Genomic DNA, 57,671 nt, shown 5'->3' on the forward strand with positions numbered 1-57,671 from the left:
ACTCCAAGCGGTGAGCCCCCGCTCCCTTACCCGCCCCCTCTGACATTGTCGAAAAAGGGCGTCATTCCGCGAGCTTGCATCCGTGGCCTGCCCGACGCGTCCCATCCTCCCCACCCCACGCACCACGGAGCCTCCGCACGCGGGCCGCACGACCCGGCAGGGCACACCCGTGGCATGAGGGGCCTGCGCCATGCGTGCACTCCGCGCAGGGCGCATGCGCGTGAAGGAACGCGAGCCACGTGGGATTCCACACGTTTGCATGCGCGCGGCGTCCCTTCCCCCAGGTCCACGCACCCATGCAGCAAGCCTGCCCGGCGCACGGAGGTGCATCCGCGATCGGATTGATGGTTCACGCGTCGCGTGGCCGGTGCACAATGCGCCGTCATGCTTTCCGGTGTCTTCTCTCCGCTCGGCATCCTCGCGTCCCTGCTCGTCCTGGGCGCCCTGGTCCTCGCCACGCTGTTCCAGCTCAAGCGCCGCCAGCGCGCCGCGTGGGAGGTGTTCGCGAAGGCGCACGGCCTCTCCATCGCGGATCGGCGGATGGAAGTGCAGGGGCGCTACCAAGGGCGGGCGCTGCTCCTGGCCACGGGCAAGCGCGGCGCGAGCAGCAAGAAGCGCCACACCGTGACGGTGCTGCGGCTGGACCTGGAAGGCGCACTGCCCGCGGACCTGCTGCTGGAGCACGAGCGCCCCGAGGACAAGATTCCCGGCGCCGCCACGCCTCGCGACGAGGTGGTGGGTGACGCGGAGCTGGACGCGGCCTTCCAGGTGGAGGGGCTGGCGCCGGAAGCGCGCCCCATCATCCTGGATCCGGGCGTGCGTCAGCGCCTGCTGGGACTCAAGGGCCACCGCCGCGTGAGCATCAAGGGCGGCTGGCTCCAGGTGGAGCAGCGCGGTGTCCCCGCGAGCGCCGCCGCGCTGGAGGCGTTGCTCCGCGCGCCTCACGACCTGGCCCGCGCCGTCACCGAGGCCGCCCCCGCGACGAACGCTGTGGAGGCCTCGCCGCACGCGGAGACGTCACGGATGGACGAAGAGCTGCCCGGCTCCGAGCACGCCTGAGCCGCGTCCGGCGTTGCGTCAGTTCCGACGACGCCGGGCGCGCAGCCCCAGCAGGCCCAGCCCCACCCACGCCGCCGGAGCCAGACCGGTGGTCGCGCAGTCACAGCTCCAGGGGTCGATGATGTCGTTGCCCTCGTCCCCAAACCCGATGGGCCCCGCATCCACCGCCGTTCCCGCATCGGGTTCGGGGCAAGCGATGCACACGGTGACGGTCTCGCCCAGGGTTTCGCGTCCCAACGAGTCCGTCACGACGACATCGAGGAAGTGGGGCCCGGGCTTGAGCCCCGAGATGTCCCAGCGGCCGGGAGCGCCCCCCACGGAGTAGGTGGGCCCCGGGCCCTCGCGTGTCTCCAGCAACAGCCAATCCACCCGGAAATCCGCGCGCGCGCAGCCCACGTCGTCGATGCACTCGCAGGAGAAGTCGGCCAGGGGCCCTGACAGCCGTTCGTCCTGGAGCGGGGCGACGATACGGGCCAGAGGGGGCTGGTCCTGCCCCACGACGAGCCGGAAGGACAGCTCCGCATCGGGTTGCAGCCCATTGCTCGCCACCACCACCACGTCCACCTCCCCCAGCTCAGTAGGTATCCACGTGAGGTTGCCCAGCGCATCCAGGCTCATCCCCTGAGGCGCGGTGCGCAGGGCATACGTCGGCGCGGGCCGTCCGCGCGCGTGCACGCTGAGCCGATAGGGGAAGTACGTCACGGTCCGGGTGACGGGCACGGTGGTGAAGACCGGAGCCAGCGGGTCCTGATCCGCTTCCGTCACGACGAGGGTGAGCGACTCCAGGCCCGGCGCGGACAGCGTGAAGGTGGCCGTGCCGTCCTCGTTGTCCGCATCCTTCGCGGCCGCCAGCACCACCTCCTGGGGCTCCAAGATGGCCGGGTCGAACGTGAGCGACGCCCCTTCCCGCACCGTGAGGTCCGCGTCGCCGTCCGTCCGCTCCACCGTGACGGTGAGCGACTCACCCGGGTCGCCAGGCCACGCGAAGCCGGCCAACGCCACGCTGAAGGACGCCGTGCCCCCTTCCACCACCCTCAACGACGACACGGACAGCACCAGGTGCAAGGGGTCGGGGATTCCCGCCTCCGGCAAAGGCGTTGGAAGGGCAGGAGTCCCCGCCCATGCCGTGGAAGACAGACAGACCCCGAGCCAGCACAGGAGCAGGTGGCGCATGACCTTCACGCTACCGCGTCCGTGCTCCTTCAGCCCACCCGCGCGAGCGCCTCCACGTACTGCTCGCGCACGCGCGTGGCCAGGGCCGCCGAATCCGGCCCGAACGTCTCCGGAGGCAGCGCCGGCATCACCTGCACCGTGACGGTGGCGCGAGGGCTCATCCACGGCCCGTCCCCATCCACCAGCTCCCGCGTGCCACGCACCAGCACCGGCACCACCGGCACGTGCTCCTCCAGCGCCAGCTGGAACGCGCCGCGCTTGAAGGGCAGCAGCTCCCCGGGCGAATACGTGCCCTCCGGGAAGATGAGCACCGGGATGCCCTTGCGGAGCCACCGGCGGCACGGTCCCAACAGCTGCTCCATGGACGTGGAGCTGCCGCGCACGATGGGCACGTAGCCCAGGAGCGTCATCATCCAGCCCACCAACGGCGTGCGGAACAGTGACGCCTTCGCCACGAACTTGTACGGCGTGAACAGCCCCATCACCGCCAGGATGTCCGCGAACGACTGGTGATTGACGACGTAGACGCACGGGCCCTTGGGCAACAGCTCCCGTCCCTCCACCCGCACGCGCCAGCCGGGGGACGCGTGCAGCCACAGCCCGTAGCACCACCGGCACACCAGCACGTGCAGCCACTGGCGATCCGGATCCAACGGGTACGCCACCACGAACAACACCGCGCCCAACGTGAAGAGGAGGGGCGCGGTGACCAGGAACAGCGCGAAGAACCACAGCGAGACGACGTAGCGCATGCGAGAGGAGGGGCTTCCGTTCAGCGCGACGCCGGGGGCGTCCGGTCCGTCCGTCAGGAGTACCACGTTCCAGGCAGCCAGCTCACGCCCGGCCCGGCCGCCCGCGCGCCCTCCGAAGGAGTTCGAGTGGAGCCTGGGGGAAGCCGGAGGAGCACCCGAGCGCCGGGGCAGGCAAGACGTCAGGCCCGCATCATTCTCCTGCAATGCGCTTGCAGGGCCGCCAGATTAGCGCCTTAAGGTGCCCGGCGAACCCGGAGGGAGAACCGCATGGACGCGCAGGGAGTTCACATCGAAACCCATCCCCGTGAGGGCGAACCGGTGTTCAGCGCTGGGCGCCCGGACCCCTGCACCCTGGTCCTCTTCGGCGCCACGGGCGACCTGGCCGAACGCAAACTATTCCCGGCCCTCTTCGAGCTCGCCCGCGCCGGCTTGCTCCCCGAGAACTTCGCCATCGTCGCCTACAGCCGCTCCAAGCTGGAGGACGGCCCCTTCCGCGAGCACGTGAAGGAGGGCCTGAAGAAGTTCGCCCGCACGCAGCCCCTGGATGAAGCCGCGGTGAAGCGCTTCACGGAGAGCATCGAGACCGCCTCCGGCGGCTACGACGACCCGGAGGCCTTCAAGCGCCTGGGCCAGAAGCTCCAGGACCTCTCCAAGCGCCACAAGACGGACGGCAACCAGCTCTATTACATGGCCACGCCGGCCTCCACGTTCCCGCAGATCATCCAGAGCCTCTCTGGCGCGGGCCTGCTCAAGCGTGAGGAGCAGCCCGGCCAGAAGCCCTGGCACCGGCTCATCATCGAGAAGCCCTTCGGCCACGACCTGGAGAGCGCGAAGGCCCTCAACAAGACGCTGGGCTCGGCGCTGGACGAGAAGCAGATCTTCCGCATCGACCATTACCTGGGCAAGGAGACGGTGCAGAACATCCTGGTGTTCCGCTTCGCCAACGCCATCTTCGAACCGCTCTGGAACCGCCAGCACATCGACCACGTGGAAATCACCGCGGCCGAGGCCATTGGCGTGGAGGGCCGCGGCGGCTTCTACGACGAGACGGGCGTCATCCGGGACATGGTGCAGAACCACCTGCTCCAGGTGCTGGCCCTGTGCGCCATGGAGCCGCCGGTGTCCTTCGCCGCGGAGGACATCCGCGACGAGAAGAACAAGGTCTTCCGCGCGCTGCGCCCCGTTGAAGGCGGCGAGGTTCCCCAGCACGTGGTGGTGGGCCAGTACGAGGGCTACCAGGAAGAGAAGGGCGTGAAGAAGGGCTCGCGCACGCCGACCTACGTGGCGATGAAGATGAACATCGACTCGTGGCGCTGGCAGGGCGTGCCCTTCTACCTGCGCGCGGGCAAGAACCTGAAGAAGCGCCTGACGGAGGTGTCCATCCACTTCAAGTCGGTGCCCATCGGCCTGTTCAGCGGCGGCGGCGCCACCTGCCAGCGGCTGCAGCCCAACGTGCTCACGCTGCGCATCCAGCCGCACGAAGGCATCGCGCTGTCCTTCGAGTCCAAGATTCCCGGCGAGGACGTCAACATCGGCGGCGTCACCATGGACATGGACTACGCGGAGAGCTTCAAGAAGCCCGTGCCGGAGGCGTACGAGCGGCTGCTGCTGGACTGCATGCGCGGCAACGCCACCCTCTTCGCGCGCCAGGACAGCGTGGAGCAGGCGTGGGGCTACATCACGCCCATCCTCCAGGCGCTGGAGACGGACGCGGGCGGCACGGTCCACACCTACGCCAAGGGCAGCAAGGGCCCTGACGCCGCGGACGCGCTGCCCTCGAAGAACGGCCGGCGGTGGTCCACGCTATGAGCCAGCCCCTCGTCGTCCCCCCGGAGCGGCTCGCCCGCGAGGCCGCGGACTGGATGGCGCGTGAGCTGACGAAGGCGCTCGCGACGAAGGCGCGCGTGAGCCTGGCGCTGTCGGGCGGCAACACGCCCAAGCCCGCGTACCGGCTGCTCGCGGACCACACGCTCCCCTGGGAGCGCGTGGACGTGTACTTCGTGGACGAGCGCTTCGTGCCGCCGGACCACAAGGACAGCAACTACCTGCTGGTGAAGGAGTCGCTGCTCGAGCCGCTGAAGCTGCCAGACGCGCAGGTGTTCCGCATGCAGGGCGAGCGCACGGACCGCGACGCCGCCGCGCGCGACTACGAGAAGACGCTGCCCGCGAAGCTGGACGTGGTGCTCATTGGCGTGGGCGAGGACGGCCACACCGCGAGCCTCATGCCCGGCCATCCGGCGCTCCAGGAGCGCACGCGGCGGGTGCTGGCGGTGGAGCAGAGCGCGAAGCCGCCGCCGTGGCGGATGACGTTGACGTTCCCCGTGCTCCAGGGCGCGGGGGCGGTGCTGGGGCTGGTGGCCGGCGAGGGCAAGCGGGACGCCATGCGGCGCATCCTCGCGGGGGATATGTCCCTGCCCGCGTCGCACGTGACGAACACGCAGTGGATGTTGGATCCCGCCGCCCACGGGTGAGGCGGGCCCTCTGGAGGGGACGATGAGCACACAGACGAAGCCGGCGCAGTTCGGCGTGGCGGGCATGGGCGTCATGGGCGCGAGCCTGGCCCTCAACATCGCGGACCACGGCTTCAGCGTCGCCGTATGGGACCGCCACCCGGAGAGCATCCAGAAGGTCCAGCAGGCGAACCCGAAGCAGGCCCTGCAGGGCTTCCCGGAGCTGGAGAAGTTCGTCGCCGGCCTGGAGCGCCCGCGCCGCATCCTCCTGATGATCACGGCCGGCGCCCCCGTGGACGAGATGATGGGCCGGCTGTTCCCCCTGCTGTCGCCCGGCGACGTCATCATGGACGCGGGCAACTCCTGGTACCTGGATACGCGCCGCCGTGAGGCCCTGTGCAAGGAGAAGGGCTTCCACTTCCTGGGCATCGGCGTGTCCGGCGGTGAAGAGGGCGCGCGCAACGGCCCGTCCATCATGCCCGGCGGCCCCAAGGACGCGTACGCGCTGGTGCAGCCGGTGCTGGAGGCCATCGCCGCGCGCAGCGAAGAGGGCCTGTGCGTCACCCACGTGGGTCCGGAGGGCGCGGGCCACTTCGTGAAGATGGTGCACAACGGCATCGAGTACGCGGACATGCAGCTGCTCGCGGAGACGTACGACGTGCTCCACCGCGGCCTGGGCCTGGACACCGCGACGCTGGCCGACCTGTTCTCCAAGTGGAACGAGGGCATCGCCGAGTCGTTCCTCCTGGAGACCACCATCAAGGTGCTGCGCAAGCGCGACCCGGAGACGGGCAAGCCGCTGGTGGACATGGTGCTGGACAAGGCCGGCCAGAAGGGCACGGGCAAGTGGACGGTGCAGGTGGCCCTGGATTTGGGCGTGCCGGTGCCCTCCATCGCGGCCGCGCTGGACGCGCGCAACCTGTCCTCGCGCAAGGACGAGCGCGTGGCCGCGAGCAAGAAGCTCCACGGCCCCGCCATCTCCCTGTCCTCGGAGGAGAAGAAGGAGCTGGCTTCGTGGGCGCATGACGCGCTCTACGCCGCGCGCGTGGTGACGTACGCGCAGGGCATGCGGCTCATCCAGGCGGCGTCGGACGAGTACAAGTGGGGCGTGTCGCTGGCGGAGATGGCGCGCATCTGGCGGGGCGGCTGCATCATCCGCGCGAAGCTGCTCACCCCGCTGCGCGAGTCCTTCCAGCAGCAGCCCACGCTGCCGAATCTCCTGGTGTCCGAAGCGTTCGCGCCGGTGCTGGAGAAGATGGCCCCGGCGTGGCGCAAGCTCGTGGGCGCCGCGACGATGGCGGGCATCCCCGTGCCGGTGTTCAGCAGCAGCCTGGCGTACATGGACAGCTACCGCAGCCCGGAGCTGCCGCAGAACCTCACCCAGGCCCAGCGCGACGCGTTCGGCGCGCACACCTACCAGCGCCGGGACAAGCCCGACGCCGGCTTCGTGCACTCGGACTGGCTGAAGTAGTCCCCTGCCCTGCGCGCCGCTCAGTGCTTCTGGGTGGCGCGCAGCTCGGCGCGGCGGATCTTCCCGCTCACCGTCTTGGGCAGCTCCGTGACGAACTCAATCTCGCGCGGGTATTTGTAGGGCGCCGTGGTCTTCTTCACGAAGTCCTGCAGCTCCTGCGCGAGCTGGGGTGACGGCGTGTGGCCCGGCGTGAGCAGCACGTACGCCTTGATGCGATGGCCCAGCTTGTCGTCCGGCACGCCGATGACGGCGGACTCCGCCACCGCCGGGTGCTCAATCAGCGCGGACTCCACCTCGAAGGGACCCACGCGGTAGCCGGACGTCTTGATGACGTCGTCGGAGCGCCCCACGAACCACAGGTAGCCGTCCGCGTCGCGCACCGCGCGGTCGCCGGTGACGTACCAGTCCCCCCGGCTGCTGGCCGCGTTGGCCGCGTCGTCGTTGAGGTAGCCCGCGAACAGGCCCACCGGCCGCTCCGGCTTCACGCGCACGGCGATGTCGCCCTCCTGCCCTTCCGCGACTTCATTGCCGTGCTCGTCGATGACGGCCACGGTGAAGCCCGGGGACGGCTTGCCCATGGAGCCCACGCGTGGCTCCATGCCGGGGAAGATGCCGACGATGACCACCGTCTCCGTCTGGCCGTAGCCCTCGCGGATGTGCAGCCCGGTGGCCTCCTTCCACGTCTGGATGACCTCTGGGTTGAGCGGCTCGCCCGCGCTCAGTGAGTGGCGCAGCGCGGACAGGTCCACGGCCTTCAAGTCCTGGAGCACCAGCGCGCGCCACGCGGTGGGCGGCGCGCAGAAGGTGGTGACCTTCTCCCGCTCCAGCACCTTCAGGAAGCCCACGGGGTCGAACCGGCCGCGGAAGTCGAAGACGACGTTGCACGCGCCCACGCTCCACGGACCGAAGAGCTTGCCCCACGCGCACTTCGCCCAGCCGGTGTCGCTGAGCGTGAGGTGCCGGTCCTCCGGCTGCAAGTCCAACCAGTAGCGGCCGGTGATGAGGTGCCCCTGGCCGTAGCTGGACTGCGTGTGCAGCACCATCTTCGGCATGCCGGTGGTGCCGGACGTGAAGTAGATGAGCAGCGGATCATCCGAGCGCGTGGGCGGGAACGCCGTCGCCTGGGATTCCGCCAATGACTCGGACGTGTAGCGCGTCCATGGCGCGGGCGCGTCGCCGGTGGACACCCACGTCGTCACGCCGGGGGCCTGGCCCTGCACGCCCTCGAAGCGGTCCAGGCAGCTGCCGTCGGTGAGGACCGCCTTCGCGCCAGAGACCTCCAGCCGGTAGCGGATGTCCTTGGCGGTGAGCATGGGCGTGCCGGGCATGAAGACGATGCCCGCGCGGATGCAGCCCAGCACCAGGAACCACCACTCCGGCACGCGCGGCATCAAGATGAAGACCCGGTCGCCGCGCTTCAGGCCCAGCCCGGTGAGGAAGCGCGCCGCGTGCAGCGAGCGCTCCTTCAGCTCCTGGAAGGTGAAGCGCTGGGAGCGTCCGGACTCGTCGGACCACTGGAGCGCGGGGGCCTGGGGCCGCTCGGCCGCGTGCCGGTCGATGACGTCCGTGGCGAAGTTGAAGTGCGCCGGCCGCTCCCACCGGAAGTCACGGCGGGTGGACGCGTAGTCGGCGGATGAAGACTCGGACATGGACGGCTCCTGGAGTGCTCCGACAACCCCAGCAGCCTGTCACGTCATCCCGAGCGGTGAGACGAAACCCCGCACGAAAGCGCCCGGTGGTGGACGCTCGTGACGCGCGGGGGGAATCCAGCGTGTTTCAGCGAGCGGCGGCGCGCAGCTCTTCCGCCAGCTTGCGCGCTTCGTCGCTCCAGCCCGGCTCGCCCAGCGCGGCCACCTGGTCGAAGTCGCGCGCGGCGCGCGCTTCCTGGTGCAGGGCACGCAGCGCGAGGCCGCGGTTCCACAGCGCCTGCGGGTTGCGCGGATCCGCGCGCACCACGGGGTCCAACAGCGCCAGCGCGTCCTGGAAGCGGTTGTCCTGAAGCGCCACCACCGCCAGGTCGCTGTCGCGCGCCAGCGACGCGGGCTCGCGCGCCAGCACCGCCTGCGCCTGCTGCCACTGGCCGTGCAGCACGTAGGCCGCGACGATGCCGCGGAAGTCCTTGCGCTCCTCCATCTCCGCCAGCGGACGCAGCGGCAGGGTGCCCTTCCCGGCCTCCACGCCGTCCGCGCCACCGCGCATGGGGCTGTAGCGGCGCCACTGGTCCGCGCGCGGATCAGACAGGCGGGCCTCCAGCTCGCGGGTGGTCTGGTTCTCCAGGAAGACGACCGCCGGCACTTCCGAGGCGGGCATCATGCGCGGCACGAAGACGGCGCAGAGACTGGCGGCCATGGCCAGCGGCGCCACCACGCGCGCGTTGCGGCGCACCCACGCGCCCAGCGACACCACGTTGCCGTTGCCCTCCGGCTTCGCGGCCGGCGCCTCCGTCGCGCCCGTGCCCAGGGCCCGCGCCGCCAGCAGCTCCAACTGGAGCAGGTCCCTGAGGCCGCACTCACACGAGGCACAGCGCGGCAGGTGACTCCGGAAGCCTTCGGCGTCGGACTCGGACAGCTCGCCGTCCATGAAGAGATGCAACCGGGTGCAATGCGCGTTCATGACTGGACCCCCCGCTCCCGAGCTACAGCGACGCTCGGAAGCAGCAGCTCCCTCAGGTCCCGGCGCGCCAGCGTCAGCCAGCTGCCCACGGTTCCCACAGGGACGTTGAAATGTTCAGCGATGGCCTGGTAGCGGCGGCCTTCCGCGTGAAGCCTGTATGCGTCCCGAAGGTGCGGCTTGAGCTGCTCGATGGCAGCCTGGAACGCGTCGTTGCCCACCAGCTCCCAGTTCTCCCGGTCGCCATCCCCCGTCACCGGCAGGTCCTGCACCAGCGCCAGGTGCGGCAGCCCCCGGCTCTCCGTGCGATGCCGGCGGCAGTGGTCCAGGAACCGGTTGGTCATGGTCGTGCACAGCCACGCCGCGCACGCCGCTTCCGTCCGGTCCTTCAGGTGGCCAAACTCCGGCAACGCCCGCTCGAAGGCTTCCTGGACCAGGTCTTCCGGGTCCAGGGCGCCTCGAGCGCACAACCGCCGCGCCACCGCCAGCAGGCTGGGCCGGTGTCGCTGGATGAACGCCTCGAAGTGGCGCTTTTCCCGGTTGAAGAGATTGGCCATGACACAAGGCCCCGAAGTGACTGGTGGGCTTTCCTGACTAAAGACGCCGAGCGGTTCGTTTCTTGAGAGAAAAATGCCCGGAAGGGCAGACAAGCCTGCTCGGCAGGAGCTTCAGCGAGCCCCTTCCGGCCCCGCCAGCAGGGGGGGCACCGACGGCGGAGGCAGAGGGCGGCGCCGCTTGGGGCCGCGCTCCGAGCAATTGACGTACGAATTCTTCACGTGCGGGGCGCTGCGGTCCGGCTCGAAGGCATTGACGGCGGAGGACACGTCTCCGGGGATCATGGGTCGCTTCTCCTGGTGCTGAGGAAGTCCGGCGAAAACCGGGGATGGGTAGAAAAAGACTGTTGGGCATAGTCCATAGCACGCCTCGCCTCACCGGCAGGAGGGGCCCCCAGGGCCACTCCTTCAAGGATTTCAAGGAGTTCCGAATGAACGAGGACAAGTCTCCGCTGCACCCCGCGTGGCGGCAGTGGCTGGCGGAGAACCTGGCATTGGGAGTATCGGCGGAGGACGTACAGCAGACGCTGGTGCAGGCAGGCGTGGACCCGGCGCTGGCGCGGGAGGAAATCACCGCGGTGGGGCAGCACCCCTACTTCAAGGCGGCGCTCCAGGTGGCCCGGCACTTCGGCTGGCTGGAGTCGCTGATGGATGTCTACAGCGAGCTGCGCGCCCGGGACGGGGGCCGGCAGCTGGAGGTGCGCGAGGGGATATCCCCGGAGGAGTTCTTCCGCCGCTACTTCCTGGGCCACCGGCCGGTGGTGCTGCGCGGCCTGATGGCGGACTGGCCCGCGATGAAGCGCTGGTCGCTGCCGTACTTCCGCGAGCGTTTCGGAACGGTGGAGGTGGAGGTGATGGTGGGACGCGACGCCAACCCGGAGCACGCGGCCGAGCAGGACCGGCACCGGGCGCGGATGCCCTTCTCCGACTTCCTCTCCCAGTTGGAGACAGCCGGAGAGACGAACGACATCTACATGGTGCCGCGCAACGACAACTGGGGACGCGAGGGGCTGGCGCCGCTGCGCGACGACCTGCGGGCCCCCGCGGGGCTCATCGACCCGTCGCTGCGGCCGGAGCAATTGACGCTGCTCCTGGGGCCCGCGGGCACCGTCACCCCGCTGCACCACGACAACATGAACATCCTGTTGGGCCAGGTGATGGGCCGCAAGCACGTGCGGCTGGTTCCGTCCTTCGAGCGCCACCGCGTGTACCCGCACCGGGGCACCTTCAGTCACGTGGACGCGGCGGAGCCGGACCTGGCCGCGCACCCGCTGTTCGCCGAGGCCACGGTGCTGGAGGCGGTGCTGGAGCCCGGGGACATGGTGTTCCTGCCGGTGGGCTGGTGGCACTGGGTGAAGGCGCTGGACGTGAGCGCCAGCGTCACCTTCCATCACTTCCTGGTTCCGGGAGGCAACACGCACCTGGACGCTCCCTTCTGACCTGCTCAGTCCGCCCGCTCCACCAAGAGGACGGAGCGCGTCCAGACGGCTCGGGCATCGCGCGCGAGCCACGCCTGGCGCTCGTCGCGCAGCGCGACGGCCGCGGGCTTGCCAGCATGGATGCTCCGGCGCACCCCGTCGAAGAAACGGCCCGCGGCGTCCGGGATGTCCACCGTGGAGGCCAGCACCGCGCGGGCCCCGGAGTCGATGAAGGCCGCGGGCAGGCTGAAGGGCTCCGTGCTCTGGAGGGACGCGGTGCGGCCCGCGCTGCACGCGGCCAGGAACACGGTGGGCGCGCCGGTGAGCCGCTGCTCGCGCACGACGTCCGCGGTGAGCGCGTAGCGGCCATTCACCTCCGGTGACAGCACCACCAGCGACGCGCCGGAGATGCTGGGGTCGGTGATGCCGTGCGCGTGGATTTCAATCTCCGTGGCATCCGCCATCCGCGCCAGCACGCGAGAGGGCGTGGCGTCCGCGCCGGACAGCACGTCCGGCGGCGCGTCGCCGGGCTCCGCTTCCGGCGTCCACGAGGGGAGCCGGGGCAACTGCAGGAGCGACGGCGCCTCCACGCCAGCCACGACCAGACGGCGCGTGGCGGTGGGCGTCCGCGCGGGACGCGGCCCCTGCGTGCGGCCCAGGCGGAAGCTCCAGGCCATCTCCGGCGGCAGCAGGTCCGTGCGGCCGAAGAGGGGCGTCCACGCGAACACGTCCACGTGTTCGCAGCCGACGAGCGTCTGGCGCAGGGCGTCCGGGACCAGCCGGGACGAATCCACCCGGGCCAGGGACTCCCGGCGCGAACCGTCGTAGGAGCCCTTCACCTCGCCCTTGGGCCCCAGCGCCACCAGGGTGGTGCGCTCGGCGTGGATGCTGGCCGCCAGCGCGCACCGCGCGGGCACGGGCGTGCCCAGCTGCGCGGCCATCAGCGCCACCACCTTGGGGAACTCACCGGCGCGACCCGCGTCCGCCGCGAGCGACGAATAGCTGAGCGCCCAGGTCTCACGCCCCAGTACGTCCCCGCGGGGCAGGGCCTCCGCGTCCACGATGGCCTGCTTCAGCAGCGCCTCGCCCCGGGCCCGGTCCTGGTCCAGGAGGAAGCGGCCTTCCAGATAGTGCGTGTAGATGCGGTCGCTCTCCGGGACGGAGGAGCCCGCCAGGGCCCGCGTGGTGACCGTCTTCAGCCACTCCGCGTCGCGGGGGCCGGAGCCGAAGCGGGACAGCTCCGCGACCGTCGCGCCGAACACCAGCTCCATGGAGTTGTCCGCGCAGGCCTCCGCCGCTTCCAGTTCGCGCCGCGCGGAGTCCGGCCGCAGGTCCAGGTAGTACAGGTGCGCCAGCTGCACGTGGGGCCAGGAGCAGCTGCGGGTGGTGCCTCGCGCGGCCCACTCCTCCAGGTACGCGCGAGCGCTGCCCAGGTCGTTGCGGGAGCGCGTCACGTGGCTGAGGATCTCCAGGACGGTGAACTCCATCTCCCACTCGCGCAGCTGCCGGGCGCCCGCCCACAGCACGCGCGCGTGCTGCTCCGCCTCCGTGAGGCGCTGCTGGTCCGTGTAGAAGATGGTCAGCCGGCGCTCCAGGTCCAGGCAGCGCACCGACAGCGTCGTCTCACGGCAGCGCTGGAGCGCGTTGAAGAACCGCTGCTCGGCCTTCCACCACGCCCCTTCCGCGATCTCCTGGCGCGCCTGGTCCCGCTCCGCGATGTACGTGAACCAGGGGTCGCCCATGCGGCCGACGCGCGCGACCATGTCCTGCAGGCCGGTCAGGTCGCCATTGCGGCTGCGCAGGAGCGCGCCCAGGTAGATGTCCTCGTCGCCGGACAGGCGCGCCCGGTTCAGCAGCGCCTCCGGGACGGCCTGGCCCGAGCGCAGCGTCTCCGCGTACTGGCGCGCCAGGTCCGCCCGGCGGGAGAAGTCGCGCTTCGCCACGCGCTGCACGTAGTCCGTGAGCACGCTGCCGCCCTGCACCCGGTCCAGCTCCTTCGCCAGGGGCAGCAGCGCCAGCGCGCGCTCCTTCGACGCCGCGGTGCGCACGGCGTCATAGAAGACGCCGCGCACCGCGCCCGGAAGCTGCCGGGCCGCGTCCATGGGCAGCGGCGCCTTCGGGTCCTCCACCAGGGCCAGGGCCGCGTCGCGCGCGGCCTTCCACTGGCGCTGGCGCTCCAGCGTGGCCTCGCGCAGCGACAGCGCCTGGGCGTGGGCTTCACGTCCCCAGCCCTGCTCGTTGCGCTTCGCCACCTCTTCGAACAGCTCCGACGCGCGCAGCGTCAGCCCCATCTCCCGGAACACCAGCGCGCGGTTCCACAGGGCCTGCGTCAGGCCGGGCTTCGCGGTGAGCGCCGCGTCCAGCAGCCGCAGCGCGCGCTCATGGTCACCCCGGGCGAGCGCCACCGCCGCCAGGTCGCTGTCGCGCTCCGGCGAGGCCGGCAGGCGCTCCAGGAAGGAGGCCGCCTGGTTCCACTCGCCCTCCAGGGCATATGCCGCCGCGATGCCGCCCCAGTCCTCCCGGGACTCCATGCGGGCGAGCGGGCCCAGGGGCATCGGCTCGGCGGGCACCGGGCAGCCGCCCGCGGGCGCGCGCGAGCGGTAGCGGTCCGCTTCCGGGTGCGTGAGGCGGGCCTCGATGCGGGCCGCCGCCCGGCGATCCGTCCAGAAGGTGTCAGGAAGGGACTGCGGCTGCGCCCGGGGCTTCAGGGCCGCGACGCCGGCAGCCAGGAAAGGGATGGCCAGTGCCAGCGCCCAGAGACTCGTCTTCGCCGGCTTCACCATGCGGTCCCCCCGGGCATCTCCCCCCTGCCGCCCCGTCGGGCCGTTCTACACCAACCTCCGACGAACGCCGACCTGGCCCCGTCCCCTGCCTTCAGGCGTCCCATGACGCGGGGGGCAGCAAGGCGGTGGGAGAACAGGCGCATCGGATGTTTTGGGTGACACACGCACCAATAGACGGGCTGCTCGGCCGATCTTGAAAAAAGGCCCCACTTCCCACGTCAGGCGCGAGAGGGAGACAGGGCGCCGGGCCGTCCGGTTGTTGGGGGGATGACGCCCGGGGGCTCGGCTGCACGGCTGCTCTCGAAGGATGGTTTGAGCGCCCGCATCCACCTGGAATCACGCGCTTCGGCATGCCTGGGGAAGTGACGGGCGGCAGGGCCCTGTCTGGCTCAGACCCCACCAGGCGTCCCGGCGAGCGCGCGTGCGGCAGGGGGTTGGCAGGCGAGAGGAGGCGGGAAGGCTTTTTTCCCGCCGCGTGTCCTCGTGGCCCAACCCGGACCGAAAGGACCCCTGTTTGAAGCGACTCCTTCAGCTCGTTGCCGCGGCCTCCCTGATGCCTGCCCTGTCTTTCGCTGGCGTCATCTGGAAGGGCGACTTCGAGACCGGCAACACGTCCCAGTGGACGCGCCAGCAGGCCGTTGCCAACAGCCGCTTGCAGGTCGTAACGGATGTGGTGCGTGACGGCAGGTACGCCCTCAAGGCCACGGTGAAGCAAGGCGATGATCCCATCAACGCCAGCGGCAACCGCAACGAACTGCTGTACCTGACCCACGAGACGCAGGGGAAGGAGTACTACTACAAGTGGAGCACGCTCTTTCCCTCGAACTACCCGGTGCATGACTCGTGGCAGGTCATCACCCAGTGGCACCAGGAGAGCTGCTGTGGCTCGCCGCCGCTGGAGTTCTTCGTGCGCGGGGACAAGATCAACCTGCGCGTGGGCGGCAACACCACCCCCGTGCTGTGGCAGACCTCCATCGACAAGGGCAACTGGCACGACTTCGTGCTGCACGTGAAGTGGTCTTCGGACAAGAAGGCCGGCTTCGTGGAGCTGTGGCACAACGGCGAGCACGTGCTGCCGAAGACCTACGGCGCCAACCAGTTCGGCAAGGAGCTGAACTACCTGAAGATGGGCCTGTACCGCGACGCCGCCATCAAGCCCGAAGGGGCCATCTTCCACGACGGCTTCACCATGGCGACGACGCTCGAGGACGTGATGCCGCCCGCGCCCGCGCCCGCGCCGGTGGAGGAGGAGCCCGCGCCCGCGCCCACGCCCGTGCCGGATGATACGACCATCCCCGCGGAGGATCCGACCCCGGTGACGGAGACGCCGGTGACGCAGACGCCGCAGCTGCCCACCACCCAGCTGCCCACCGTGGGCGGGCAGACCCCCACCCCCACGCCGGTGTCCAACAACCCCAATGGCCTGCCGGACTCGTCCGAGGGCGTGGCGGGGGGCTGCAGCGCGTCCGGCACGTCCGGCACCCTGCCCTTCGCCGGTGCCCTGCTGATGCTGGGCGCCATCGCGCTGCGTCGCCGCCGGGCCCCCGCCCGCGCGGTGGCCCGTCGCGCCAGGCGCTGACTTCCGCTCGATACCGAAGCAAGTCCCCAGGCCCGGTGCGTCTCATGACGCACCGGGCCTTCTTGTTTTCTGTGACTTTCTTCGACCACACAAAAATGTCGGAGAATTTAAGTAATTCTTGAATTGTTTGACCTTCGCGGCTCAGTCGGGTTTCGCTTCGGGTTCCCCCGCAGCACGAAAGGCAGGACCCGATGAAGCGGACCTCCGGTCTGTTCTCCACCGCGACGGCGCTGTTCGCTGGCGCCACGTTGAGCGTCATTCCCTCGATGGCGATGGCCGCGCCTTCCCAGGCGGAAGCGGCGCTGGCGCATGACGTGTCGCCCGACCTGCTCTCCGCGATGCAGCGGGACCTGGGCCTGACGGCGGACGGCGCGAAGCAGCGGCTGGCGTCGGAGGCGGCGGCGGTGCGCGTGGAGGGTTCGCTGCGCGCGGCGCTGGGCGAGCGCTTTGGCGGCGCGTGGATGAACGCGGACGGCAGCGCGCTGGTGGTGGGCGTGACGACGGACGCGGACGCGGACGCGGTGCGCCGCGCGGGGGCGGTACCCCAGAAGGTGAAGTACACGCAGGCGGAGCTGGACGCGGTGAAGGCGCAGCTGGACCGCGACAGCCAGATGGCGGGCCGCGCCGTGCACGCCTGGTACGTGGACGTGATGACGAACAGCGTGGTGGTGCTGACGCAGGACTCCGCGCTGACGGGCGGCACGGACTTCGTCGCGAAGGCGGGCGTGAAGCACGCCGCGGTGCGGACGGTGTCGTCGCGCGAGGAGTTCAAGCCGGTGTACGACCTGCGCGGCGGTGACGCGTACTACCCGGGGAACTCGCGCTGCTCCATCGGCTTCCCGGTGGCGGGCGGCTTCGTGACGGCGGGCCACTGCGGCGGGGCGGGCACGACCACCAGCGGCAGCGGCGTGGCGCAGGGCACGGTGGTGGCGGCCAGCTGGCCCGGCAACGACTACGCCTGGGTGCGCACCAACGGCTCGTGGGTGTCGCAGCCGTGGGTGAACAACTACGCGGGCGCCAACGTGCTGGTGCAGGGCTCGCAGGAGGCGGGCGTCAACGCGTCCGTGTGTCGCTCGGGCTCCACCACCGGCTGGCGCTGCGGCGTCATCACGGGGAAGAACGTCACGGTGAACTACTCCGCGGGCCCGGTGTACGGCCTCACGGCGTCCAGCGCGTGCGCGGAGGGCGGTGACTCCGGCGGTTCGTGGCTGTCCGGCAACCAGGCGCAGGGCGTGACGTCCGGCGCTGGCGGCAACTGCACCTCCGGCGGCAACACCGTCTTCCAGCCGCTCATCCCCATCCTGAACGCCTACGGCCTGTCGCTCACCACGTCCGGCAGCGGCGGCTCCGGCGGGCCCATCATCGGCCTGGCGAACAAGTGCATCGACGTGCCGAACTCCAACACCAACGACGGCACCCGCCTGCAGCTGTGGGACTGCAACGGCACCAACGCGCAGAAGTGGTCCTTCATGTCGGACGGCACCGTGCGCGCCTTCGGCAAGTGCATGGACGTGGCCTGGGGCTCCAGCGCCAACGGCACGGCCATCCAGCTGGTGAGCTGCAACGGCAACCCCGCGCAGCAGTTCATCCTCTCCGGCGCCGGTGACCTGGTGAACCCCCAGGCCAACAAGTGCGTGGACGTGTCGGGCGGCAACTCCGCCAGCGGCACCCCGCTGCAGCTCTGGGAGTGCAACGGCACCAGCGCGCAGAAGTGGCGCCGGTAGTCGTCTCCGGTAGCGCCTGAAACGAAGAAGCGCGGGCCCCAGTGCATCGGGGACCCGCGCTTTGTCGTTTCAGCGACCGCGCTTCTTCAGTGCGCGCCTTCCACCTTCACCTTGGGGTCCGCCTTCTGGAGCATGAACACCAGGATGATGGCGCAGACGAACAGCGCGGCGAGGATGAGGAAGTTCGTGTTGAAGGCCCGCACCAGCGCCTGCGCGCTGATGCGCTGACTCAACAGGCCGTAGGCGGCGCCCGTGGGATTCAGCACGCCCCTGGCTGCCATGGCGCCGGTCATCGAGGCGACCTGCTCCTGGGCCACCTGCCCGTAGACGTCCACGTGCGAGGTGATGGCGGTGACGTTGGCCTGGGTGGAGCGGCTGAGCGCGCTGCTCATCCACGCGGTGCCGATGGAGCCGCCCAGCTCGCGGGTGAGGTTGAAGAGGCCCGCCGCGTTGCCTCGCTGCTCCGGTCGCAGGTTGCTGAGCGCCATCACCGACAGCGGCACGAAGATGAAGCCCAGCGAGCAGGCGCGGATGAACACCGGGGTGATGAGGGTGATTTCATCCACGCGCGTGGCCAGGTGGCCGTTGGTCCACAGGGACAGGCTCATGCCCAGGATGCCGAAGCCAATCAGGAAGCGGCCGTCCACCTTGCCGCCGAACTTGCCGATGAGCGGCATCAGCAGGATTTGAATGGCGCTGCCCTTGAGGAAGATGAGCCCGATGTCCAACGCCTCGTAACGCATCACGGAGCCGCAGAAGAGGCTGAAGAGGAACGAGCCGGAGAACAGCGCCGTGCCCACCAGGAAGTTCACCCCCGTGGCCGCGGAGTAACTGCGGTTGCCGAACACGCGCAGGTCCACCACGGGACTGGGTGTCTCCAGTTCGTGGACGACGAAGGTGATGAGCGCGATGCCCGCGATGACCGCCAGCAGCGTGATCAGCCGGCTGTCGAACCAGTCCTCGCGGTTGCCCTCCTCCAGCACGTACTGGAGGCAGGCCATGCCCACGGCGAGCAGCGCGATGCCGTTGCGGTCCACCTTCTCCGTGGACGCTTCGAAGTGGGGCTGTTCGATGGAGCGCCACGCCATGTACGCGGCGAAGAGGCCCACCGGCACGTTGATGAGGAAGATCCAGTGCCAGCTGGCCGCTTCAATGAGGAGCCCGCCCACGGTGGGCCCCAGCAGCGGGCCCGTCACTGCGCCCAGGCCGAAGAGGGCGCCCGCCATGCCGTGCTCCTCGCGCGGGTAGCGGGCGAAGAGGATGGCCTGGGACGTGGGGATGATGGCGCCGCCGCCCATGCCCTGGAGGATGCGGAAGGCCACCAGCGAGGTCAGGTTCCACGACAGGCCGCACAGCACGCTGGCCACCGTGAAGAGGATGATGGAGAACGTGAAGTACTTCCGGTAGCCAAAGCGGCGCTGGAGCCAGCCCGTCATCGGGATGACCACCACGTTGGCCATCATGTAGCCGGTGGACACCCAGGCGATCTGATCCAACGGCGTGCCGAAGCTCGCGCGGATGTCGCTCAGGGCCACGTTGACGATGGAGATGTCCAGCACGGACATCAGCGCCGCGGCCATGGCCGCGATGGTGATGCCCGCCTTGGAGCCGGTGATGACGTCTCGGCGAGCGTCCACGGTGGGTTACTCCGCCTTCCGGGTATCCACCGCCGCGGACTTCTGGGGCTCCGGCTTCGCGCCGGTGTCCACGGTGACGTAGGCGCTCATGCCCGGCTTGATGGGCAGTTCCTTCAGGTCGCCGTCGAAGCGGATGAGCACGGGGATGCGCTGCACGACCTTCACGAAGTTGCCGGACGCGTTGTCCGGCGGCAGCAGGGCGAAGCGCGCGCCGCTGGCGCCCGCGAGGCTGTCCACGTGGCCCTTGAACGCGTGGCCGCCGAACGCGTCCACCTTCAGCTCCACCGGCTGGCCCGCGCGCATCTCACCGACCTGGTCCTCCTTGAAGTTGGCCACGACCCAGATGTCGTTCTGCGGAACGACGGCCATCAGCGGGCGCTCCGGGCCCACCATCTGCCCCACCTCCACGGTGCGGCGGCTGACCACGCCGTCCACCGGGGCGCGCACCTGCGCGTAGGACACGGCGAGCTCCGAGAGCGTCAGCGCGGCGCGGGTCTGCTTGAGGCGCGCCTCGGCGAGCTTCAGCGCGGCCTGCGCGGCCTGCATCTGCACGGGCGCCGTCTCCGCGGCGGAGAGCTTGCCCTGCGCGGCCTCCAGGCCACCGGAGGAGCTCTGGATGCCGGCCTCGGTGGAGGTCAGCCGCGCGCGGGACTGGTCCAGGGCGGCCTTGGCCGTGTCATACGCGGCCTGCCGGGTGTCCAGGTCCGACTGGGACAGCGCGCCCTGCTCGCGCAGCTGCTTCACGCGGCCCAGGTCCGTCTCCGCCAGCTTGAAGCGCGCTTCGGAAGAAGCCACGTCCGCGCGGGACTGCTCCAACGCGGCCTTGGAGGAGCTGATGCCGCTGGAGGCCTGGGTGACGCCGGCGCGGGCCTGGCGCAGGTTGGCGCCCGCGTTGGCCTCCGTGAGGGTGAGCTGGGCCTGGGCGTTGGACAGCTGGGCCTCCGCGCTCATCACGTCCGCGCGAGCGACCTCCAGGCGCGCATCCAGGTCCGCGTGGTCCAGCTCCACCACCACGTCACCGGCCTTCACCGTCTGGTTGTCATGCACCAGCACGCGGGCCACCTGACCGGCCACGCGCGGCGACACGTTGGCGATGCGGCCCTCCACCTGGGCGTCGTCGGTGGACTCGTGACCGTGGGTGAGCAGGAAGCGCGCGCCACCGCCCAGCACCGCCACGCCCACGAGGATGGGCAGCACCTGCCTGGCGCGGGAGCGCTTCGCGGGCTGCGCGACGGCGGGGGCATCGGTGGAGGGAGCGGCTTCCAGTGAAGGGGCGGTACGGGTCGTCATGGTTGTTGCTCGGTACAGCGTTGAAGAAGGGGTGTGGGAAGGGGCTCAGGGGTCCCGCAGGGCGGGGATGCCGGTGGACACCTTGGCGAGCAGGGCGCGAAGCGTGTCCCGCTCATCCATGCTCAAGGGAGCCATGAGCGCGGCGATGCGGCGGTAGTGGTCGGGCATCATCCCCTGGATGAATTCGCGCCCCTTCGAGGTGAGGTGCACGGAGTACATGCGCCGGTCCTCGGGGTGATCCGTGCGGGAGATGAAGCCGTCCTTCTCCAGCGTGTCCAGGAGGCCGGTGATGGTCGCGCGGCTGCAGCTCGACAGCTCCGCGAGGTCCGCGGGGCGCAGGGTGTCCCCCGCGTCCTCCGCCGCGAACAACTGCACCAGCACGACGAAGCGTCCGTGAGACACGCCGTGCCGTGCGAAGTGCGCCTCGTAGGCCCCGGTCAGTTCATTGGAGAGACGCAGCATCGTCAGACACGTCTCGATGGCGCTGGGGTCGAGCGAGGGGAAGCGCTGAGCCATCTGCTTCAGCCGCTCGTACCGGGGCACGAGCTTCATCGGCGTGGCGGTTTTCGGGCGGGTAGGGACCAAGACGAGGCGTCTAGTAAGGCCCCTAACGATTTTGCGCAAGTTGATTTCGTCGCCTGACTAAATCCTTGATTTCCCGGTCGGGGAGTGGACCGTCTGGCTACTCGACCGCCTCCACATCCGCGGCGGTGGGGCGCGTCCTCAGGAGGACGGCGGTGCGCAGCTCCGGGTGTCGCTCCTGCACGGAGCGCACGGCGCGCAGGTCGAAGGACTGCACGTCCGACCTCTGGACGAGCCCAGCTTCATGGATGAGCCGGGCGACCGCGTCGCCATGGGCTGGAGCAATGTCTGTCTTCTCTGTTGTCCGTTTGAGTTCCACATTGAAGCGCACACGGCGGGCGTTCCGGGCGCGGAGCGGGTCGCGGGCTTCATGGGCGGCGTCCGCCTGGTCCGTCGCGAAGGCGAACACCTGGCTCAGGGTGGGGACTGTGTAGGGGTCCGGGAGTCCGGTGCGGTCGGCGAACGCGACGGCCTCCGGAGAGAGCGCGCGGTCGTTCTTCTGGTCCGGACGGTCCTCCAGGAGCTGGTCGCAGACGAAGCGGGCCTGGAGCTCCGCGACGGTGAGGGTCGCGATGGAAACAGGAGCGGTCAGCGGGCTTCCATCCGCGTGGCGGCACTTCGTGGGGAACAGGTTCAGGTCGTGGGAGACCACGACGACGCCGTCGGCGGTGAGGACGGTGTCCAGCTCCAGCGTGGGCATCCCGTGGTCGAGCGCGGCCTCGAAGGAGGGCAGCGTGTTCTCCGGCCGCAGGTTCCGCGCGCCCCGGTGGCCCTGCGCATCGAAGCGCTTCGGGTCGATGAGCCCGTCCGCGTCCAGCAGGTCCCCAGGGGTGCCGTCGCCGTTGGCGTCGAAGTCGCGCACCGCCTGCATCAGGAGGTCCGGCTGGTCGGTGATGATGCCGTCCACGCCGCGCTGGAGCAGGGCCTGCATCGTGGGCAGGTCGTTCACGGTCCAGACGACGACCGGGTGACCGGCGGCGTGGAGGCGCTCCAGGTCGATGCCGCCTCCGGGCTGGAGCAGCTCCGCGGAGGGCGAGCACACCGGAGCGAGCGTCCGTGCGTGCGCTCGCAAGGTGTCCATGAGGCGCAGCGTGGGGTCGTCCGCGGGTGGGCGGGAGGACGGGCCGGGCCTCGTGCATGCGCAGGCGAGGAACGCCAGGAGCACCACGGAGGCGCGGCGGGAGAAGCGCGGGTCGGATGAGGTCGTGCGCATGGGCTGCCTTCCTTCCGGGTGTCAGTTAGGAAGATGTGGCCATGGATGTGAAGGATGCCACCGTGCAGGCGGCGCTGCTTCAAGCTTGTGACGACGCGGGGCTGCCCCAGTCCCTACGGGGCTGTGTGTATCCATTGCTGAGGGATCCGGAGGGCGACTGGGCTCCCTGCTGCGGCGGGGGCTGCATGCCATGCACGTCCACGCTGGCGGACGTGGCGCTGCGCACGCTGGAGCTGCTGGGCACGCCGCGACGCTCGCCGCTGCCTCCGGGGTAATCAGCGGCGCTTGTGGTCCACCAGCACCTCCGTGCGCGGAAGCGACCAGTGCATCTGGACCATCCGCCACTCGACGCCCCGGCGTTCGAAGGCGCAAGCCACGCGGATGCCCTCGAAGGTGACGGGCCTGCCGCCCGCGACCAGGGCGATGTCCATCGCGGGCACCGTGAGGCAGGCCATCGTGGAGGGCGGTGCGCCCCCGTGCCAGAGCTGCTCCGAGCGCAGCGTCACACGGATGTCGCGCAGGCTCCCGAACTGGGTGCGGAAGGAGTGCTCCACCTGCGCCCAGCCGATGAAGTGGAGGTTGGAGTGCGTGCCCACGACCACGATGTCGTCGTCGTGCCAGAACAGCTCGGACAGGGCCTCCAGGCTGCCCCGCTCGTAGGCCTCCACGAACGCGGTGAAGCGCCGTGAGAGTTCCATCTTCCATTCATCCCGCGTCGAGGTCATCGCGCTCCCCTCCCCTTCCCGCTGTCAGCTGCTCACGGATGAGCCGCGCCACCTCCGCCACGTGGGGTTCCTCCATGACGGTGAAGTGATTGCCGCGCACGTCGTGGGACTGGAACGAAGCGGTCGTCAGCGCCTTCCACCAGGCCGCCGCGTGCGAGTCCAGCACCGCATCCCGCTCCGTGGCCCGCAGGTACACGAGCGGCACCGCGTGGCGTCCCGGCGCGTACGCGGCGATGGCCTCGTTGGTGGCGAGCACCACGTCGCGCAGCCGAGTGTCGAGCTCCATCGCCGTCCGCAGCCCGTCCGCCGCGCGCGGGGAGATCTCCTGGAACGCGTCGATGAGCCGGAGCACGTCTCCCACGCTCCGGATGTTCAGCCTGTGCGAGTCGTCCACCGTCACCGTGTCGATCTGGATGACCCCCGCCACGGAGTGGCCCCGCTTCAGCAGCTCGACCGCCATCTCGTAGGCGATGACGCCGCCCGAGGAGTGGCCGCCCAGCCAGAAGGGGCCCTGGGGCTGGAAGGTCAGCAGTTCGTCCACGTACGCGCGGGCCATCGCGGACACGTCGCGGTAGAGCACCTCACCGGGCTCCAGCCCCGATGCGCGGAACGCGTGGACCGGCGTGTCCGCGCCCAGCTGCTTCGCCAGCGGCAGGTACGTGTAGACGGTGCCCCCAATGGGCTGCACCAGGAAGAGCGGCGTGCGTCCGCGCCGTCCCTCCTGGAGTTCCATCCGGAGCGGTGCCGCCTTGGTGAGTGGCCGCCCCGTACGCTCCAGCTCGTCCTGGACCGCTCGCACCCATGCGCCCAGCGTCGGGTGTTCCAGCACCGCATGCAGTGACAGGCTCACCGACAGCCGCGTCTTGAGTTCGCGGTTGAGCTGCACGACCAGGAGCGACGTGCCGCCCAGCTCGAAGAAGTGGCTGTCCGGCGTCAGCGTGTCCACGCCGAGCAGCTCCTTCCAGAGTGCTTCCATGGAGGCGTGGACCTCTTCACGGCTGAGCGGCCGAGGCTCGTTCGTGACTTCAGGCCGAGGCAGCCGTGGCGTCTTCTCCGCCAGCGAGTACCGCTTGCGCTCGAAGGGATACGTCGGCAGCACGACGCGCCTGCGCGGTCCGCTGCCGCGCACCATGCCCCAGTCCACGGAGAAGCCCGCGGACCAGAGCTGTCCCACGGCATGGAGCAGGGCCTGTTCATCACTCTCCGGTGGATGACGCCGTCCCGTAGACACTCCGAGCGTGTGCAACACGAGCCGCTCCCGCCCTACCCGGTGGTTCAACAGCGTCAACGCTGAGAGCGTCTGTCCCGGTCCCACCTCCACGAACAACCGCTCGCGGTCCTCCAGCAGCAGCTCCAGCCCCGAGGAGAACCGGACCGTGTGCCTCAGGTGACGGGCCCAGTACGTGCGGTCGTGCGCGTCGTCCGCGGTCAGCCAGGTGCCCGTGACGTTGGAGATGAGGGGAATCGCCGGGGACTTCGGGCGCATCGACCTGGCCAGGTCCGTGAGCGGTTGCATCGCGGGCTCCACGAGCGCGGAGTGGAACCCGCTCGCGTTCGGCAACCGCTTCGTCCTCACGCCCCGCTCCCGCAGCCGCGCCACGAAGTCCTCCAACACCTCCAACGCGCCGGACACCACACACTGCCCGGGTCCGTTGACCGCGGCCAGGGACAGTCCAGGTGGCAGCGCCTGCGTGAGCACGCCTTCCGACAGGGGCACGGCCAGCATGCCGGACGGTGGCAGTGCATCGCAGAGGCGGCCGCGCAGCGCGACCAGCGACACGGCCTGCTCCAGCGACAGGACGCCGGAGAGACACGCGGCGGCGTATTCCCCAAGGCTGTGGCCCAGGAGGCTCGTCGGGTGGAGACCCCAGGCACCCAGCAGCCGCGACAGCGCGTACTCCGTCGTGAAGATGGCGGCCATGCCCAGCGAGGGTGCTCGCAGTGCTTTCTCCGCCTTTGCTCCGCGCTCGTCGGTGAGCAGCACGGCACGAAGGTCGCGCTCCATCTCCGGACCGAAGAGGGCGGCGCATGCATCGAAGGCCTCGCGATACGCCGGAGCGCGCCGGTACCACGCCGCACCCATGCCCGCCTCCTGGGTGCCCGTCCCCGGGAACAGGAAGCACACTTCAGGATACGGGGACGAAGCGGGCTTCACGGGCTCGTCCCGCCGGAGCTTCGCGATGGCCTCCGTGGGTGTCTCGCACGCGATGGCGCGCCGGTATCCGAACGCCGTCCGTCCCTCCTGCAACGTGTACGCGACGTCCGCCAGGGGCTGCTCCGGATGCCGTTCCAGATGATCCGCGAGCCGCCGCGAAGCCGCGTTCAATGAATCCCCGCTCCGCGCCGAGAGCACCAGCACTTCCGCCGCCGACGTGCTCACGTCGACGGTGGGCGCGGGGCGTGCCTCTTCGAGGACGACGTGCGCATTCGTTCCTCCAATGCCAAACGCGCTGACGCCCGCGAGACGTGGGAAACCCTCAGGCAGGGACCACGGCCGCCCTTCGCGACTCACGACGAAGGGCGAACGCTCCAGGCCCGCTTCCGGATGGGGCTGCTCGAAGTGGACGGTGCCCGGGAGGAAGCGGTGCTCCAGGGCCAGCGTCGTCTTGATCAACCCCGCCACCCCGGCCGCCGAGTCCAGGTGCCCCACGTTGCTCTTGAGCGCCCCCAGGACCACCGCGGGCTCCGACGCCTCACGGGCTCCGAAGGCGAGCCGCAGCGCCTGGACCTCCAGCGGGTCGCCCAGTGGCGTCGCCGTGCCGTGGGCTTCGACGTAGGTGATGTCACGAGCGGCAACGCCCGCGTCGGCGTGTGCTCGCGTGATGACGTCGCGCTGGCCCTCCACGCTCGGGGCGGTGAAGCCGACCTTGGCGTTTCCGTCGTTGTTGATGGCCGAGCCCCGGATGACGGCATGGATGGAGTCTCCATCCCGAAGCGCATCCTCCAGGCGCTTGAGCACCACGATGCCCACGCCGCTGGAGGGCACCGTCCCCTGCCCCTTCGCGTCGAAGGGACGGCAGTGTCCATCCGGAGAGGTGATGCCACCTGCCTCATGGAGGTAACCGGACGGACCGGACGCGAAGAGGGAGATGCCTCCCGCCAGGGCCACATCGGATTCGCCCGCGCGCAGGCTCTGGCAGGCCAGGTGCACGGCCACCAGTGACGTGGAGCAAGCGGTCTGCACCGTGAGCGCGGGCCCACGCAGGCCCAGTTGATACGCCGTCGCCGTGGCGAGGAACTGCCATGGATTGCCCAGGATGGACCGGTACGCCTCCGCGGCCACGGACAGCGAACGGAAGCGCGGCATCACCTGATCCAACCAGTAGCGCGGCACTCCCGAGCCCGCGAACAGCCCCGCCTTGCCGGGCAGCCGCTTCGGGTCGTAGCCCGCCGCTTCGAGTGCCTCCCATGCGCACTCCAGGAACATGCGGAGCTGCGGATCCATCAGCCGCGCGTCCAGGGGGCTGTAGCCGAAGAAGGCTGCGTCGAAGAACTCGACGTCCTCCAGCAGCCCGGAGGCACGGACATAGGAAGGGTCGTCCAGGAGCTGAGGATCCTCGCCCGCATCGAGCAGCGTCTCCCGGCTGAAGCGGGACAAGCCCTCACGGCCCTCCACCAGCAACGTCCACAGCGCTTCGACGCTGGGTGCTCCCGGGAACCGCCCGGCCGTACCGATGATGGCGATGGGGCCAGGGGAACGCGCGAGGGTTCGCGAGGGCTCCGGCGTCACCGGTCGCACGTGCGAGTCCGCGTCCAGGTGCCGCGCGAGGGATTCAAGGGTCGGGAACTGGAACAGCGTGGCCATGCTCACGCGGATGCCCAGCTCCGACGCCAGCGCGGACTGGACCCGAGTGAGCAGCAGCGAGTTCCCACCCGCGTCGAAGAACCCCTCCTGCCTGCCGACGCGTTCCACGCCGAGAATCCGGCACCAGATGCGCTCCAATGCCTTCTCACGCTCCGTGGACGCGGGCGCTTCGGGAGCAGCCTGGGCATTGACGGAAGGCAATGGCAGCGCGCCGCGGTCGAGCTTCCCCGTGGGCCCCATCGGGAACGCATCCAGCAGCACCCACTCCCGGGGAACCATGTGTGGGGGAAGTGTTTCGCCCAGCGATTCCTTGAACGAAGGCGTCACAGCGGCATCCCGGGGGATGACGTAGCCCACCAGGTGCCGCTCTCCCGCGAGCAGCCGCGGTTCGACCACGGCGTCCCGGACATCGGGGTGCTTGCGCAGCGCAGCCTCGATCTCGCCCAGCTCGATGCGGAAGCCGCGCAGCTTGAGCTGGCGGTCGGAGCGCCCGTGGAAGTCGATGCCGCCGTCCGGGCGATGACTGGCGATGTCTCCGCTCTTGTAGAGGCGCGCGCCCGGTTCGGAGCTGAAGGGATGCGGGATGAACCGCTCCGCGTCGAGTTCGGGGCGGTGCAGGTAGCCGTGCGCCAGCCCCTTGCCTCCGATGTAGAGCGCGCCGCGCACGCCCACCGGGACCGGCATCAGGGTTTCATCCAGCAGGTAGACCTCGTAACCGGAGAGGGGTGTCCCGATGGGGTACGGGCCCTCGCCGGCCATGCACTCCACGGTCGTCGTGAAGACCGTGGCCTCGGTGGGCCCGTAGACCTGGATGAACCGGCGGCCCGGAGCCCACGTGTCCACGAGCCGCGCGGGAAGCTCCTCGCCTCCAATCGCGAGCGTCTTCAGGTCCGGAAGCGCCCGCCACGCCATGGAGCCCAGCGCAGACGGCGTGAACATCGCGGTGTGGATGCGCTGGGTCTCCAGGAAGTCCGCCAGCTCCTCACCGGCGGCCACGTCCTCCTGGGCCATGAGGTACAGCGTGGCGCCGGAGGAGAGCGTCGGGAAGATCTCCGCGACGGAGAAGTCGAAGCCATACCGCGCGCACTGCGCCACGCGCTGTCCCGGTGCGAAGCCGAAGTCCCAGGCCACGGTCTCCGTCAGGTGCGCCGCGCTCCGGTGGCTGATGCACACGCCCTTGGGCTGCCCCGTCGAGCCGGAGGTGTAGATGACATACGCGAGGTCATCCCCGGTGACGTGGACCCGTGGCGTGTCCTCCGGACCGCCGCGCACCTGCTCCAGCGCGACCACCGGGACGCCCACACCGTCCATGAGCGCGAGCGTCGTCTCCTGCGCGAGGATGAGCCTCAGCCCCGCGTCCCGCACCGTGAACTCCAGCCGTGCCCTGGGATAGGCGGGGTCCAGCGGCACGTAGGCCGCGCCCGACTTCAATGTCGCCAGCAGGGCGATGATCAGCTCGAAGGAACGCTGGACACAGATGCCCACGAAGTCTCCAGGCCGGACGCCCTGGGAGATGAGGTGATGGGCCAGCCGGTTCGCTTCCGCGTTCAGCGTCCGGTAGCTCAGGGACCGTCCCTGGAAGACGAGGGCCGGCGCGTCTGGCGTGCGCACCACCTGTGCTTCGAACAGGGGGTGCAGACAGTCCGCGTGCGACACGTCGCGCACGGGTCCATGAGCCCAGGCGAGCACCTGTGATTGCTCCGCCTCCGAGAGCAGCGGCAACGCCAAGACCCGTTGCTCCGGGTCCTGTGTTGCCTCGCGCAGCAGCGTCACGAAGTGCTGACCCAGCTGGTGGATCATCCAGGGCTCGAAGACGTCCAGCGCGTACTCCCACCGCACGGACATGCCGTCGGGCCGCTCATCCAGCTCGATGGAGAGGTCGAGCTTCGACGTCCCTGTGTCGACGTCGTGGGGCTCCACCCTCCAGTCCGACGCCGGCACCGCGATGCGCGGCTCCAGCGTGCAGCACACCTGGAACAACGGGTTGGCGCCAGGGATGCGCGCCGGGTTCACCGCCTCCACGATGCGCACGAGCGGCGCGTCCTGATGTTCGAGCGCCTCCAGGCAGACGCGACGCACCTGTGCCAACAGGCCTCGTACGGTCAGCCCTTCGGAGAATCGCAGCCGCAGCGGCAGCAGGTTCACGAAGTGCCCGGAGATGGCCCGCGACTCCGCGCGGCTCCGCCCGGAGAAGGCACCGCCGACGATGAGGTCCTCCGCCCCCGAGTAGCGGTGCAGCAGCGCGCCGAACACGGACAGCATCGTCATGAAGAGCGAGGAGTCCTCTCCACGTCCCAGCGCCTTCACGGACTCCAGCAGGTCTCCGGGGATTCGCACGACGTGCTTGGCCCCGCGGAAGCTCGGGACCTGGGGGCGGGGATGCTGCATGGGGAGTTCCAGGTGCGGAGCCCCCGCGAGCGTCTGCTTCCACCAGTCCAGGTGCGATGCGATGGCCTCTTGGTAGCGGCCCCCCTGCTGCCAGACAGCGGCGTCGCCGTACTGGAGCGGCAGTGGCGGCAGCGAAGGTGCCTCCGCCAGGTAGAACCCGTGCAGTTCCTGGAGGAACGCCGCCATCGTGAAGCCATCCACGATGAGGTGGTGCATCACCAGGGCGAGGCGGCTCTCCGTCGCGCTCAATCGCATCCACGTCGCACGCAGCAGCGGCCCGTGCTCCAGGTCGAAGGACTCACGCGCCTCCTGGGTGGCCAACTGCAATGCCTTCGCGCTCCGCAGGCTTCCGGGCACAGCGTGCAGGTCCACACGTCGCAGGTGGAACTGCATGTCCGGATGCACGCGCTGGAACGGACCGTCCGGAGTGGAGCCGAAGGTCGTCCGCAGCACTTCATGCCGGGCGATGAGTGACCGGAACGCGCGCTCCAGCGCTTCGGGCTGGAGGTCACCGGGCAGATACAGCGTGAAGGGCTCGTTGTAGACGGCGCTCCGGGGTGCCAGCTGCTCCAGGAGCCACAGTTGCCGCTGGGAATCAGACAGGGGCAGGGGCTGTGTCCGGTCCACCGGGACGATGGGGGGTACATCGATGCTTCGCATCGTTCCCCGCGCCGCTTCCACCGACCGCGCCAGCTCCGCGATGTTCGGACTGTCGAAGAGCGTCCGCACGGGCAGACGGACCGACACCGCCTGCTCCAGCCGCTCAATGAAACGGATCGCGAGCAGCGAGTCCCCGCCTGACTCCATGAAGCGGTCCTGCGTTCCCGCCTGCTGCGTCCCCAGGACCTCCGACCAGACGCGAGCAATCTCCTGCTCCAGCAGCGTGCGCGGTGTCTCCCCCTCCCCCGAACCAAAGCGCGGCACTGGAAGCCGCGAGGGGTCCACCTTGCCGCTGGCGTTGAGCGGCATGTGCTCCAGCGCCATGACCGCATGGGGAAGCATGAAGTCCGGCAGCTTCGTCCCCAGATACGCGCGCAGCTCCGCGTCCTCCACCCCGCGCGGTGAGACATACGCGACGAGCCGCTTGTCGCCCGGGGAGACCTCGTGCACTCGGACCACGGCGTCACCGACTCGCGGGTGGGTGCGCAGGACGCTCTCGATCTCCGCCAGCTCGACTCGCGCGCCGCGAATCTTCACCTGGTGGTCCACCCGCCCCAGGAACTCCAGGTTGCCATCCTGGAGCCACCGCGCCCGGTCTCCCGTCCGGTACATCCGCGCCCCGGGCACGTCGCTGAACGGATCCGGCAGGAACCGCTCGCCGGTGAGGACGGGGCGGTTCAGGTAGCCCCGCGCGAGCCCCTCTCCGCCCAGGTACAGCTCCCCCACTTCGCCCACGGACAGCGGCTTCCCCGCGTCGTCCAGGACATGCAACTGGAGCCGAGCGAGCGGTCTGCCGATGGGAATGGACACGCCCGGCTCCGGAGGCGCGAGGAGCTCATACGCCGTCGCGGAGGTGGTGCACTCCGTGGGGCCATAGCTGTTGAGCAGCCGCTGGGGCTTTCCCTTCGCCATGACTCGCGCCACCCACTTGGGGTCCAGCACGTCGCCGCCCACCATCAGGACACGGAGCCCGCCGAACGCATCCGGGATGGCGGCGGCCAGTTGATGGAACAGCGACGTGCTCAGCACCGCGGCGGAGATGGCATCCCGCTGGAGCTTCGCCGCGAGGAGCGGAGGCGACAGCAGGGTATCCCGTGAAACCAGACACAGCGTCGCGCCGTTCAGCAGCGCGCCCCAGACCTCCAGCGTCGAGGCATCGAAGGCATACGAAGCGGCCTGGAGGACTCGGTCCTCGCGCCGGAAGCCCATGAAGCCTTCGTCCAGCACCAGCCGCGCCACGCCCCGGTGCGGGATGCACACACCCTTGGGCCTGCCCGTGGAGCCGGACGTGTAGAGCACATACGCCAGCGAGTCCGGCCCCGCTCCGCTCTTCACGTTCACGGCATCCTGCGCCTCCAGAGGTTCATCCGAAGAGGGAGGCTCGACGGCGTGCCCCTGGAAGCGCAGCCCCTGGACCGCCTCACGCCGTCCGACGAGGACCCGCACCCCGGAGTCCGCCACCATCGCGGCGAGCCGCTCCGGAGGATGACTCGGGTCCAGGGGGAGATAGGCGCCTCCTGCCTTCAGGATGCCCAGCAATCCCACCACTGTTTCCGGTGTGCGCTCGGCGAGGATGCCCACGGGCTGGTCGAGCCCCACACCGAGCGCCTGGAGCCGCCGCGCCAGCCGGTTCGCGCGCCGGTTGAGCGTGTCATAGCGGAGCACACCGCCGTCAGAATGCAGCGCCACGGCCTCGGGTGTGTTTCGTGCGTGCGCTTCAAAAAGCGTGGCGATGCCCAGACGCGGGTGCGCGGAGATGGAATTCATGATGAGTCATTGCCCCCCACTTTCTCAACGCACTGCCCCGGGAACCTTCGCCGTGGCCCCGGCATGCCGTACGCTAGTGCACACCCATGAATCCCATCGTCCACGCCGAATTGTCCTGGCTCCTCTCGCAAGGCCTGCGCGAACGGCGTGACCGCATCCTGGTCACCTGCGCGGGACTCGCGCCGGACCTGGATGGTTTGTCATTGCTGGCGGGTGAAGAGCTTTATTCGCGTTATCACCACGTGATTTTTCATGGCTACGTGGGAGCGCTCGTCACCATGGCGGTGTGTACGGCGCTGGCGCGGCAAAGAGCAGCGGTGGCCCTGCTGTCGGTGGCTGCGTTCCACGGTCATCTGCTGTGCGACCTCGCCGGCAGCGGGCCGGACTGGCCCATCCACTACCTGTGGCCCACGAGCATGGAGCCGTGGTCATGGTCCGGGCAGTGGAACCTGGGCTCCTGGCAGAACACGCTCATTGGACTGGCCGCGACGCTGGCGTGCCTGGCGTGTGCCCTGCCCTTCCGGCGGACCGCGCTGGAATTGCTGTCACCGCGCTGGGACGCGGAGGTGGTCCGGACCGTGCGGCGGCGCTTTTCCAGACAGGGTGAGTCCCCCTCCGCCTGAAGCGGGAGGACTGGAATGCGCTACGGCGTGGCGGCGGGCCCCACCAGCGTCACTTCGAAGAGGTCGGGCCACAGCTTGCCGGTGAGGAACAGGCGGCCGGTGCCGGGCTCCAGCGCGATGCCGTTGAGCACCGCCTCGTAGCTGCGCACCCGGCCTCGCACCGCCTGCGCCAGCGCCGATGCGTCGATGACCGCCAGCACGCGGCCCGTGGCGTAATCAATCTTCAGGATGTTGTTGGAATGCCAGACGTTGGCGTAGACGCCGTCCTCCGCGCACTCCAGTTCGTTGAGCATCTCCTGCGGCACACCCTGCAACGTCACCTGCACCTGGGACTTCACGTGGAAGTCCTTCGGGTCGTGGAAGCGCAGCGTGGACGTGCCGTCGCTGCGCACCAGTTGGCCCTGCCAGTAGCACAGGCCCCAGCCCTCGCCGTCGTACTCCACCTGCTTCTCCTGCGCGGGCGGCGCGCCGTTCCACACGAAGAGCGTCTCGTCCTGCCAGGTGAGCTGGTACAGCCGCTGTCCGTCGCTCGCGAGCCCCTCTGGGAACACGTCCGGCAGGGGCTGCTTCCACAGGGGCGCCGCCTGCTCCAGCGAGATGCGGCGCAGGTCGCCCTTCTCACCGGTGCTCTCGTAGAGCTGGCCCTGGTGGAACTGGAGCCCCTGCGTGAACGCCGTGGGGTCGTGCGGGTAGGTGTGGACGATGTGCGCCACCAGCCTCTGGGGCTTGACCTCCGGAGTGCCCGCGTCCGGCGTCTGGCGCTGCGTGGGCGCGCATGCCAGGCACAGGAGCGACAACGAGAGGGACCAGGGGAGGCGGCGCATGGGCTTCCTTGCGACAGGCATTGCCGCGCCACCTTAGCGCGCCATCACCCGGGGTGGCGTCACTCGCGTGTCACCGCGAGGGCCACCTCCACCGCGCCTCGCAGTTCGTCCATGTCGAACGGCTTGTTGAGCACACAGGCAGCCCCCAGGCGCAGGGCCTCGCGGTGCAGGTGCACGTCGCCGAAGGCGGTGATGAGGATGACCGGCGTGTTCCACTGCTCGCGCCGCAGCCGGGCGAGCACCTCCAGGCCCGTGAAGCCCGGCATGCGCACGTCCGTGATGATGAGGTCGGGCGCGCGCGACTCCTCCGCCGTCAGCCCTTCAATGAGGACGCGCACCAGGTCCGGCCCGTCCGACGCCTCCACCACGTCATAACCGCGCCGCACCAGCATCTTGCGGATGAGCGTGCGCATCTCCGTCTGATCATCCGCGACCAGGATGCGAGGAGGCCTCGCGGGCTCCGAGTGGGGGTCTTCCCAGGCCGCGCCGCGCGCGACTCCTTCTGATTGCTCGTGCACCATGGGCGTGAACTCCTGGAGGGGTTGAAGGTGCCGCGGCGGCGACGCTCGCGGGGGGACCTTTCGCTCCATGAGCATCCGCCGTGCCATGTCTGGCGGGAGCCGCGGGGGCGGGGTCTGGGGCACGCCGCCCCCGGGCGAAATGCCCCGGTTGGGGCACTTTGCCCCGCGCCCTGGGGCCTTCTGGGGCCCGGTTCCCCTCTGAAGGGGGGTTCTGGAGGGGTTGGCCCACGGACTGCAATGGAGTCCCGGCGTCGGACCGGATGCGGGGCTTCCTCCAAGAGCTCCCTTCAGGCAGCTGGGCCACCGGTGGCTCCCGGTGTCGCTGGTGGAACGGGACCGCTGCCTCCTTCCCAGGGTGCCCACCGCATCCGGTTCGACTCTTTCTTTCCCATCTCCGACCGGAAGGCCCTCTTCCGGCCGCCACTCAAGGAGAACGCACGATGGTCCGCACGCTTCCGTCCCGCCGCCACCTTGCCCGCACGCTCACGCTGATGCCCCTGGTCGCCCTGGGGGCCTGCAAGCCGGCCGCGGACGTGGCTCCCCCCGCCCGACCCACGCTGTCGTTGAAGACAGCCACCACGCCCTCGGGCGCGAAGGTGGAGCCGGCGGTCTATTCACCCACGCCCGGGTCTCCCGGCGCGCTCATGTCGCTGGCGCCGCTCGTGGACACCGTGAAGGGCGCGGTGGTGAACGTGGAGGTGCAGGCGCGCGCCCGCCCCGCGATGGGGGGGATGATGCAGGGCCTGCCCCCCGGCCTCGCCGAGCGCTTCGGAATGCAGGGCAGACAGAATCCCTTTGGCGAGGGCGGCGCGCCCTCGAAGCAGGGGCTGGGGTCGGGCTTCGTCATCGACCCGTCCGGCCTGGTGCTCACGAACAACCACGTGGTGGAGGGCGCGGACACCGTCCGGGTGAAGCTGGAGGACGGGCGCTCGTTCGAGGCGGAGGTGCTGGGCCGCGACGCGCTCACGGACGTGGCGCTCATCCAGTTGAAGGGCGTGTCCGGGAACCTGCCGTTCGTGAAGCTGGGGGATTCGGATGGTCTGCGCGTGGGCGATCCGGTGATGGCCATTGGCAATCCGTTCGGGCTCGCGTCGAGCGTGAGCGCGGGCATCCTGTCCGCCCGGGCGCGCGACATCCACGCGGGTCCATATGACGACTTCCTGCAGACGGACGCGGCCATCAACCCCGGCAACTCCGGCGGCCCGCTCTTCAACATGAAGGGCGAGGTGGTGGGCATGAACACGGCCATCATCGGCGGCGCGACGGGCATTGGCTTCGCGGTGCCGGCGAACCTCATCCAGGCGCTCCTGCCGCAGCTCCAGGAGACGGGCGTGGTGCGCCGGGGCTGGGTGGGCCTGGCGGTGCAGGACCTCACGCCGGAGCTGGCGCGCGCGCTGCGCGTGGACGCGGCGAAGGGCGCGGTGGTGGCCGGCGTCAGCGCGGGCGGCCCCGGTGCGAAGGCGGGCCTGCGCGAGGAGGACATCATCACGTCCGTGGGCGAGCGCGCGGTGGACTCCGCCGGATCGCTGACGCGCGCGGTGGCGCTGCTCAAGCCGGGCAGCGAGGTGAAGGTGAGCCTGGTGCGCGGCGGCAAGGCGATGGAGGTGCCGGTGAAGCTGGGCACCCGGCCGACTCAGCGGGGTGAGGAGGAGATGACGCCTCGGGATTCGACGCCCGCGCCCCTGTCGAAGCGGATGGGCCTGAGGCTGTCGGAGGCGCAGGACGGCAGCGGCGGCGCGCAGGTGGTGGCGGTGGAGTCCGGCAGCCCCGCGGAGCGCGCGGGCCTGGCGCCCGGGATGGTGCTGACGCAGGTGGGTGACCAGAAGGTGTCTGGCGTCGCGGAGGCGGCACAGGCCCTGACGTCCGCGGAGCCTGGGGCCGCGCTGCTGTTGCGTGCGCGGGTACCTGGACAGGATGGGTCGCTGCTGCGTGCGATTGAGGTGCCGCAGCGGTAGGACTGTTGTTGGCGCGCTCCGCCAGCCAGGGTGGAGCGCGCCGTTTTTCTTTCAGCGGGTCTTGATGAGCCCGGCCCGGGTGAGCAACTCGCGCACGCGATTGGCCAGGGCCACGTGCTCCGGGTTGGCCACCGTGAAGCGTTCCGGGGTCAGGAGGATGAGCGTGCCCTTGTCCTCCACCGGTTCGATTCGCACGGGCGCGGGCAGTGGGGGCACGGTGCCTCGCTGCTTGGAGAAGTAGGTCACCCAGCCGACCCATGCGTTGGTCCTGTTGTCCGGATCATCCAGATCCCGATGATCTCTGGACATGGCCGCGATCCAGTCCGGCTCCCACGCGACCACCATTCCGCGCATCACGGCCTCCAGCACGGAGGGGGTCAACACCCGCTCCGCGGTCGGTCCGTCGAATGGGAGGGACAAGATGCAGTTGTTGGGACTGGGGGCATCGAAGGCTCCGCATTTGATGCTCAGGCGTGCGTCATCGGAGGCGGCACCTCCGTTGAGGAAGCCGACGCGGAGGCCCAGTTCCTCGATAACGGGTCCTCGGCCCTCACGGTTGACGCCCCGCCGGAACAAGTCCGTGAGCACTGACACGTCGGGCGGCATCAATGACAGCTTCTGCGTGCCCTTACGGGAACGGATGGACTTGTACCAGTGGGCCAGGAGCGGATCGCATGCTGCCAGGAGCTCCAGGAAGACCGCCGCACGACGCGCGCACGCTTCTGGCGACTCCCGACGTGCCCCCCAGTAGGCACCCACAAAGAAGCTATCCGGGTAGGCCTGGGGCTTGGACTCGGTGGTCAAGGGGTCCTCTGATCAGCGTGCCGGAGTGTGAACGACTTCGATTCCGTCCATACCATCACCCTTGAGAAGGCTCCGGATGGCATCCGCCGCTTTCTTCTCCGCGACATGCCACTCGATGCGGACTCCCATGTTCCGCGTCTTTCTCCACTGCCGCTCCGCTTGGTCCCGGAGCTGCCTGGCCCCCGTTTCCTCGAACCAGCCCTTTGGCGCCAGGCTTTCCTGGAACTTGTTCGCGTAGCCGGGTCCCTTGGCCTCCCGTAGCACTCCGTCCCGGAAGCCGTCGAACTTCACGCCGCCGCTGTTCCTTCCCACTCCACCGACCCAGTAGGCCTCGTCCGCTGAGTGCCCGGAGATCTGCTCCTGGTAGCGCCGGGCCCGCGCGGACATCGACTCCTCGGCTGGCCCCCACTTTCCTGGCTCGGCTGGAGCCGGTGTCGCGTTGGCCTTCTGGAGGACGATGGCCGCCCCGGGTCCTCCACTCAGCACCGCCGCCGCGCGTCCCACGGGCACCGCGACGCGCTCGACACTGAGCAGTCCCTCCGCGGACACCGCGAGCACGGGCACGGTGGCCTCCACTCCCGCCGCTGCTCGCGTCAACGTGCGCGTCGTCACCGAGGCCGTGCCCCACAGTGTGATGACGTTCGTGGTCAGCCGCGCGGCTTCGCGGATCTGCTCGCCCTCCGTCATGTACCGGAAGCGCTCCCAATACTCGGGCGATGACGCGATGAGCGCCGCCACGCCCTGCGGGAGATGGCGCAGACTCGCGAAGCTGTCCGTGGGATGGGACAGCAACTGCCCCATGCCGTGGTACAGCTCCACGAACGCGTCCTCCGCGCCATCCAGGGAGCGACTGAGGACATCCGCGTCGTCGTACACCTCCGCGAGCGGGCGCCAATCCGCCGCACGCAGCTGCGCATCGACTCCGCGGAAGACACCGCCCTTGCCGCTGTAGAAGCGCCCCAGCTCGAAGTTGCCCGCGCGGAAGGTCCCGTCCTTCCACTGCACGGTCCCCACCTTCTGCTGCGTGCGCCCATCGAGCGCCCAGGCCAGGTACCCGTCCGGCCGCAGCACCGCCACCTGCTCCCGGACGAAGCGCTCCACCCGGCGCACCAACTCCTCGCGCGACACCGCGCCGCCTTCCAGCACCTCGCGCAGCACGAAGCCCGCCGCCATGCGCGGCGGATACGTGCCTGGCGTCACCGGCCTCCCCATCAGCCGGTTCAGCACCTCCGCCGCGTCCTCGGGCGTGAAGGGATTGCGACGGACCGGCGGCTCCTCCAGCCCGGCGCGCAGCAAGAGCTTCTCGAACGCGTCCACCTCCAGCAGGCCCAGCTCCACCGCCTGCCGCGTCCGTTCCTCCGCGCTCCCGATGAGCACCGTTCCCGGAGGCACGCGCACCGGAGCCTCATCCCCCACCGTGCCGCCCGCGCCCTCGGACGCCGCGCCCCCATGCAACGGTGCCGGCGATGCGCTGTGGTAGCGCGCGTAGCCGTGCAGCCCCACCGGCAACGAACCGGCACGTCCCCCCGCGCAGCCCACCAGCCCCGCGATGAGCACCAGGCACAGCCACTCGCGCCTCGGCGACTGAATCCCTTTCATGCCTGTTCCTCCTGTTGAACAGGGCTAGCAGGGACTCCTGACATCGTTGCGCGATGCGGTGTGAATTGACGCAGCCGGTGCGCGGTCGACCCTCTGACTTGCTGGCTGCCCCGGATGTCCGGTGTCGCGTGGTTCACAGGATGTGACGCCTGGAAGCCCTCCGGCCTTCTGACGGATGCTTCACGTGTCCGTCGAATGACCGACCCTGGTGGTTCGGAAATCACGGCGGCGCTGGCATAGAGTGGCGCTCGTGCCGCGCTGCCTCACATGCGGGCGGCGTTGGGAGGGCTCTCATGCGCCATGCCCGCCCGGCGTCTCGCCTCCCATCGCTCCGCCATCCGATGCCTCGCTCGTCGTGCCCGACGTCCCGGGCTACCGCTGCGAGAAGGTCATCGCGCGCGGTGGCTTCGGCGTGCTGCTGGCCGCGCACAAGCGCTCCGCCGACGGCACCGAGGGTGAATGCATCGCGCTGAAGCTGGCGCGGCCCGGCATCGCGCTCGCGGAGGCGCAGCTGGCCCGCGAGGCGGAGGCCCTGCGCGTCATCGGTCCTCCCACCGTGCCCGCGCTCCATGCCGTGGGCACGCTGCCCGGTGGACAGCGCTTCGTCGACATGGAGTACGTGCCCCTGCCCACGCTGGCGGACTGGCTGGCCCGGGTGTCCGGGCCCATGTCGCCGCAGGAGTTCGGGCCTCGCGCCAACGCGCTCCTGGAGGCGGTGGCCGTCGTGCACGCGCACGGACTGGTGCACTGCGACCTCAAGCCCGAGCACGTCTTCCTGGACGACGCCCACAAGCGCGCCCGCGTCTTCGACTTCGGACTGGTGCAGCGTCCGACCCCCGGCGTGCTCGCGGACGACGGCACTCCCGGCGACACGTCCTCCTTCGCCGGCACCGCCGAATACATGGCGCCCGAACAGTGCGCCGGCCACGCGGTCCTGGACGCGCGCACGGACGTGTACGCGCTGGGCGCCATCCTCTACGAGCTCATCGCGGGCCGTCCGCCCTTCTTCGGCTCGCTCACGGAGGTGCTCCAGGCGCACCTGTCGCTGCGGCCTCCGCCTCCTTCGGAGTACGCCCCGGTGGCGCCACCCGTGGAGGAGGTCGTGCTGCGCTGCCTGGCCAAGGAGCCCGCGCGCCGTCCCCGCGACGCCGCCGCCGTGGCCCAGGCCCTGCGCGCGGCGCTGGACCACGCGGGCCAGTCCGCCGTGCAGCCCGCGCCCCGGCTCACCCTGCTGCCCGAGGTGCGCCCCGCCCAGACGCGCCGCTCGGTGGCGGTGCTGTTCACCTTCTCGCGCGCCAACCCCGTGGCGATGCAGAAGGCCCTGACCGCCTACGGAGGCCACATGGCCTTCGCGGAGGGCGAGCGCTTCGCGGGCGTCTTCGACCCCGACGTGGGAGAGAACCCCGTGCGCCGCGCGCTGCGGGCCGCCGAAGGACTGGCCGAGCGGGGACTCGCCCCGGTGTCCATCGTCGACGTGGCCAACGTCACCGTGCAGCGCCGCCGCGACGGCGCTCCCCGCTACCTGGGCGCCATCTTCGCGCGCGAGGAGCGCTACCCCCACCTCGTGGAGCTGCGCGGGCCCCTGCTCTCCCCCGCCGCCGCGGAGGCCGTGCCGGAGGTGCCGTGCCTGCCGGTGGCGGGACGGTCCGGGCTGATGCGCCCCGCGCCCTCGGGCGCCGCGCCCCGGCCGGACGCCACCGTGCTGCAGCTGGGCAGCGCGATGCTGGTGGGCCGCGACGTGGAGCTGGAGCAGCTCCTGGAGAGCGCCCGGTCCGCGGTGACGGACGCGGCGCCCACCATCGTCACCGTGCGCGGCGACCGGGGCCACGGCAAGAGCCACCTGTCCTCCACGCTGGGCCTGCGCCTGAGGGCCGCGCTGCCGCACGCGCGCGTCCACTCCCTGCGCGCGCGTGAGCCCGTGCAGGGCGACCCTGAAGGCACGCTGCGCACGCTCTTGCGCGTGGCGCTGCACGGCTTCGACCGCGACGACACCGACACGCAGGAGGACGGCCGCACCGCCATCCTCGACCGGCTGGGCACCCGGCTGGGCATGGAGCTGTGGCCGGGCGTGGCCGCGACGCTCGGGTGGTACGCGCCGGGCGGGCCAGAGCTGCACAGCTGGGCCGCGGCCCCGGGCGCGCTGCGCTCGCTGGCCATGCGCGCTACGGGCGAGCTGCTGGCGGCGCACGCCCGCGAACGGCCCCTGTGCCTCATCGTGGACGACGCGCACTTCGCGGAGGAGACGGCGCTGGACGCGCTGGAGTACGCGGCGCTCGCGGAGACGCGCGTGCCGCTGTGGATCTGCGTGCTGGTGCGCCCGGGCTTCGAGCAGAGCCGTCCAGCGTGGAGCGCCCGCGCCGCGCGCCAGTTGGACCTGCCCCTGTCCGGCCTGGCCCCGGGCGACGCGCATGCCCTGTGCCGCGCGCTGCTCAAGCCGGTGGAGAACGTGCCGGCGCAGGCGGTGGAGCGCATCATCGATCGCGCGCAGCGCGTGCCCCTGTTCCTGGTGGAGCTGGTGCGCGGCCTCAAGCGTCAGGGGCTGGTGCGTCAGCGCGCGCCGGGCGGAAACTGGTACCTCGTCACGGATGAACTGGACCGCCTGCCGGAGCTGCGGCTGGTGGAGTGGCTGGCGGACCGCGAACTGGGCGCGCTGCCTCCGGCGCTCGCCGCGCATGCCCGGCTGTGCGCGCTGCTGGGCGCGACCTTCACCGGCACGGCGGCGGACGGCGTGGTGCGCGAGCTGGAGCGCGACGGAGCGGCTTCCCAGTTCCCGCTGGACACGGGGCATGCGACGCGGCGGCTCCTGGACCTGGGGCTGCTGGTGGAGCACCGCTCGGAGGGGCTGAGCTTCCGCAACGAGCTGGTGCGCGAGGCCGTGGTCGCGGGCCTGCCCGCGGAGGAGAAGGCGCGCATCCACCACGCCGCGTACCGCCACTACCTGAGCCCGGCGGGCGCGCAGGAGCGCCAGCGGCTGGCCCGGCTCGCGCTGCACGCCGCGTCGGGGGGCCTGCGCGACGAGGCGGCGGCGCTGACCATCGACATCGCGGAGTCCGCGCGCGGCCGTCACGCGTACCTGGACGCGGAGGCCATGTACACGCGCGCCCTGGAGCTCATCGAGCCCGAGGACGAGCTGCGCAGGCTCACGGCGCTGCGGGGCCGGGGCCTGATGCGCTACCGCATCGGCCGGTACGAGGACTCGCTCACGGACTTCGCCATCGCGCGCGAGCGGGCGCGGAGCGTGGGGGATGCGCGCGCGGAGGTGGAGCTGCTGCTCGACGAGGCGGTGGCGCTCGACTGGGTGAACGACTACGCGCGCAGCGAGGCGCGGGTCCAGGAAGCCAAGCAGCTGACGGAGACGGTGACGTCGCCCTACGTGCAGGCGCGGCTCCTGCTGGCGCTCGGCCGCACGCAGTTCCGCAAGGGCGAATGGATGGACTCGCTCATGACCCTGGAGGCCGCGGCGGAGCGGGCGCGGAAGCTGGGCGACGCGGGCTACGAAACGCTGGTGGTTTCACTGCTCCTGCTGGTGGCCATCCTGCCGAGCCTGGGCGACATCGACGCCGCGGAGCGCGTGCTGGACGAGCTCATCTGCGCGTGCACGGAGCGCGGAGACCGCTTCCACCTGGGCTCGGCCATCAACAACCGCCGCAACCTGCGAGTGGCTCGGCGCGACCTGACGAACGCGCTGAAGGACCAGGAGCGCTTCATGCAGCTGGGGCGCGAGCTGGGCGTGGTGGGCTGGGAGTACTTCGCCGAGTACAACCTGGGCGAGCTGTACTACCAGGCGGGCGACGTGGAGGCCGCGGCCCCGCACATCGCGCGGGCCATCGTGCTGGAGCGCCGGCATCCGGAGGTGGCGCACCGTCCCTGGGCGCTGCTGCTCCAGGCGCGGGCCATGGCGTGGACGGACAGGCACGACCGGGCGCGCGACCTGCTGGAGCAGGTGCGGCAGGCGATGGCGACCAACCGGCACGGCGTGAACCTCAGCCCGTCGGAGGAGGTGCTCTTCTCCATGGTGGAGCTGGCCTCGAAGGACGCGACCGTGGAGGAGTGGCACGCGCTGCGCGAGCGCTCCGCCCAGGCCTCCGTGGAGCAGGAGCCGCTGGAGGTCCTGGAGATGATGGGCCTCGCGGCCTGGCGCCGGGGCGACTTCGCGGAGGCGATGCTCGCGCTCGGAGAAGCGCTGGCCCGCGCGGCGCACATGCCGAACCTGATGGAGGACCGCATCCGCCGCTCGCTGGAGCGGGTGCGGGACCTCACGCCCGCGGCGTAGCGACGACTCCTGTCGCTACGCCAACCGCGAGAGCACCGTCGTCGCCGCGACGAGGAGTCCCATCAGCGATTCCCCCACCAGCGCTCCGGCGCCCAACGAGGAGACGTGCGCGTCCGTCGTCTTCGGCCACTTCCGCGCGAGCATCACCATCCCCGCGCCCAGGCACAGCGTCACCGCGAAGTAGGCGGGAGTGATGAAGCCGATACCCATCGCCACCGGCGACGGCAACCACCGCGAAACCCGGCTCCTCGCGGCCAGCGTCGACAGCGCCCCCACCGTGAAGCCCACCAGCGCGGCCCAGCCCGCGTAGGGCGGCAGGCCCGCCAGACCTCGCACGGATACCTCCGCCACCGCCCGGAACTGCGCCGCCGCGGGCACCGGCAACACCGCCGTCCCCAGCCCGTACGTGTCCACCAGCAGCAGATAGGCAGGCACCGCCACCACCGCGCCCACCGTCACGCCCACCAGCTGCGCGGCGAGCTGCCGGGAGGCCGACGCCCCCAGCAGGTGCCCCGCCTTCAACGACCACAAGCTCACGCCCGTCTGCGCCGCCGCGCCCGCCACCACCGAACCCGCCGCCACGTTGGACGACAACTCTCCGGGCCGCACCCCGCCAAAGATGACCTGCGTGAGGTTCCCCACCTGGCCCACGGGCGACACGTCCGTCTGCCCCGCGCCTCGCGCACACACCGCGCACAGCGGCACCAGCAGCGCGAGCACCAGCAGCATCGACGGGACTCCCAGCCCGAAGAGCAGCCCGCCCATCACCACCGCCAGCACGCATGCCACCGCCGCCACGCCCAGGCTCCACCGGGGCAGCCCTCCCCGACTCACGCCCACCGAACGCAGGTCCTTCACCGCGCCCAGGAAGTCCCTCGCCTGCGCCGCCAGCGACACCACCGCCCCGCCCACCATCAACCCCACGCCGGGCCATATCAGCCACGAGGACAGCGGTTCGTACCCCGAGCCCGCCACCAGGCCCGCGTCCAGGAGCCGCGACGCGAGCACGCCCCACGCCAGCCCCGACCCCAGCAGCATGCTCAACGCCAGCTGTGGGCCCGTCATCATCCCCACCGCCAGCAGCATGGGGCTCAGGCCCACGCCCCACGTCAGCGACTCCAGCGAGACGCCGCCCACGCGGCCCGGCAGCGCCACCATTCCCGGCAGCCAGCCGCGCGCATCGCGCATCCACGTGAGCGCCATCGCCACCACCCCGGCGCCCACCAGCGTCCGGCCCCGTCCCGGCCGCGTGCCTTGCGCTTCGGACGGCGTGGCCGCGTGCAGCGTGGAGATGAGCTCCGCGGTGGCGATGCCCGTGGGGAACGGCAGGGCCTCCTGCTCCAGCAGGCGCCGCCGCAACAAGCCCGCCACCAGCACGCCCACCACGCCCAGGACCAGACCCCAGACCGTGATGCCCCAGCCCGGCACACCCGTGCCCAGCAGGGCCAGCGCCGGAATCGCGGCCAGCAGCCCCGCCGACGCGGGCATCGCGCCCACCGCCGCCGCGGCCGTCTGCGTGAGGTTGTTCTCCAGCGGCGTGTAGGGCACGCCCCGCTTGCGCCCATAAGGCGCCAGGGCACTGAACCCCAGCACCGCCGCCGCGATGGAGCCCGAGTCCCACAGGCCCGTCTTCAATCCCATGTAGAGGTTGGTGACGGCCAGCAGCGCGCCAATGAGCAGGCCCATCCCCAACGACCGGGCCGTCCACTCCCGGCCCTCGGAGACCTCCGCCCCCGCGAACCCCCTCCCCACTGGCGCCACGGGCCCAGGGGCCTCCGGCCCCGCCGCGACCTCTGGAGGAGCGGCGGGTTGCCCGGAGGAAGCGCTCATCGAGACGCCTCCGCCGAGCGGCCGACCAGTTCGCGCAGCTGCGCCAGGTCCAGCGGCTTGCTCAGCTTGAGGTTCGGCACGTCCCGCAGGAACGACGTCGTGCGCGGGGTGAAGGCTCCACCCGTCATGAACACCATGCGCCCCGCCTGCTCCGGCACCGAGCGCCCCAGCTCGAAGTACAGGTCCATGCCCGTCATCCCGGGCATCATCACGTCGCAGAGGATGAGGTCGAAGCGGCCGCCCTCGTTCACCAGCCGCAGCGCCGCCTGCGCGCTGTTCGCCGTGGACACCTCGTGCTCCGAGGCCAGCGAGCGCTGCAGCGCCACCGTCACGTTGGGCTCGTCATCCACCACCAGGATGCGCGCCCGAGCCCCCGCCGGCGCCGTCGCCGACAGCCGCGGGTAGAGGTCCACTTCGTGCGCCGCCGAGCGCAGCACCACGCGGAAGATACTGCCCTGCCCCGGCGTGCTCTCCGCGTGGATGGAGCCGCCCATGGACTCCACGATGCCGTGGCAGATGGACAGCCCCAGCCCCGTGCCCACGCCCACTGCCTTCGTGGTGAAGAACGGATCGAAGATGCGCCCCAGCACCTCCGGCGTCATGCCCACGCCGGTGTCGCGAACCTCCACCACCACCTTGCCCGTCTCGCCCGGGCGGATGATGGCGCGAATCTCGTGCTCGGTGACGGAGGATGGATGCTCCGGAATCGCCTGCGCCGCGTTGAGCAGCAGGTTCAAGAACACCTGGCACAGCCGCGCCTCGCTCGCCTCCACCGCGGGGACGGGTTCGAATTCCGTCACGAGCCGCGCGCGGTGGCGGATGACGTTGTCCGCCATCTTGCACGCCAGCTCCACCGAGCGGCGCACGTCCACCGGCATGGGGCGCGACTCCTGCTCGCCGCGCGCGAAGACCTTCAGGTCCCGCACGATGGTCGCGATGCGCTCCGCGCCCTCCGTCGTCTCGCGCACCAGCTGCTGGATGGAGGCCACCGGCTCGGACGGGGCGCCTTGAGCCTCCAGCTTGTCCAGCCCCTCGCGGATGAGGTGCAGGTTCACCAGCATGTACGCCAGCGGGTTGTTGATTTCGTGCGCCACGCCCGCGCCCAGCGTGCCCACGCTGGCCAACCGGTCCGCCACCACCAGGCGCGCCTGGAGCTGCCGGCGCTCGCTCAGGTCGCGGTGCACCATGATGTTCGCGATGATGCGCCCTTCCGCGTCGCGCAGCGGCACCACCACGGACTCGCAGACGCACGCCATGCCGTCCGCGCGCTTGAACTCCATCTCCCCGCTCCAGCGCCCGTGCACCTCCAGCGCGGTGAGGACGGCGCCCGTCAGCCGGTCCGGCTCACCGGGGTGCAGCACGCTGAAGAGCGTCTGTCCCATGGCCTCCTTGCGGCTGCGGCCGAACATCCGCTCCGCGCTGGTGTTCCAGTCGATGACCCCGCCCGCCAGGTCCGTGATGACGACGCCGTCGGAGATGCTCTCGAAGATGAGCGCCTGGCGGTGCAGCTCCTGCTCCGCCTGCTTGCGCGCGGTGATGTCCATCACCGTGCCCGTCACCCGCGCGGGCTGCCCCGACGCGTCCAGCAGCACGTCGCCCTTGCACGAAATCCAGCGGTAGCCGCTGCCCGCGGGCTCGATGCGGTACTCCACGTCCACCTGCGAGCGCTGCTGCAGCGCCGTGGCCAGCCCCGCGCGAAGCCTGGGCAGGTCCGCCGGGTGCACCACCTCCTCCAGGTCCATGGCGCGGCCGGACAGCTTGCCCACGGCCAGGCCCAGGAGCCGGTCCACGTGCTCGCTCCAGGTCACCTGCCCCGTCTTCGCGTTCCAGTCCCAGATGCCCACGCGCGCGGCGGACAGCGCCTGCCTGAGCTGCTCCTCGCGCTGCTCCAGCACCTCGCGCCGGGAGAAGCGGAACACCGTCACCGTGCCCACCTGGAGCCGGTCGCCCTCCTGCAGCTCCGCGGTGGACACCGGCAGGCCGTTGAGGAACGTGCCGTTGGTGGACTCCAGGTCCGTGACGAGGCACGAACCGTCCGACTTGCGCTGGATGCGCGCGTGCTTGCGCGACACCCCGTGGTCGTCGATGCGCACCTCCGCTTCCGACCCGCGCCCGATGACGTGCTCGCCCGGCTCCAACCGGTACGCCTTGCCGATGGCCGCCGGCGTCGTGGTGCTGATGAGGATGAGGCACGCCCCGGTCGAGGACGGGGCCGTCACCGACTGGCCCGCACAGGTCGTGAGCTCGTCCACCAACGTCATCATGTATGCAAGCCCCCTGACGTCCCCCTGCGCTCGGGCTGGCAGTGTCCTCGCCGCCTGTCGTGCATGACGCCGCGCTCCGTTTGGGCCCGAAGTCCTGGCCCGGACCGCAACCATACCCCAACGGCTTCCAATGAACGTCCCCACCCCCTTCAGGACAGGGACCCTGACTCCTGGTGAACGGCCAGGCAGGCAAGCAGGGCAGCCAACCCGGCACGGGCACTCGCGACCCACCCCGTGGATGGTAGGGTGCGGGGTATTCATGGCGGTGGATTCAGAGAGCACCTTCCGCATCCAGGCACGCGCGAACGCGAATACCTCGGACAAGGGGCACGACACACCCAGCCGTGCCGAGCGCGGGCCGGGCACCCTGGCGGGTGAATACGTCCTCAAGTCCATGCTGGCGGCCGGCGGCCACGGCAGCGTCTACGAGGCGGAGCACCGCATCCTGGGGCGGCACGCGGCGGTGAAGGTGCTGCACTCGCACCTGGCGGACCAGGGCGAGATGCTCCAGCGCTTCGTGCGCGAGGCGCGCGTCGTCAATCAGATCCACCACCCGAACATCGTGGACGTCTACGACTTCGGGCTGATGCCGGACGGCAGCCCCTACTACGTGATGGAGCTGCTCTCCGGGCGCACGCTGAGCCAGGTGGTGCAGGAGCGCGGGCGGCTGTCCGCGTCCCGCGCGCTGGCGTACCTGGAGCCCGTCTGCGGCGCGCTGGAGGCGGCGCACCGCGCGGGCGTCGTGCACCGGGACTTGAAGTCCAGCAACATCCTCGTCGTGGAGGAGGGGGAGAAGCCCCGGCTGAAGCTGTTGGACTTCGGCATCGCGAAGCTCATCCAGCAGGAGCCCGGGCAGGAGGGGCTCACCACCGCGGGACAGCGCCTGGGCACCGCGCACGCGATGGCGCCCGAGCAGTTCCGCGGCGGCACCATCGGGCCGCCCACGGACGTGTACGCGCTGGGCGTGCTCCTGTATCAGCTGCTCACCGGCCGCTACCCCTTCCAGTCCGATGATCGTCTGGAGCTGGAGCGCATGCACCTGGAGGCCCCGCCTCCGCGCCCCAGCGTGAAGGCCCCGGTGTCCCCCGCCGTGGACGCGGTGGTGCTCCGGTGCCTGGACAAGGACGCCACCCGCCGCTACCCCAGCGTGAACGCCTTCCTCACCGCGCTGCGCGAAGCCACGGAAGAGCCCAATCAGGTGGAGAGCCAGACGCGGCTCGTGCTGGCCGTGAACGCGGAGGTGGTGCTCCCCGCCACGGACATGGACGACGACACCACCTACGCCGCGCTCGCCCACGTCATGGACACACTGGAGCAGGGCCTGCGCGCGGAGCACTTCATCCTGGCGCTCCAGACGGGCACCGCGCTCCTGGGCGTGCGGCCCGTGGCCGCCGGCATCACTCCCGCGCTCGCCCTTCGACCCCTGAGAGAACTGCAAGCCGAGGCGCAGCGTCTGGCCGAAGCCGTCCACGCCCGCGTCCACCTCTGCCTCCACCATGGTGAGGCGGAGACACGCGGCGACTCCGGCGAGGCCGAGGTGGTAGGCGGCCCGGTCACGCATGTGGCAACCTGGAACGTAAGGGACCCCGGTGGCTTCGCCATCACCCGTCCCGCGTCCCAGTACCTCGAAGAGACTCCTCCGCAGTAGGCCGTCCCCGCACTCCTCCTCCCCCGCGGCACCCCGCTTGAGCCGTGTGGTCCCATGCCTTTCACCGGCACACGTCCGCCCCCGTGAGAATTGGACCCACACCATAATTTTTTGACGAAACCGTATTTATTTTAGATCCTGAATCCGTCACGATTCCCCTGTCTGACAGTTTCAGCACCTTTCTAGGTGAAAGCCTGGACTGCCTGACATTCTGGAAGCCGGTCCTCCGACTTCCCTCGAGCGGGAGCCCCTACATGCGCCTCACCCCTGCTTTTCGGCCTGGAAGTGGATGCAGCGAGTGGTGGAACCGAGTTGCCTCACGCCAACCCCTGAAGGCGGTGTTGATGACGGGGGCGCTGTTCGCCCTCGTGGGTTGCGGTGGCGCGATGCCGGAGGACGCGGCGTGGGAGGCCGATCCAGCATCGGTGGATCAGGCGCTGCAGGTGGACAACGGGCTGACCGTCAACGGCTTGACGGTCAACGGGCTCACCGTCAACGGGCTCACCGTCAACGGGCTCACCGTCAACGGGCTGAACACCGAGAGCTTCAACGCGTGGTTCAGCCAGAACACGGACACTGCGCCGATGCTGATGGCGTACATCGTGAAGTGCTCGGTGCCCGAGGGGCAGACGCGCACCTTCCAGTCCACGACCACCGGGGCGAAGTACACGTGGCAGGGCAGCCTGGGCCTGGCGCCGGGTTGGGCCACGGGCAAGGCCGCGACGGTGACGGAGCAGCAGGCGGTGAGCGCGTGCCTGGCGGCGCACGCGAACAAGTACGGCCTGCACATCGCGCTGTCCGTGCTGGGCCGCACGGCGGAGGGCGCGGCGATTCCCTACTCCGCCGAGGAGCTGTCGCAGTTCAGCGCGAAGGAGGCGTGCTTCTTCGGCAACCTCTTCACCAACGAGGGCCTGTTCGCCGCGAGGGATCGCGACTTCAGCTCGGCGGAGAGCTCCACGCGGGCTTGCGGCCTGACGCTGAAGGCGGACTCCTGCGCGCCCATCACCAACATTGGCAGCTGCGCGCAGTTCTGCACCAAGGGTGACCCGAGCCAGCCCTATTACACGCAGTGTACGTACAACGGGAAGACGTACCCGGCCATCACCACGCGCGTGAAGCCCACGGAGCTGTTCCGCTGCGGTGACGGCGTGTGCCAGTTCACCGAGCGCGCGGGTTCCGGCAACACGGCGGACAGCTGCCGCGCGGACTGCGGCGCCTGAAGCGGACGCACCCGTTGAACCGGCGGTGAGCAGCGCACTGGCATGAACGGCCTCGTCCCCACCCCGGCCGCGTGTCCAGATGCCTTCGGGCGTGCGGTGAGTTCCTCCCGCGCGCCCGAATCCCCCAGTGGAAAATGACAGTCGGGACGTGAAACCAAAGCGGTGTCCGCTCGACGTCATCACGTACTCGCGCGCACCTTGCCGGGCACGGGGCGGCGGTGTTGGATGGACGTCCACAGGCCGTTCCCGAGAGCAGGGACCCCCGCCACGAGGAACGGTGACGGCCGCGGATGGACGTGGGTGGAGCGGGCCGCGATGACGTTACGAGCAAAGGTCGGGCGGTTGACGGCGATGACGCGCCGGCGGGGCACACTCCGCCAGGCCTTCGAGCGCCTGGGCCCCGGTTCCAACACCCGGTGCACCGAGGAGACGCCCTGCGCGGACAACCGGCTCTTGGAGGAGACGGTGCGCGAGCGCACCGCGGCGCTGGAGGCCGCCAACGCGAAGCTGTCCAGCAGCCTGGAGCAGCTGCACGCGACGCAGACCCAGCTGCTCTTCGCGGACCGGCTCATCGCGCTGGGGCGCATCGCGGCGGGCGTGGGCCATGAAATCAACAACCCGCTGGCCTTCATCCTGAGCAACCTGGAGTACATCCACCAGGAGCTGCAGCAGAAGGAGCGCCTGTCGGAGCAGGACCGGCAGGAGATATTGGAAGCGCTGGCGGAGACGCGCGACGGCGCGGAGCGCATCCGGCTCATCGTGCGCGACCTGCAGACGCTGTCGCGCGCGGAGGACGTGGGCAGCGGGCCCGCGGAGCTGGCCGCGGTGGTGCGCACGGCGGCGAAGATGGCCATGCACGAGTTGCGGCACCGCGCGCGGCTGGTGGTGGAGTGCGACGGCGTGCCGCCGGTGCAGGGCAACGGCTCGCGGTTGGGGCAGGTGTTCCTCAACCTGCTGCTCAACGCGGCGCAGTCCATCTCCCCGGGGAACGCGGAGGGCAACGAGGTGCGCGTGGTGGCGCGTCCCGGAGAGCCCGGCCACGTGCTGGTGGAGGTGCGCGACACCGGCTGCGGCATCGAGCCCGAGCACCGCGAGCGCATCTTCGACCCCTTCTTCACCACCAAGCCGCTGGGCGTGGGCACGGGGCTGGGGCTCGCGGTGTGCCATGGCATCGTCACCTCGCTGGGCGGCACGCTCACGATGGAGAGCGCGCCCGGCCGGGGCAGCGTCTTCCGCGTGACCCTGCCGGTGGCGGGCGCCTTCGTGCAGCCGCAGCGCCCGCAGGCCGACTGGACCTGAGCTTCAGCCTCCGCCGGGCGGCTTCATCCCGAGAGCCCCCTGGAGCATCCCCCCGAGCACCTCGCGGAACCTCGCGTCCGACGCCGCGTCCGCCGGACGCCCCATCACGGGCAGCAGCGCCTCCCGCGCGAGCAGGAACCACTGCGACGCGCACAGCGCCACGAGCAGCGTCATGTCCACCGTGTCGCGCGAGGGCGGTGGCGTGCCCTGCGCCTCCGCCACGCGGCCCGACTGGAACTCCAGCGCGTCCGCCAACAGCCGCAGGCCCTGCGCGCGCACGAGCGGCATGTGCTCGGCGCGGCCGGTGAGCAGCGCCCACGCCATCAGCCGGCTGTGCTGTCCCTGCTGGACCACGGTGAAGAAGCGCTCGAGCAGCGCGCCGGCGCTGGGAGGCGCGTCCGCCGCGAGCAGGTGCTCCCGGAAGGACGCGGCCAGCAATTCGTTGCGGCGCAGGAGCACCTCGCGCACCAGGGCCTCGTAGGTGCCGAAGTAGTGCGTGACGAGCGCGTGGCTCACCCCCGCCGCCTTCGCCACCGCCTGCAGCCCCACCTTGTCCGGCCCCTGCTCCACGAGCAGCGGCTCGGCGGCCTGGAGGATGGCGTCTCGCGCCTCCTCCGGGGTGCGCCGCTTCCGGGGCGCGGCGGGCTTCGCGGGGCGACGGGGAGCGGAGGTGCGCCGGGCCGGAGCCCGGCCCTGGGGACGCTTGGATGCCATCGCGGCGCATCCTAGCCCCCCGCTTCGTCGTTCAACGCACCCATCACTATTGTCAGGTTTGACAATAACCACGGACGGGAATTATCCATGGGGTGTCCGGGCATGACTGGCCCGGGGGTGTGCTGGCCTTCGCGAGGTCCGTGATGCATGCGCTGCTGCCTGAGAATCCTTCGCTGCCGGTGCTGTTCCTGCTGGTCCTGCTCATCTCGGGGACGCTCAAGCTGCTGACGGTGGTGGGTGGCTGGGGGGTGTGGCGCACGCGGCTGGCGGAGCGCTTCCGGGTGTACCGGCGGGAGCTGGCGAAGGGGCAGCTGCGCAGCGAGGCGCTGGCGGCGGTGGGCGTGGTGGTGACGGACGCGGTGCTCATCGGGACGTTCCGGTACTTCAGCGGCCCCCTGATGGCGCCGTTCAGCCTGTCCACGGCGCTGTGGTCGTACGCGTGGATGTTCGTGGGCTTCGAGGTGTGGTTCTACGTGACGCACCGGCTGCTGCACCTGCCGCGCTTCTACCGCTTCCACGCGCAGCACCACGTGGCGCAGGTGACGGAGCCGCTCACCGCGCTGTCGTTCTCCGTGGTGGAGCGGGTGGTGCTGATGGGCGGCGGGCTGGGCCTGCACTTCGCGGCCATGCACGTGTTCCCGGGCACGCAGGTGGGAATCCTGGCCTACATGCTGACCAACTACGTCCTCAACGCGTTCGGGCACGGCAACACGGAGTGGCTGCCGAAGCGCTTCGTGACGTCCTGGGTGGGCCGCGTCTTCTTCACCCCCACGTTCCACGCGCTGCACCACGCGCGCTACCAGGGGCACTACGGCCTGTACACCGTGGTGCTGGACCGGTGGCTGGGCACCGCGTTCGCCGACTATCCGCGAGTGCATGCGCGCGCCCGCGATGGCGAGGGACTGACGCGCATCGGGGAGCGGCTGGCGGTCGCGCCCCCTGCCCCGTCCCTCCCCGCGCGGCCCGAGGCGCACCAGGCGGTTTGAGGTCCGCCGGGCCCCGCCGTCACAGGGTGGGCCTGGAAGGCCAGGGGCCGTGGGCCTACGGACAATCCGAGCGGGTGGCGACGCTCGGGAGGGATGGCATCCGGGGGGGCCGGACCTACAATCGCGCGGTGAACTCCCGGCAGGACGTGATCATCATCGGCGCGGGCGCCAGCGGAACGCTGCTCGCGGCCTGTCTCTTGCGGGGCGCCCGTTCGCCCCTGCGCGTGGCCCTCGTGGAGCGGGGGGAGCGCCTGGGCCGGGGGGTCGCGTACTCCACCACCAGCGCGCGTCACCTGCTCAACGTCCCGGCCGGCCGCATGAGCGCCTGGGTCGACGACCCGGAGCACTTCCTTCGCTGGCTTCGCGTGGAGGCCCCGGACACGCCGCCATCCGCGTTCGCCGAGCGCCGCCGCTACGGCCAGTATCTGGAGTTCGTGCTGAAGGACACCGCCGCGAAGGCCGCGCCGGGCGTCCAGTTGGAGACGCCGCGCGACGAGGTGACCGCGGTGGAGGACACGGCGGACGGCGTGAAGGTGACGCTCGCGAGCGGCCAGAGCCTGGAGGCGAAGGGCGCGGTGCTGGCGCTGGGCAACGCGATGCCCGCGGACCTGCGCGTGCCGGACGGCGGGCTGTACGCGAGCGCGCGCTACCACCGCTCGCCGTGGGTGCCCGGCGCGCTGGAGGGCATCGGCTCCGGTGAGTCGGTGCTGCTCATTGGCACGGCGCTCACCATGGTGGACACGGTGCTGTCGCTGGGCGAGCGCGATCACCAGGGCCCGGTGCACGCGCTGTCGCGCCATGGCCTGCTGCCGCACCCGCACCGCGCGCATGGCGCGAAGACGCCCGCGGCGGCGGAGCCCCTGCGCATCCGTGAGCTGTTGCGCTCGGTGCGCCGGGAGATGGACCGCTGTCGCGACGCGGAGACCGCCACGCAGGCCGCGTCCCCTTCCGCGGAGGGCGTGGTGCCGTTCAGCACGCTGCGCATCCGCGACGTGCTGCGCACGATGCGCCAGGAGGTCGACGCGCAGGCGGCGGCGGGCGCGGACTGGCGCGCGGCGGTGGACTCGCTGCGGCCGGTGACGACGCCGTTGTGGCAGCGACTGTCGGAGCAGGAGCGGCGGCGGTTCCTGCGCCACCTGCGGGCGTACTGGGAGGTGCACCGCCACCGCATGGCGCCGGAGATCCACGACGTGATGGACGCGTGGCGGCGCGAGGGGCGGCTGACGCTCCACTCGGGCCGAGTGCTCCGCTTCGAGTTGGAGCCGGACGCGGTGGCGGTCGACCTGCGTCCCCGGGGCGAGCGCGAGCCCCAGGTGCTGCGCGTGCAGCACGTCATCAACTGCACCGGCCCCGAGTCGAACCCGGCCTCGCGCGGCCAGCCCGTCCTGCGCGGCCTGCTGGAGGCGGGACAGGCTCGCGCGGACTCGCTGGGCATGGGGCTGGCGACGGCGCCCGACGGCGAGGTGCTGGACGCACGTGGACAGCCCTCCGCCCACCTCTTCACGCTGGGCCCGACGCGGCGGGGGGACCTGTGGGAAACCACAGCCGTACCTGAAATCCGTTCGCAGGCCCGCGACCTGGCGGAGCTCCTGCTTCGCCGGTTGAGCACGCCTGCCCGGTAGAGGACCTGACAGGCTCCATGACCTGGAGGTGAGGCTCCTGCTCGCCAGGCAACGTCGCCCTCGGTGGGTGGCTGTTGGGGGCCTGGCGTTTCGTGCGACATTCCAGGTCCCCCTCCTGGAGTCCGTTCCCGATGGCCTTGAAGCGCCCCCTCCCCGCCCTCATGGGAGGCGTGTCCCTGTCCGTCCTCGTGAGCCTCGGGGCGCTGGCGCACCAGCACCTGCGCACCGACGCGCTGGAGGAGCGGCTCCTGCGCGAGGTGAACACGCTGACGCACGCGGAGCACCCGCGTCCGGCGCACATCACCGCCACGCGGCCCGGCACCTTCGGGGACGCGATGGTTCCGCTCCTGCCCGCGCTGCTCCAGCAGGCCCGCGCGACCCCTGCCCCCACCGCGGCGGAGGCAGCGACCCTGGGGGCCGTGATGGAAGGACGCGCTCCGGTGACGGACCTTCCCGCTTCCCGCCGTGAAGCCCTGGAGCAGGGCCTGCCGCTGATGCGGCGGGTGCTCGCCGCCACCCACGCGGAGTCCGGCGGCCTTCCGGAGGACCTGCGTCCCCTGTCCGGTCCGGAGGTGTCGCGGCGGGACGCGCTGATCCACGCGCTTCGCCACGTGGTGGAGGACGCGGCGTTGGAGACGCGGCGGCTCGTGTCGCGGGGTGAAGCGGATCCCGCGGTGGACACGTGCCTGGACGCGCTCGCGCTGAGCCGGGAGCTGGCCCTGGGCGGCGGGCTCGTGGGACAGCGGCTGTCCGCGGCCGGCTATGCGCGCACGTGGCGGGCCTGCGCGGACGCGCTCGACGCGGCATCCCTGTCCCGCAAGCGTCAGGCCATCTCGCAGCTCACCCGGCTGCATGAGGGCTTCCCGCCGGTGTCCCTGATGCTGCACGAGGAGGCCGTCGCCGCGCAGCTCCACGCCTTCCGCGACCTGCTCTCCGACGACACCCGCGCCGAGCTGCCGCCCACGTGGTTCGACGCCCCCGAGCAGCCCGGGGCCTTGTCGCGCCGTCTCCAGTGGCGTCAGTGGGTGGAGGACGCGGACGACCTCCTCGCCGTGGCGGATCAACCGGCAGAGGAGCGCCGCCGTTCGCTGGCGGCCCTGGAGACCCGGAAGGCCGGGGAGTACTTCCGCCAGGAGGAGGCCCCGTCGGTGCGCCTGTCTCCCGAGGACGTGGAAGCATTGGAGCTGCGCACGCTGCGCTCCGAGGCCCTCATCGCCCTGGCGGAGGTGGACGTGGCCCGCGCGGAGAAGGGCCAGTGGCCGCGCGCGCTCCCCACGCGGACGACGTCGCTGGTGCTGGAGCCCGTGGATGAAACCCAGGTCAGCATCCGCTCCTGCATCCCGGGGCTGATGCCCGACCCGCTGGTCGTGAAGGCGGACGGTACGCCCGCGCTCCAGCAGGTCCACGACGTGCCTTGAGCCGGTGACGGCGACTCCCTGGTGGGTCGCTCGCGCCCGCTTCACGTCCGGCCTCCCACGTGGGACCGACCATGTAGGATGCGGCCTTTCCGTGGACGTCGGGGAGGGAGCCGTCATGTCGTGGAAGCTCGCGCTGCTGGACGAAGTGTCGAAGGTGCTGCCGGATGCGCCCCTCAAGGGCTCGGACATCCGCGTGGAATTGCCGACCGCCAGCTATGCGCTGCCCGCTACAGCGGTGCTGGGCTCCCTGACGTTCGCGTTCGACGTGTCCGCGCGCGGCTTCGTCGAAGGCTATGACGCCCCGGCGGACGTGGACGCGGCGGGCGTGGTGGGCGAGGCCCCCGGCGACGCGACGACGCAGCTGGCACCGGCGCTCGTCTACGGCGGTGATCAGGCGTGGCTCAAGTACGGCGTGGAGGCGCGCGTGAAGGCGGACGTCGGCTTCCCGCTGCCCTACGTGGCGCTCGCGGCCAACGGCGACGTGCGGGTGCTGCTCGCGGACTACCACCGGCACACGCAGGACACGAACGCGCGCGCCGCGCTGAAGAAGAACGCGCCGGAGCTGCGGCTGCCCCTGCTCACGTCGTCGCTGGACAAGCTGGGCGTGGGTGACGCCATCGCGTTCCAGGCGCGCGGCGAGCTGTCCGTCACCGCGACGCTGGACTGGACGGACGTCTACACGTCCAACCTCCAGACGCTGACAAAGCTCTTGTCCGCCAGCACCATGATGGCCTTCGAGGCCAAGGCGGGCGCCACCGTGTCCGCCAAGGTGAAGGTGGTGGACGACTACGCCGTCGTCTTCTCCCGCCCCGCGGCTGGACAGGTGCGCGTGCAGGTGAAGAAGGTGGTGGCGCGCGAGGCGGGCGTGACGGCCAGCCTGCACGTGGAGGCGAGCCTCACCGACCCGGCCGCCGTCGTCTCCCAGGTGGAGCACGTGCTCGAAGGGCTCCTGTCGGTGCCGCTGTCCGAGTTCGACTCCCTGATGACGAAGCTGGAAGCGCACACCCTGTCCGCGAACGAGACCAAGGTCCTGCGCATCATCCTGGACCGGCTGGGCTTCGGGGAGCTGGAGGCCAACACCACGGCGCTGCGAACGCAGTGGGAGAAGCTCCGCACGGACGTGCGCGGGCGCGTCCAGGCGCTGGCCGAGTCCAAGTTCGAAGCGGGCTTCCGCTACGAGTACCTGCGCCTGCGCGAGCAGACCACGCTCCTGTCCACCGTGTGCACCGACGCCCAGGCCCGCGCGCTGCACCCGCTGCTGGTGTCCGGACGGATGGACAGCGCGATGCAGCGCATGCAGGCCGAAGGCATGGCGCTGGAGCAGTGCCTGCTGAAGGAGGTCAACAAGGAGTCCAAGGCCTGGGGCTTCTCCCTGAAGCTGGGCAAGTGGGCGCTGGGCGGCAGCGACGTGCACGAGCTCACCCAGGTGGTGCAGCGCAACAGCCTGGAGAAGGAGTCGCCCCAGCGCGTCTCGTTCCTGGGCGTGCGCAGCTACAAGGGCACGCTGCTCACGCCGTACATGCGCTGGACCGCGGACTTCAAGGCGGACATGGCGGAGTTCCGCAAGTCGCCCACCGTCGCGGACTTCGACCTGGGCCTGTACCTGCTGCTGGCCCGTGACGCTCGCAAGCTGTCGGACGACGACCTGCGCCAGGCCGTGGACGAGGCCATCATCTGGGGCGCGCTGGATGACGCCGAGGAGGAGGAGGTCCTCAAGCGCATCCGCGACGCTTCCGGCGGCAAGGAGATTGAAACGCGGGTGGAGCTGAAGCTGGACAACCGGACGCTGCGCGACGTCATCACCCACGCGGCGGATCCGGACGCACACTCCGCCTTCGCTCGCGCGCTGGCCCGGGCCCTGCCCTGGTACGGCGTGCCGTGCCGCGACCGGCCCACCGTGCGCGAGTCTGTCTACGCGCCCCTGTGGAAGGAGTACCTGGAGCAGAACTGGTCCGCCGCCGTGGCCGCGAACATGGCTGGCGCGACCCTGAAGAAGAATCCGCTGGTCGGGCACTTCGCGTACATCGAAGGGCTGCTGGGCAACGGCATGCTGACGCTCGCGGAGGTCATCCAGAAGAACCCCGGCACCGTGTCCAAGTGGCACGAGCTGCGCGCGGGCCTGCTGGACCTGCGCAACAGCGAGCAGCGCTCGCCTGCCGTCTTCAAGGGCGCGTTCAAGGCGCTGTCCCAGTCGTGGGCGCAGTCCTTCCACCTGAAGGCCACGGGCGCGTTCTTCCTGGAGCTGGCGTCGCGCGGCGGCAACGGCCTGGCCACCGTGGAGCGCACCTTCACCGTGACGGTGCCGGCGACGGGCGCGAGCATCGTCTTCTCCAAGTCGCGGGCCTGACGGGCGCACGCGTCCTTCGTCCGCTTCCGCACGCTCTCCGGGCGTGCGGAGGGGACTTGCGGCCGGACGGGGGGCGCGAAGGTG

At 70.6% G+C, this 57,671-nt stretch carries 38 protein-coding genes; 18 read left to right on the forward strand and 20 right to left on the reverse strand.

Features of this window, described 5'->3' with window-relative positions; genetic code table 11:
• Positions 1-384: 384 nt before the first annotated feature.
• Positions 385-1,059: a hypothetical protein gene (locus tag D7Y15_RS06500; RefSeq protein ID WP_120579324.1), complete on the forward strand. Its 675-nt coding sequence runs from the start codon at positions 385-387 to the stop codon at positions 1,057-1,059.
• A gap of 18 nt (positions 1,060-1,077) precedes the next feature.
• On the opposite strand, the gene D7Y15_RS06505 is transcribed toward D7Y15_RS06500, so the two are convergent.
• Both D7Y15_RS06505 and D7Y15_RS06510 read right to left on the reverse strand, forming a co-directional pair.
• Positions 1,078-2,124: an MYXO-CTERM sorting domain-containing protein gene (locus tag D7Y15_RS06505; RefSeq protein WP_120579325.1), complete on the reverse strand. Its 1,047-nt coding sequence runs from the start codon at positions 2,122-2,124 to the stop codon at positions 1,078-1,080.
• Between the two features lie 137 nt (positions 2,125-2,261).
• Positions 2,262-2,984, reverse strand: coding sequence for a 1-acyl-sn-glycerol-3-phosphate acyltransferase (locus tag D7Y15_RS06510; protein WP_121752043.1), 723 nt, complete (start codon positions 2,982-2,984; stop codon positions 2,262-2,264).
• Positions 2,985-3,251: 267 nt separating this feature from the next.
• Between D7Y15_RS06510 and zwf the strand changes: the two genes are divergently transcribed.
• Genes zwf through gndA form a run of 3 tightly spaced genes read left to right on the forward strand, consistent with a single transcriptional unit; the run spans position 3,252 to position 6,905 of the window.
• Positions 3,252-4,793: a glucose-6-phosphate dehydrogenase gene (gene zwf / locus D7Y15_RS06515; RefSeq protein ID WP_121752012.1), complete on the forward strand. Its 1,542-nt coding sequence runs from the start codon at positions 3,252-3,254 to the stop codon at positions 4,791-4,793.
• Entirely contained in the window at positions 4,790-5,455 is a 666-nt protein-coding gene (pgl, locus tag D7Y15_RS06520; protein ID WP_121752013.1) for a 6-phosphogluconolactonase, read from the forward strand. The genes zwf and pgl overlap by 4 nt, the downstream gene beginning before the upstream one ends.
• 22 nt (positions 5,456-5,477) lie before the next feature.
• Entirely contained in the window at positions 5,478-6,905 is a 1,428-nt protein-coding gene (gndA, locus tag D7Y15_RS06525) for an NADP-dependent phosphogluconate dehydrogenase (protein WP_120579329.1), read from the forward strand.
• Positions 6,906-6,925: 20 nt separating this feature from the next.
• Here the strand turns inward: gndA and D7Y15_RS06530 are convergent, their stop codons facing one another.
• The 4 genes from D7Y15_RS06530 to D7Y15_RS45190 form a co-directional block, all read right to left on the reverse strand.
• Positions 6,926-8,554: an acyl-CoA synthetase gene (locus D7Y15_RS06530; RefSeq protein WP_121752014.1), complete on the reverse strand. Its 1,629-nt coding sequence runs from the start codon at positions 8,552-8,554 to the stop codon at positions 6,926-6,928.
• A gap of 127 nt (positions 8,555-8,681) precedes the next feature.
• Positions 8,682-9,518, reverse strand: coding sequence for a zf-HC2 domain-containing protein (locus tag D7Y15_RS06535; RefSeq protein WP_121752015.1), 837 nt, complete (start codon positions 9,516-9,518; stop codon positions 8,682-8,684).
• On the reverse strand, positions 9,515-10,072 hold the full coding sequence (locus D7Y15_RS06540) for an RNA polymerase sigma factor (RefSeq protein ID WP_120579332.1): 558 nt from the start codon (positions 10,070-10,072) through the stop codon (positions 9,515-9,517). The genes D7Y15_RS06535 and D7Y15_RS06540 overlap by 4 nt, the downstream gene beginning before the upstream one ends.
• Positions 10,073-10,183: 111 nt before the next feature.
• Positions 10,184-10,354: a hypothetical protein gene (locus D7Y15_RS45190; RefSeq protein ID WP_167547806.1), complete on the reverse strand. Its 171-nt coding sequence runs from the start codon at positions 10,352-10,354 to the stop codon at positions 10,184-10,186.
• Positions 10,355-10,500: 146 nt separating this feature from the next.
• Between D7Y15_RS45190 and D7Y15_RS06545 the strand changes: the two genes are divergently transcribed.
• The gene (locus tag D7Y15_RS06545; RefSeq protein ID WP_120579333.1) at positions 10,501-11,508 is read left to right on the forward strand and encodes a cupin-like domain-containing protein; all 1,008 of its coding nucleotides are present in this window, start codon (positions 10,501-10,503) and stop codon (positions 11,506-11,508) included.
• Positions 11,509-11,513: 5 nt separating this feature from the next.
• On the opposite strand, the gene D7Y15_RS06550 is transcribed toward D7Y15_RS06545, so the two are convergent.
• On the reverse strand, positions 11,514-14,270 hold the full coding sequence (locus D7Y15_RS06550; RefSeq protein WP_121752016.1) for a CHAT domain-containing protein: 2,757 nt from the start codon (positions 14,268-14,270) through the stop codon (positions 11,514-11,516).
• Between the two features lie 553 nt (positions 14,271-14,823).
• On the opposite strand from D7Y15_RS06550, the gene D7Y15_RS06555 reads away from it, so the two are divergent.
• Together D7Y15_RS06555 and D7Y15_RS06560 are read left to right on the forward strand one after the other, a co-directional pair.
• Positions 14,824-15,849 carry a polysaccharide lyase gene (locus D7Y15_RS06555; protein WP_199745890.1) on the forward strand — a complete coding sequence of 342 codons (1,026 nt, stop codon included), beginning with the start codon at positions 14,824-14,826 and terminating at the stop codon, positions 15,847-15,849.
• Between the two features lie 191 nt (positions 15,850-16,040).
• Entirely contained in the window at positions 16,041-17,573 is a 1,533-nt protein-coding gene (locus D7Y15_RS06560) for a S1 family peptidase (RefSeq protein ID WP_121752018.1), read from the forward strand.
• 86 nt (positions 17,574-17,659) lie between these two features.
• On the opposite strand, the gene D7Y15_RS06565 is transcribed toward D7Y15_RS06560, so the two are convergent.
• The 4 genes from D7Y15_RS06565 to D7Y15_RS06580 all read right to left on the reverse strand — a co-directional run bounded on the left by D7Y15_RS06565 (position 17,660) and on the right by D7Y15_RS06580 (position 22,295).
• Positions 17,660-19,210, reverse strand: coding sequence for a DHA2 family efflux MFS transporter permease subunit (locus tag D7Y15_RS06565; protein ID WP_233597269.1), 1,551 nt, complete (start codon positions 19,208-19,210; stop codon positions 17,660-17,662).
• A gap of 6 nt (positions 19,211-19,216) precedes the next feature.
• Positions 19,217-20,500, reverse strand: a complete 1,284-nt coding sequence (locus D7Y15_RS06570; protein ID WP_120579336.1) for an HlyD family secretion protein — start codon at positions 20,498-20,500, stop codon at positions 19,217-19,219.
• 45 nt (positions 20,501-20,545) lie between these two features.
• The gene (locus D7Y15_RS06575; RefSeq protein WP_120581716.1) at positions 20,546-21,052 is read right to left on the reverse strand and encodes a MarR family winged helix-turn-helix transcriptional regulator; all 507 of its coding nucleotides are present in this window, start codon (positions 21,050-21,052) and stop codon (positions 20,546-20,548) included.
• A 130-nt stretch (positions 21,053-21,182) separates the two neighbouring features.
• Entirely contained in the window at positions 21,183-22,295 is a 1,113-nt protein-coding gene (locus D7Y15_RS06580) for a glycerophosphodiester phosphodiesterase family protein (RefSeq protein ID WP_121752019.1), read from the reverse strand.
• Positions 22,296-22,336: 41 nt separating this feature from the next.
• Here D7Y15_RS06580 and D7Y15_RS06585 point away from each other — a divergent pair, with 41 nt between their 5' ends.
• A complete protein-coding gene (locus tag D7Y15_RS06585; RefSeq protein ID WP_120579186.1) occupies positions 22,337-22,570 on the forward strand; it encodes a hypothetical protein in 234 nt (77 codons plus the stop codon).
• Here D7Y15_RS06585 and D7Y15_RS06590 read toward each other — a convergent pair whose 3' ends face one another.
• The gene (locus D7Y15_RS06590) at positions 22,571-23,020 is read right to left on the reverse strand and encodes a nuclear transport factor 2 family protein (RefSeq protein ID WP_121752020.1); all 450 of its coding nucleotides are present in this window, start codon (positions 23,018-23,020) and stop codon (positions 22,571-22,573) included.
• Positions 23,001-31,640 (reverse strand): non-ribosomal peptide synthetase/type I polyketide synthase, encoded by an 8,640-nt coding sequence (locus D7Y15_RS06595; protein WP_121752021.1) that lies wholly within the window; start codon positions 31,638-31,640, stop codon positions 23,001-23,003. The genes D7Y15_RS06590 and D7Y15_RS06595 overlap by 20 nt, the downstream gene beginning before the upstream one ends.
• Positions 31,641-31,726: 86 nt before the next feature.
• Here D7Y15_RS06595 and D7Y15_RS06600 point away from each other — a divergent pair, with 86 nt between their 5' ends.
• A complete protein-coding gene (locus D7Y15_RS06600) occupies positions 31,727-32,263 on the forward strand; it encodes a metal-dependent hydrolase (protein WP_121752022.1) in 537 nt (178 codons plus the stop codon).
• Positions 32,264-32,283: 20 nt separating this feature from the next.
• Here D7Y15_RS06600 and D7Y15_RS06605 read toward each other — a convergent pair whose 3' ends face one another.
• Both D7Y15_RS06605 and D7Y15_RS06610 read right to left on the reverse strand, forming a co-directional pair.
• Positions 32,284-33,087: a glutaminyl-peptide cyclotransferase gene (locus D7Y15_RS06605; RefSeq protein WP_120579190.1), complete on the reverse strand. Its 804-nt coding sequence runs from the start codon at positions 33,085-33,087 to the stop codon at positions 32,284-32,286.
• A gap of 59 nt (positions 33,088-33,146) precedes the next feature.
• Positions 33,147-33,608, reverse strand: a complete 462-nt coding sequence (locus D7Y15_RS06610) for a response regulator (RefSeq protein ID WP_120579191.1) — start codon at positions 33,606-33,608, stop codon at positions 33,147-33,149.
• A 440-nt stretch (positions 33,609-34,048) separates the two neighbouring features.
• Here D7Y15_RS06610 and D7Y15_RS06615 point away from each other — a divergent pair, with 440 nt between their 5' ends.
• Entirely contained in the window at positions 34,049-35,563 is a 1,515-nt protein-coding gene (locus D7Y15_RS06615; protein WP_121752023.1) for a Do family serine endopeptidase, read from the forward strand.
• A gap of 51 nt (positions 35,564-35,614) precedes the next feature.
• On the opposite strand, the gene D7Y15_RS06620 is transcribed toward D7Y15_RS06615, so the two are convergent.
• The gene (locus tag D7Y15_RS06620; RefSeq protein WP_172811328.1) at positions 35,615-36,367 is read right to left on the reverse strand and encodes an immunity 52 family protein; all 753 of its coding nucleotides are present in this window, start codon (positions 36,365-36,367) and stop codon (positions 35,615-35,617) included.
• 12 nt (positions 36,368-36,379) lie between these two features.
• Positions 36,380-37,966 carry a Tox-REase-5 domain-containing protein gene (locus D7Y15_RS46540; RefSeq protein WP_121752024.1) on the reverse strand — a complete coding sequence of 529 codons (1,587 nt, stop codon included), beginning with the start codon at positions 37,964-37,966 and terminating at the stop codon, positions 36,380-36,382.
• Positions 37,967-38,321: 355 nt separating this feature from the next.
• On the opposite strand from D7Y15_RS46540, the gene D7Y15_RS06630 reads away from it, so the two are divergent.
• On the forward strand, positions 38,322-42,239 hold the full coding sequence (locus D7Y15_RS06630) for a serine/threonine-protein kinase PknK (RefSeq protein ID WP_199745891.1): 3,918 nt from the start codon (positions 38,322-38,324) through the stop codon (positions 42,237-42,239).
• A gap of 15 nt (positions 42,240-42,254) precedes the next feature.
• Here D7Y15_RS06630 and D7Y15_RS06635 read toward each other — a convergent pair whose 3' ends face one another.
• Together D7Y15_RS06635 and D7Y15_RS06640 are read right to left on the reverse strand one after the other, a co-directional pair.
• A complete protein-coding gene (locus D7Y15_RS06635) occupies positions 42,255-44,069 on the reverse strand; it encodes an OPT/YSL family transporter (RefSeq protein WP_121752025.1) in 1,815 nt (604 codons plus the stop codon).
• The gene (locus D7Y15_RS06640) at positions 44,066-46,330 is read right to left on the reverse strand and encodes a PAS domain S-box protein (protein ID WP_167547882.1); all 2,265 of its coding nucleotides are present in this window, start codon (positions 46,328-46,330) and stop codon (positions 44,066-44,068) included. The genes D7Y15_RS06635 and D7Y15_RS06640 overlap by 4 nt, the downstream gene beginning before the upstream one ends.
• Positions 46,331-46,592: 262 nt before the next feature.
• Here D7Y15_RS06640 and D7Y15_RS06645 point away from each other — a divergent pair, with 262 nt between their 5' ends.
• The 3 genes from D7Y15_RS06645 to D7Y15_RS06655 all read left to right on the forward strand — a co-directional run bounded on the left by D7Y15_RS06645 (position 46,593) and on the right by D7Y15_RS06655 (position 50,500).
• Positions 46,593-47,981 carry a serine/threonine-protein kinase gene (locus D7Y15_RS06645; RefSeq protein ID WP_120581173.1) on the forward strand — a complete coding sequence of 463 codons (1,389 nt, stop codon included), beginning with the start codon at positions 46,593-46,595 and terminating at the stop codon, positions 47,979-47,981.
• Positions 47,982-48,325: 344 nt separating this feature from the next.
• The gene (locus tag D7Y15_RS06650; protein WP_121752026.1) at positions 48,326-49,201 is read left to right on the forward strand and encodes a hypothetical protein; all 876 of its coding nucleotides are present in this window, start codon (positions 48,326-48,328) and stop codon (positions 49,199-49,201) included.
• A 315-nt stretch (positions 49,202-49,516) separates the two neighbouring features.
• The gene (locus tag D7Y15_RS06655; protein ID WP_121752027.1) at positions 49,517-50,500 is read left to right on the forward strand and encodes a sensor histidine kinase; all 984 of its coding nucleotides are present in this window, start codon (positions 49,517-49,519) and stop codon (positions 50,498-50,500) included.
• Positions 50,501-50,503: 3 nt separating this feature from the next.
• Here D7Y15_RS06655 and D7Y15_RS06660 read toward each other — a convergent pair whose 3' ends face one another.
• Positions 50,504-51,214 carry a TetR/AcrR family transcriptional regulator gene (locus D7Y15_RS06660; RefSeq protein WP_120581176.1) on the reverse strand — a complete coding sequence of 237 codons (711 nt, stop codon included), beginning with the start codon at positions 51,212-51,214 and terminating at the stop codon, positions 50,504-50,506.
• A 143-nt stretch (positions 51,215-51,357) separates the two neighbouring features.
• Here D7Y15_RS06660 and D7Y15_RS06665 point away from each other — a divergent pair, with 143 nt between their 5' ends.
• From D7Y15_RS06665 to D7Y15_RS06680, 4 genes are all read left to right on the forward strand, one after another.
• Complete coding sequence (locus tag D7Y15_RS06665; protein WP_121752045.1) at positions 51,358-52,200, forward strand: sterol desaturase family protein; 843 nt, start codon at positions 51,358-51,360, stop codon at positions 52,198-52,200.
• 128 nt (positions 52,201-52,328) lie between these two features.
• On the forward strand, positions 52,329-53,822 hold the full coding sequence (locus tag D7Y15_RS06670; RefSeq protein WP_121752046.1) for an FAD/NAD(P)-binding protein: 1,494 nt from the start codon (positions 52,329-52,331) through the stop codon (positions 53,820-53,822).
• A gap of 131 nt (positions 53,823-53,953) precedes the next feature.
• Complete coding sequence (locus D7Y15_RS06675) at positions 53,954-55,240, forward strand: hypothetical protein (protein WP_121752028.1); 1,287 nt, start codon at positions 53,954-53,956, stop codon at positions 55,238-55,240.
• A gap of 115 nt (positions 55,241-55,355) precedes the next feature.
• Positions 55,356-57,587: a hypothetical protein gene (locus tag D7Y15_RS06680; RefSeq protein ID WP_121752029.1), complete on the forward strand. Its 2,232-nt coding sequence runs from the start codon at positions 55,356-55,358 to the stop codon at positions 57,585-57,587.
• The last annotated feature ends 84 nt before the right edge of the window (positions 57,588-57,671 follow it).

The sequence above is a fragment of the Corallococcus sp. AB030 genome, assembly GCF_003668965.1.
Lineage (GTDB): Bacteria > Myxococcota > Myxococcia > Myxococcales > Myxococcaceae > Corallococcus > Corallococcus exiguus.

Excerpts from the sequence above, each read along its gene's own strand:
- D7Y15_RS06675 (WP_121752028.1), top strand. The coding sequence starts at position 53,954 with ATGGCCTTGAAGCGCCCCCTCCCCGCCCTCATGGGAGGCGTGTCCCTG.
- D7Y15_RS06650 (WP_121752026.1), top strand. The coding sequence starts at position 48,326 with ATGACGGGGGCGCTGTTCGCCCTCGTGGGTTGCGGTGGCGCGATGCCG.
- D7Y15_RS06595 (WP_121752021.1), bottom strand. The coding sequence starts at position 31,640 with ATGAATTCCATCTCCGCGCACCCGCGTCTGGGCATCGCCACGCTTTTT.
- D7Y15_RS06575 (WP_120581716.1), bottom strand. The coding sequence starts at position 21,052 with ATGAAGCTCGTGCCCCGGTACGAGCGGCTGAAGCAGATGGCTCAGCGC.
- D7Y15_RS06645 (WP_120581173.1), top strand. The coding sequence starts at position 46,593 with ATGGCGGTGGATTCAGAGAGCACCTTCCGCATCCAGGCACGCGCGAAC.
- D7Y15_RS06535 (WP_121752015.1), bottom strand. The coding sequence starts at position 9,518 with ATGAACGCGCATTGCACCCGGTTGCATCTCTTCATGGACGGCGAGCTG.
- gndA (WP_120579329.1), top strand. The coding sequence starts at position 5,478 with ATGAGCACACAGACGAAGCCGGCGCAGTTCGGCGTGGCGGGCATGGGC.
- D7Y15_RS06590 (WP_121752020.1), bottom strand. The coding sequence starts at position 23,020 with ATGACCTCGACGCGGGATGAATGGAAGATGGAACTCTCACGGCGCTTC.
- D7Y15_RS06555 (WP_199745890.1), top strand. The coding sequence starts at position 14,824 with ATGCCTGCCCTGTCTTTCGCTGGCGTCATCTGGAAGGGCGACTTCGAG.
- pgl (WP_121752013.1), top strand. The coding sequence starts at position 4,790 with ATGAGCCAGCCCCTCGTCGTCCCCCCGGAGCGGCTCGCCCGCGAGGCC.
- D7Y15_RS06660 (WP_120581176.1), bottom strand. The coding sequence starts at position 51,214 with ATGGCATCCAAGCGTCCCCAGGGCCGGGCTCCGGCCCGGCGCACCTCC.
- D7Y15_RS06580 (WP_121752019.1), bottom strand. The coding sequence starts at position 22,295 with ATGCGCACGACCTCATCCGACCCGCGCTTCTCCCGCCGCGCCTCCGTG.
- D7Y15_RS06585 (WP_120579186.1), top strand. The coding sequence starts at position 22,337 with ATGGATGTGAAGGATGCCACCGTGCAGGCGGCGCTGCTTCAAGCTTGT.
- D7Y15_RS06540 (WP_120579332.1), bottom strand. The coding sequence starts at position 10,072 with ATGGCCAATCTCTTCAACCGGGAAAAGCGCCACTTCGAGGCGTTCATC.
- D7Y15_RS06615 (WP_121752023.1), top strand. The coding sequence starts at position 34,049 with ATGGTCCGCACGCTTCCGTCCCGCCGCCACCTTGCCCGCACGCTCACG.
- D7Y15_RS06605 (WP_120579190.1), bottom strand. The coding sequence starts at position 33,087 with ATGCGCCGCCTCCCCTGGTCCCTCTCGTTGTCGCTCCTGTGCCTGGCA.
- D7Y15_RS45190 (WP_167547806.1), bottom strand. The coding sequence starts at position 10,354 with ATGATCCCCGGAGACGTGTCCTCCGCCGTCAATGCCTTCGAGCCGGAC.
- D7Y15_RS46540 (WP_121752024.1), bottom strand. The coding sequence starts at position 37,966 with ATGAAAGGGATTCAGTCGCCGAGGCGCGAGTGGCTGTGCCTGGTGCTC.
- D7Y15_RS06600 (WP_121752022.1), top strand. The coding sequence starts at position 31,727 with ATGAATCCCATCGTCCACGCCGAATTGTCCTGGCTCCTCTCGCAAGGC.
- D7Y15_RS06550 (WP_121752016.1), bottom strand. The coding sequence starts at position 14,270 with ATGGTGAAGCCGGCGAAGACGAGTCTCTGGGCGCTGGCACTGGCCATC.
- D7Y15_RS06570 (WP_120579336.1), bottom strand. The coding sequence starts at position 20,500 with ATGACGACCCGTACCGCCCCTTCACTGGAAGCCGCTCCCTCCACCGAT.
- zwf (WP_121752012.1), top strand. The coding sequence starts at position 3,252 with ATGGACGCGCAGGGAGTTCACATCGAAACCCATCCCCGTGAGGGCGAA.
- D7Y15_RS06680 (WP_121752029.1), top strand. The coding sequence starts at position 55,356 with ATGTCGTGGAAGCTCGCGCTGCTGGACGAAGTGTCGAAGGTGCTGCCG.
- D7Y15_RS06545 (WP_120579333.1), top strand. The coding sequence starts at position 10,501 with ATGAACGAGGACAAGTCTCCGCTGCACCCCGCGTGGCGGCAGTGGCTG.
- D7Y15_RS06500 (WP_120579324.1), top strand. The coding sequence starts at position 385 with ATGCTTTCCGGTGTCTTCTCTCCGCTCGGCATCCTCGCGTCCCTGCTC.
- D7Y15_RS06560 (WP_121752018.1), top strand. The coding sequence starts at position 16,041 with ATGAAGCGGACCTCCGGTCTGTTCTCCACCGCGACGGCGCTGTTCGCT.
- D7Y15_RS06530 (WP_121752014.1), bottom strand. The coding sequence starts at position 8,554 with ATGTCCGAGTCTTCATCCGCCGACTACGCGTCCACCCGCCGTGACTTC.
- D7Y15_RS06655 (WP_121752027.1), top strand. The coding sequence starts at position 49,517 with ATGACGTTACGAGCAAAGGTCGGGCGGTTGACGGCGATGACGCGCCGG.
- D7Y15_RS06635 (WP_121752025.1), bottom strand. The coding sequence starts at position 44,069 with ATGAGCGCTTCCTCCGGGCAACCCGCCGCTCCTCCAGAGGTCGCGGCG.
- D7Y15_RS06610 (WP_120579191.1), bottom strand. The coding sequence starts at position 33,608 with ATGGTGCACGAGCAATCAGAAGGAGTCGCGCGCGGCGCGGCCTGGGAA.
- D7Y15_RS06640 (WP_167547882.1), bottom strand. The coding sequence starts at position 46,330 with ATGACGTTGGTGGACGAGCTCACGACCTGTGCGGGCCAGTCGGTGACG.
- D7Y15_RS06665 (WP_121752045.1), top strand. The coding sequence starts at position 51,358 with ATGCATGCGCTGCTGCCTGAGAATCCTTCGCTGCCGGTGCTGTTCCTG.
- D7Y15_RS06510 (WP_121752043.1), bottom strand. The coding sequence starts at position 2,984 with ATGCGCTACGTCGTCTCGCTGTGGTTCTTCGCGCTGTTCCTGGTCACC.